Annotated in this window: 45 protein-coding genes (1 of these 45 cut by a window edge); 24 read left to right on the forward strand and 21 right to left on the reverse strand. The window is 69.4% G+C overall.

All coding sequences use genetic code 11. The features are described from left to right. Together dxs and ACWDOP_RS09185 are read left to right on the forward strand one after the other, a co-directional pair. Positions 1-10: the final stretch of a 1-deoxy-D-xylulose-5-phosphate synthase gene (dxs, locus tag ACWDOP_RS09180; RefSeq protein ID WP_456344637.1), read on the forward strand. The gene continues 1964 nt to the left of window position 1, outside the view; the window shows 10 of its 1974 coding nt (coding positions 1965-1974); its start codon lies off the left edge, out of view; its stop codon occupies positions 8-10. Between the two features lie 123 nt (positions 11-133). Next, the gene (locus tag ACWDOP_RS09185; protein WP_456344638.1) at positions 134-952 is read left to right on the forward strand and encodes an enoyl-CoA hydratase; all 819 of its coding nucleotides are present in this window, start codon (positions 134-136) and stop codon (positions 950-952) included. A 114-nt stretch (positions 953-1066) separates the two neighbouring features. Here the strand turns inward: ACWDOP_RS09185 and ACWDOP_RS09190 are convergent, their stop codons facing one another. After that, entirely contained in the window at positions 1067-2323 is a 1257-nt protein-coding gene (locus ACWDOP_RS09190; protein ID WP_454201947.1) for an HRDC domain-containing protein, read from the reverse strand. A 165-nt stretch (positions 2324-2488) separates the two neighbouring features. Further along, positions 2489-3115 (reverse strand): DUF3000 domain-containing protein, encoded by a 627-nt coding sequence (locus ACWDOP_RS09195; protein ID WP_456344639.1) that lies wholly within the window; start codon positions 3113-3115, stop codon positions 2489-2491. Between the two features lie 74 nt (positions 3116-3189). Between ACWDOP_RS09195 and hemE the strand changes: the two genes are divergently transcribed. Then, positions 3190-4257: a uroporphyrinogen decarboxylase gene (gene hemE, locus ACWDOP_RS09200; RefSeq protein ID WP_456344640.1), complete on the forward strand. Its 1068-nt coding sequence runs from the start codon at positions 3190-3192 to the stop codon at positions 4255-4257. 33 nt (positions 4258-4290) lie between these two features. Here the strand turns inward: hemE and ACWDOP_RS09205 are convergent, their stop codons facing one another. Beyond that, positions 4291-4650 (reverse strand): hypothetical protein, encoded by a 360-nt coding sequence (locus ACWDOP_RS09205; RefSeq protein WP_456344641.1) that lies wholly within the window; start codon positions 4648-4650, stop codon positions 4291-4293. 344 nt (positions 4651-4994) lie between these two features. Between ACWDOP_RS09205 and ACWDOP_RS09210 the strand changes: the two genes are divergently transcribed. From ACWDOP_RS09210 to ACWDOP_RS09230, 5 genes are all read left to right on the forward strand, one after another. Then, entirely contained in the window at positions 4995-6014 is a 1020-nt protein-coding gene (locus ACWDOP_RS09210) for a helix-turn-helix domain-containing protein (protein ID WP_456344642.1), read from the forward strand. Next, positions 6011-7381 (forward strand): pyridoxal phosphate-dependent aminotransferase, encoded by a 1371-nt coding sequence (locus ACWDOP_RS09215; RefSeq protein WP_456344643.1) that lies wholly within the window; start codon positions 6011-6013, stop codon positions 7379-7381. The genes ACWDOP_RS09210 and ACWDOP_RS09215 overlap by 4 nt, the downstream gene beginning before the upstream one ends. Then, entirely contained in the window at positions 7378-8385 is a 1008-nt protein-coding gene (locus ACWDOP_RS09220) for a hypothetical protein (RefSeq protein ID WP_456344644.1), read from the forward strand. The genes ACWDOP_RS09215 and ACWDOP_RS09220 overlap by 4 nt, the downstream gene beginning before the upstream one ends. Positions 8386-8448: 63 nt before the next feature. After that, entirely contained in the window at positions 8449-9951 is a 1503-nt protein-coding gene (locus ACWDOP_RS09225; protein WP_456344645.1) for a DUF222 domain-containing protein, read from the forward strand. Positions 9952-10658: 707 nt separating this feature from the next. Further along, positions 10659-12005, forward strand: a complete 1347-nt coding sequence (locus ACWDOP_RS09230) for a protoporphyrinogen oxidase (RefSeq protein WP_456344646.1) — start codon at positions 10659-10661, stop codon at positions 12003-12005. Positions 12006-12136: 131 nt separating this feature from the next. Here the strand turns inward: ACWDOP_RS09230 and ACWDOP_RS09235 are convergent, their stop codons facing one another. Next, positions 12137-13075, reverse strand: coding sequence for a threonine/serine dehydratase (locus ACWDOP_RS09235; protein ID WP_456344647.1), 939 nt, complete (start codon positions 13073-13075; stop codon positions 12137-12139). Between the two features lie 123 nt (positions 13076-13198). On the opposite strand from ACWDOP_RS09235, the gene ACWDOP_RS09240 reads away from it, so the two are divergent. The 4 genes from ACWDOP_RS09240 to hemQ all read left to right on the forward strand — a co-directional run bounded on the left by ACWDOP_RS09240 (position 13199) and on the right by hemQ (position 15326). Further along, positions 13199-13858 carry a TetR/AcrR family transcriptional regulator C-terminal domain-containing protein gene (locus ACWDOP_RS09240; protein ID WP_456344648.1) on the forward strand — a complete coding sequence of 220 codons (660 nt, stop codon included), beginning with the start codon at positions 13199-13201 and terminating at the stop codon, positions 13856-13858. Between the two features lie 70 nt (positions 13859-13928). Further along, positions 13929-14234 carry a hypothetical protein gene (locus ACWDOP_RS09245; RefSeq protein ID WP_456344649.1) on the forward strand — a complete coding sequence of 102 codons (306 nt, stop codon included), beginning with the start codon at positions 13929-13931 and terminating at the stop codon, positions 14232-14234. Continuing rightward, entirely contained in the window at positions 14231-14608 is a 378-nt protein-coding gene (locus tag ACWDOP_RS09250; protein ID WP_456344650.1) for a hypothetical protein, read from the forward strand. Before ACWDOP_RS09245 ends, ACWDOP_RS09250 begins: the two co-directional genes overlap by 4 nt. 22 nt (positions 14609-14630) lie before the next feature. Beyond that, positions 14631-15326 carry a hydrogen peroxide-dependent heme synthase gene (gene hemQ / locus ACWDOP_RS09255; RefSeq protein WP_456344651.1) on the forward strand — a complete coding sequence of 232 codons (696 nt, stop codon included), beginning with the start codon at positions 14631-14633 and terminating at the stop codon, positions 15324-15326. 240 nt (positions 15327-15566) lie between these two features. Here hemQ and ACWDOP_RS09260 read toward each other — a convergent pair whose 3' ends face one another. After that, positions 15567-16526 (reverse strand): DUF1152 domain-containing protein, encoded by a 960-nt coding sequence (locus ACWDOP_RS09260; RefSeq protein WP_454202266.1) that lies wholly within the window; start codon positions 16524-16526, stop codon positions 15567-15569. Between the two features lie 194 nt (positions 16527-16720). Between ACWDOP_RS09260 and ACWDOP_RS09265 the strand changes: the two genes are divergently transcribed. The 3 genes from ACWDOP_RS09265 to ACWDOP_RS09275 all read left to right on the forward strand — a co-directional run bounded on the left by ACWDOP_RS09265 (position 16721) and on the right by ACWDOP_RS09275 (position 20392). Continuing rightward, positions 16721-17704 carry an SGNH/GDSL hydrolase family protein gene (locus tag ACWDOP_RS09265; protein ID WP_454201961.1) on the forward strand — a complete coding sequence of 328 codons (984 nt, stop codon included), beginning with the start codon at positions 16721-16723 and terminating at the stop codon, positions 17702-17704. Between the two features lie 53 nt (positions 17705-17757). Beyond that, positions 17758-19290 carry a glycosyltransferase family 39 protein gene (locus ACWDOP_RS09270; protein WP_456344652.1) on the forward strand — a complete coding sequence of 511 codons (1533 nt, stop codon included), beginning with the start codon at positions 17758-17760 and terminating at the stop codon, positions 19288-19290. Positions 19291-19405: 115 nt separating this feature from the next. Beyond that, entirely contained in the window at positions 19406-20392 is a 987-nt protein-coding gene (locus ACWDOP_RS09275; RefSeq protein ID WP_456344653.1) for an SGNH/GDSL hydrolase family protein, read from the forward strand. On the opposite strand, the gene ACWDOP_RS09280 is transcribed toward ACWDOP_RS09275, so the two are convergent. The 4 genes from ACWDOP_RS09280 to ACWDOP_RS09295 all read right to left on the reverse strand — a co-directional run bounded on the left by ACWDOP_RS09280 (position 20389) and on the right by ACWDOP_RS09295 (position 23529). Further along, positions 20389-21360 carry a cytochrome c oxidase assembly protein gene (locus tag ACWDOP_RS09280; protein WP_456344654.1) on the reverse strand — a complete coding sequence of 324 codons (972 nt, stop codon included), beginning with the start codon at positions 21358-21360 and terminating at the stop codon, positions 20389-20391. The two genes, ACWDOP_RS09275 and ACWDOP_RS09280, sit on opposite strands and share 4 nt — an antisense overlap. Beyond that, positions 21341-22066 (reverse strand): DsbA family protein, encoded by a 726-nt coding sequence (locus ACWDOP_RS09285; protein WP_456344655.1) that lies wholly within the window; start codon positions 22064-22066, stop codon positions 21341-21343. The genes ACWDOP_RS09280 and ACWDOP_RS09285 overlap by 20 nt, the downstream gene beginning before the upstream one ends. A gap of 227 nt (positions 22067-22293) precedes the next feature. Further along, entirely contained in the window at positions 22294-22740 is a 447-nt protein-coding gene (locus tag ACWDOP_RS09290; RefSeq protein ID WP_456344656.1) for a hypothetical protein, read from the reverse strand. A 48-nt stretch (positions 22741-22788) separates the two neighbouring features. Next, a complete protein-coding gene (locus ACWDOP_RS09295; RefSeq protein WP_454201966.1) occupies positions 22789-23529 on the reverse strand; it encodes a TetR/AcrR family transcriptional regulator in 741 nt (246 codons plus the stop codon). A gap of 100 nt (positions 23530-23629) precedes the next feature. Between ACWDOP_RS09295 and ACWDOP_RS09300 the strand changes: the two genes are divergently transcribed. From ACWDOP_RS09300 to ACWDOP_RS09310, 3 genes are all read left to right on the forward strand, one after another. Further along, a complete protein-coding gene (locus tag ACWDOP_RS09300; RefSeq protein WP_456344657.1) occupies positions 23630-24592 on the forward strand; it encodes an ATP-binding cassette domain-containing protein in 963 nt (320 codons plus the stop codon). Further along, positions 24589-25407, forward strand: a complete 819-nt coding sequence (locus ACWDOP_RS09305; protein WP_456344658.1) for an ABC transporter permease — start codon at positions 24589-24591, stop codon at positions 25405-25407. The genes ACWDOP_RS09300 and ACWDOP_RS09305 overlap by 4 nt, the downstream gene beginning before the upstream one ends. A gap of 186 nt (positions 25408-25593) precedes the next feature. Continuing rightward, the gene (locus ACWDOP_RS09310) at positions 25594-26097 is read left to right on the forward strand and encodes a hypothetical protein (protein ID WP_456344659.1); all 504 of its coding nucleotides are present in this window, start codon (positions 25594-25596) and stop codon (positions 26095-26097) included. 45 nt (positions 26098-26142) lie between these two features. Here the strand turns inward: ACWDOP_RS09310 and ACWDOP_RS09315 are convergent, their stop codons facing one another. The 6 genes from ACWDOP_RS09315 to ACWDOP_RS09340 all read right to left on the reverse strand — a co-directional run bounded on the left by ACWDOP_RS09315 (position 26143) and on the right by ACWDOP_RS09340 (position 33149). Continuing rightward, positions 26143-27303 (reverse strand): hypothetical protein, encoded by a 1161-nt coding sequence (locus ACWDOP_RS09315; protein WP_456344660.1) that lies wholly within the window; start codon positions 27301-27303, stop codon positions 26143-26145. Positions 27304-27331: 28 nt separating this feature from the next. Further along, the gene (locus ACWDOP_RS09320) at positions 27332-28624 is read right to left on the reverse strand and encodes a YncE family protein (protein WP_456344661.1); all 1293 of its coding nucleotides are present in this window, start codon (positions 28622-28624) and stop codon (positions 27332-27334) included. Positions 28625-28858: 234 nt separating this feature from the next. Beyond that, on the reverse strand, positions 28859-29302 hold the full coding sequence (gene msrB, locus ACWDOP_RS09325; protein ID WP_456344662.1) for a peptide-methionine (R)-S-oxide reductase MsrB: 444 nt from the start codon (positions 29300-29302) through the stop codon (positions 28859-28861). Positions 29303-29340: 38 nt separating this feature from the next. Beyond that, on the reverse strand, positions 29341-30648 hold the full coding sequence (locus ACWDOP_RS09330) for a glycosyltransferase family 87 protein (protein WP_456344663.1): 1308 nt from the start codon (positions 30646-30648) through the stop codon (positions 29341-29343). Between the two features lie 113 nt (positions 30649-30761). Then, positions 30762-32324, reverse strand: a complete 1563-nt coding sequence (locus ACWDOP_RS09335) for an alpha/beta fold hydrolase (protein ID WP_456344664.1) — start codon at positions 32322-32324, stop codon at positions 30762-30764. A gap of 36 nt (positions 32325-32360) precedes the next feature. After that, entirely contained in the window at positions 32361-33149 is a 789-nt protein-coding gene (locus ACWDOP_RS09340; RefSeq protein ID WP_456344665.1) for a pyrimidine reductase family protein, read from the reverse strand. A gap of 17 nt (positions 33150-33166) precedes the next feature. Between ACWDOP_RS09340 and zapE the strand changes: the two genes are divergently transcribed. Both zapE and ACWDOP_RS09350 read left to right on the forward strand, forming a co-directional pair. Further along, positions 33167-34192, forward strand: coding sequence for a cell division protein ZapE (gene zapE, locus ACWDOP_RS09345; protein WP_456344666.1), 1026 nt, complete (start codon positions 33167-33169; stop codon positions 34190-34192). Between the two features lie 43 nt (positions 34193-34235). Beyond that, entirely contained in the window at positions 34236-35063 is an 828-nt protein-coding gene (locus tag ACWDOP_RS09350) for a tyrosine-protein phosphatase (RefSeq protein WP_456344667.1), read from the forward strand. Positions 35064-35097: 34 nt separating this feature from the next. On the opposite strand, the gene ACWDOP_RS09355 is transcribed toward ACWDOP_RS09350, so the two are convergent. Continuing rightward, positions 35098-36048, reverse strand: a complete 951-nt coding sequence (locus ACWDOP_RS09355) for an oxygenase MpaB family protein (protein ID WP_456344668.1) — start codon at positions 36046-36048, stop codon at positions 35098-35100. 142 nt (positions 36049-36190) lie between these two features. Between ACWDOP_RS09355 and ACWDOP_RS09360 the strand changes: the two genes are divergently transcribed. Beyond that, positions 36191-36853: a TetR/AcrR family transcriptional regulator gene (locus ACWDOP_RS09360; RefSeq protein ID WP_456344669.1), complete on the forward strand. Its 663-nt coding sequence runs from the start codon at positions 36191-36193 to the stop codon at positions 36851-36853. Here the strand turns inward: ACWDOP_RS09360 and ACWDOP_RS09365 are convergent. Next, on the reverse strand, positions 36850-37347 hold the full coding sequence (locus tag ACWDOP_RS09365) for a GbsR/MarR family transcriptional regulator (protein WP_456344670.1): 498 nt from the start codon (positions 37345-37347) through the stop codon (positions 36850-36852). The two genes, ACWDOP_RS09360 and ACWDOP_RS09365, sit on opposite strands and share 4 nt — an antisense overlap. Before the next feature lie 306 nt (positions 37348-37653). On the opposite strand from ACWDOP_RS09365, the gene ACWDOP_RS09370 reads away from it, so the two are divergent. Beyond that, the gene (locus ACWDOP_RS09370; protein ID WP_456344671.1) at positions 37654-39285 is read left to right on the forward strand and encodes a TlrC/CarA/OleB/SrmB family ABC-F type ribosomal protection protein; all 1632 of its coding nucleotides are present in this window, start codon (positions 37654-37656) and stop codon (positions 39283-39285) included. On the opposite strand, the gene ACWDOP_RS09375 is transcribed toward ACWDOP_RS09370, so the two are convergent. Both ACWDOP_RS09375 and ACWDOP_RS09380 read right to left on the reverse strand, forming a co-directional pair. After that, a complete protein-coding gene (locus ACWDOP_RS09375) occupies positions 39200-39805 on the reverse strand; it encodes a GNAT family N-acetyltransferase (protein ID WP_456344672.1) in 606 nt (201 codons plus the stop codon). The genes ACWDOP_RS09370 and ACWDOP_RS09375 overlap by 86 nt on opposite strands. Continuing rightward, the gene (locus tag ACWDOP_RS09380) at positions 39802-41040 is read right to left on the reverse strand and encodes an MFS transporter (protein WP_456344673.1); all 1239 of its coding nucleotides are present in this window, start codon (positions 41038-41040) and stop codon (positions 39802-39804) included. The genes ACWDOP_RS09375 and ACWDOP_RS09380 overlap by 4 nt, the downstream gene beginning before the upstream one ends. A 350-nt stretch (positions 41041-41390) precedes the next feature. Between ACWDOP_RS09380 and ACWDOP_RS09385 the strand changes: the two genes are divergently transcribed. Next, positions 41391-42206 (forward strand): hypothetical protein, encoded by an 816-nt coding sequence (locus ACWDOP_RS09385; RefSeq protein ID WP_456344674.1) that lies wholly within the window; start codon positions 41391-41393, stop codon positions 42204-42206. A 141-nt stretch (positions 42207-42347) separates the two neighbouring features. After that, complete coding sequence (locus ACWDOP_RS09390; protein WP_456344675.1) at positions 42348-43847, forward strand: AMP-binding protein; 1500 nt, start codon at positions 42348-42350, stop codon at positions 43845-43847. A gap of 16 nt (positions 43848-43863) precedes the next feature. On the opposite strand, the gene ACWDOP_RS09395 is transcribed toward ACWDOP_RS09390, so the two are convergent. Further along, positions 43864-45015, reverse strand: a complete 1152-nt coding sequence (locus ACWDOP_RS09395) for a hypothetical protein (protein WP_454201985.1) — start codon at positions 45013-45015, stop codon at positions 43864-43866. Positions 45016-45105: 90 nt separating this feature from the next. Further along, positions 45106-45390 carry a hypothetical protein gene (locus ACWDOP_RS09400; RefSeq protein ID WP_354984179.1) on the reverse strand — a complete coding sequence of 95 codons (285 nt, stop codon included), beginning with the start codon at positions 45388-45390 and terminating at the stop codon, positions 45106-45108. Between the last annotated feature and the right edge of the window lie 163 nt (positions 45391-45553).

Consider the following 45553-nt stretch of genomic DNA (forward strand, 5'->3'; position numbering starts at 1 on the left):
CGCGGAATAGGCCGGCACCGGCGGCTTTTCGCGTATCGGCCGCCGGTATAGCACCGGCGGCTTTCCCGGACGCGGTGATCGCGATCGCGTAGATTCTGGAACAGGTTTCAGTTTTCTGGTTCAGGAGTTGCGTATGTCGGAAGTCGAGTCACCGTTCGTGCTCGTCGAGAAGCCGCGACCGGGCATCGCCCTGGTCACCCTCAACCGTCCCGACCGCATGAACGCCATGGCCTTCGACGTCATGGTGCCGCTGCGCGAGACGCTCGAGGCGGTGGCCGCGGACAACGAGGTGCGGGTCGTGGTGCTCACCGGCGCCGGGGCCGGCTTCTGCTCGGGCGCGGATCTGCAGCACGCGGGTCGCGTCCCGGGCGTGGAGGGACTGACCAGGACCTCGATCGCGCGCCGGTCGATGGATCTGCTCAACAACGTCATGCTCACCATCCGGCGGATGCATCAGCCGGTCATCAGCGCCATCAACGGCGCGGCCATCGGCGGCGGGTTCTGCCTGGCGGTCGGCACCGACGTACGGATCGCCGCGGACGACGCGTACTTCCGCGCGGCGGGCATCAACAACGGGCTGACCTCGGCCGAACTGGGCATCAGCTATCTGCTGCCGCGCGTGGTCGGCACCACGCGGGCCTTCGAGATCATGCTCACCGGGCGGGACGTGGACGCCGCCGAGGCCGAGCGCATCGGGCTGGTGTCGCGGGTCGTGCCCGCGGACAAACTGCTGGAGAGCTGCTACGACACCGCGGAGCAGATGATTCGCTGGAGCCGGGTCGGCACCGAGCTGACCAAGCGCATGCTGTGGAGTGGGCTGGAGGCGAGCAGCTTCGAATCGCATATGCAGCACGAGGGCACCGCGCAGCTGTACGTCCGCCTGACCACGGAGAATTTCGACGAGGCCATTCGCGCTCGCCGTGACCGCCGCCCACCGATCTTCGAGGACTGAACAAGGGCCGCTCGGGTCGTCCCGGTGTGCGCGTCTGGATCTCTACCGTCCGGTATGGATTTCGGCCTGGAACACGCCGGGAACGGTTCAGCCGACCGGGGGTGCGGGTCCGGGTTAGGAAGCCTGATCTTTCGCGGGGTAGAGCGCCCCGGCCAATCTCGGGACCGATAGCTCGCGCTGCCAGTCCCGCGCGCCGCCCGCCAGCAGGAAGTCGTCGATGAGCACCGGCGCGTCGCCGTTGGTGGCGGTGCGCGGTAGCCCGTCCCAGCACATGCGGCGCAGCAGGTCCGGGGTCAGCAGGTTCTCGACCGGCACGGACACCTCGGTGGACAGTTCGGTCATGGCCGCGCGGGCGCGCTGCAGGCGGGCGGCGGCGGCCGGGTCGCGGCGTTCCCAGCGATTGACCGGCGGCGGCCCGTCGAACGGCTGGGTCAGCGGCGGCAGTTCGTTGTCGGGCAGGGCCCGGGCGCGCTCGACCGCGCCGAGCCATTCGCGCGAGTAGCGGCGCTGGCGCGGCCCGCCGTACACCGGCAGCGTGCGCAGTTGCGCGATCGACTTGGGCTCGCTGGTGGCCGCGGCGACGATGGCCGAATCGGGCAGGATGCGCGCGGGGGCGACGTCGCGGGAGCGGGCGAGCCGATCGCGGGTGGTCCACAGTTCGCGCACGATGGCCAGTTGCCGGGTGCGGCGCAGGGTGTGGATGCCCGAGGTGCGCCGCCAGCGATCCGATTTCGGCGCGGACGGCTCGGCGAGCCGGACGTGTTCGAATTCCTGTGCGGCCCAGTCTGTTTTGCCCTGTTCTTCCAGTTCGGCGGCGACCGCGTCGCGTAGCTCGAGCAGCAGTTCGACGTCCAGGGCGGCGTAGTTGAGCCATTCGTCCGGGAGCGGGCGCGTCGACCAGTCGGCCGCGCCGTGGCCCTTGCGCAGTTCGCGTCCCAGCAGGCGCTCCACCATGGCCGCGAGCCCGACGCGTTCGTAGCCGGCGAGCCGGCCGCCGAGTTCGGTGTCGAACAGCCGCGCCGGGTACAGCCCGAGCTCGGCGAGCCCGGGCAGGTCCTGGTCGGCCGAGTGCAGCACCCATTCGAGCCCGTTGATGGCCTCGGCCAGCGGTGTCAGGTCGCCGTCGACCGGAATCGGGTCGATGAGGAAGGAGCCCGCTCCGGCGCGTCGCAGCTGGATCAGATAGGCGCGATTGGAGTAGCGGAAGCCGGACGCGCGTTCGGCGTCGACGGCCAGCGGACCGGTGCCCGCGGCGATCCGGGCGGCGGCCGCGGCGATGGCGGAGGCAGTGTCCAGTACCGGTGGTACACCGTCCGCGGGCGCGAGCAAGGGGACCGCTGCGGTGGCTTCGGGCTCTTCTGGTACGGACATGGTCTTGAACTCTACGTGTAGGACAGGGGCGGCCTGCGTCACGTCGAGTAAACGTCGGACCGCGACACGGCGCCGGGCTGCTCGGAATAGTAGTTGCCCGGCGCCGATTTGGTTGCGGTACAGCTGCTCCCGGACGCGCCACGCCGGGACCGGGCGCGAGTGCGCTCAGTCCGTGTCGTCGGCGTGCCCGACGTCGAGCCGGGTGACGCCCGCGGGCGGCAGCCCGGCGGCGTAGGCGAGCACCTCGCCGAAGGCTTCCACGTGCGGTCGCATCAGCGAGTCGCCGACCGTCCAGGACGCGCGGACCTCGAGCTGATGCGCGCGCGGCGGTCCGGCGATGTCGCCGTAGCGCACCGAGCTGGTCGCGGTGACCGTGCCGCCGAGCGCGGTGAACGGGGTGCGCGACTCGAGCGCGTCGACCAGCCAGCTCCACGCCACCTCGGGTAGCAGCGGGTCGGCGGCGAGCGCGGAGTCGATGTCGGCCTGGATGTAGGCGACCAGCCGGTACACCCCGTGCCAGGCTTCCTGCCCGTTCGGGTCGTGCAGCAGGATCAGGCGGCCGAAGGCGTCGCCGTCGGAGTCGACCGGCACCACGTTGGTGTCCGGGCGGGTCACCTCGGCGCCCAGGGCGTACGAGTAGGGGGCCAGGCGCTGCGGCGGCCGGATCGGTGCCAGCTCGATCCTGGGGTGAACGGTTGCGGTTCCCATCGCATCGACCGCGGCGCGGAACCCTGTGGGTTCTTCTGGCTCCGGGGTCGGTGCGGCGCCGTCGCGGAAGTCGAGCGGTGTCACGTATGAGGACGGTAGACCTCTCGGGTGCGGTGTAGTGAGAGGCGCGCCGCCCGGGGCCTTTACGATGGGCTGCGATGAGCACTCACAGCCGCCGCCAGTTGCCCGATGCCCCCCTTCTCGTCGCCGCGTCCGGTGGCGTTCCGCATCGGCGTCCGGTGTGGTTCATGCGCCAGGCCGGACGGTCGCTCCCGGAGTACCGCGAGCTCCGTAAGGGCGTGGGCATGCTCGAGTCCTGCTTCGATCCGGAGCTGGTGTGCGAGATCACCATGCAGCCGATCCGCCGCCACGACGTGGACGCGGCAATCCTGTTCTCCGACATCGTGGTTCCGCTCAAGGCCGCCGGGATCGATCTCGACATCGTGGCCGGCGTCGGCCCGGTGGTGGCGAACCCGGTGCGGACCGTCGCCGATGTGCGCGCGCTGCCGCGCCTGCGCGCGGAGGAGGTCGGCGCGGTGACCGCCGGTATCGGCCTGCTGCTGGACGCGCTGGACCGGACCCCGCTGATCGGCTTCGCCGGTGCCCCCTTCACCCTGGCCTCGTACCTGGTCGAGGGCGGCCCGAGCAAGAATCACGAGCGCACCAAGGCGATGATGCTCGGCGATCCCGAGACCTGGCATCAGCTGCTCGGCGTGCTGACCGACATCACCATCGAGTTCCTGCAGGCGCAGATCGCGGCCGGCGTGGACGCGGTGCAGCTGTTCGACTCCTGGGCGGGCGCGCTGACCCTGGCCCAGTACCGCGAGTACGTGATGCCGCATTCGGAGCGCGTGTTCGCCGAGGTCGCGTCGGCCGGCATCCCGCGCATCCACTTCGGCGTGGGCACCGGCGAGCTGCTGGGCGCGATGGGCGAGGCGGGCGCCGACGTGGTCGGCGTGGACTGGCGCGTCCCCCTGACCGAGGCGGTCCGCCGCGTCGGCCCGGGAAAAGCCTTGCAGGGCAACCTCGATCCCGCGGTGCTGTTCGCCGGTTCGTCCGCCATCGAGTCCGAGGTGCGCCGGATCGTGCACGAGGCCGACGAGGCGATCGCGCTCGGCGCGAAGGGCCACATCTTCAACCTCGGCCACGGTGTGCTCCCGAACACCGATCCGGAGGTCATCACCGCGACGGTGAAGTTGATCCACAGCCTGCCGTCGCCCCTCTGACAACGGTTTTCGCGGCGCGGTGCGCCCGGGCGGTCACCAGGCCGCCGGGGCGACCGCGCCGTGCCGGTGCGTGTGGCCGACGCGGAGGCCGCGCGGCCCGCGCTGCGCGTCGCGCTGCAGGACGCGCAGCGCCAGGCGTTCGACGACCTCCCGGAGCGTCATGCCCAGTTCTCCGGCGCGGGCCTCGGCCAGCGCCAGGGCGAAGTCGGGGTCGGCGAGCGCGGGGTCGCTGAGCACCTCGTCCAGGACCATCCCGCTGATCGCGGCGTGCCGGGTCAGCCGGCGTTCGGGCAGCCAGCTCAGCATCCACACGTGGTCGGATGCCGAAATCTGCCAGGCGATTTCGGGCGTGATGTCGCTGGTGACCAGCCCCGGTGAGAATGTGAGTGCCATGCGAAGCGCCTCCTTGCGTGCCCCGGGCCTCGCTGCGCGGCCCTGATACCATCATGCGTTGCGCTGCCACTTGGTGATAGAAACTAAGCACAAAGTTCCCGGGTTGATGCATACCCAAACATTCTTGTCCGAACCCTTGAGATGAACGAGGTTGTGCGGTAACGGCACTCGTCGGCCGGAACCGTTGCGTTCGATGGGCAGGGATCGCGGCCCCGGGTAGCTACATCTCCGCAGCTCACGAGTTATCGGCGAGTTTCGACGTGCGGATGATATTCAAATGCTTAGACTCTGTCCCAGCGTGGCACTGGTCGCATCATGCACACGACACGAATGGGAGAAGCGCTATGTCCGACTCGCCCGCGGGTGAGGAGCAGATCGGCCAGGTCATCCGCCGGCTACGCAAGGAGCGCGGGCTGACCCAGGCCGACCTCGCGGCCGGGGTCGGCCGTTCACGCAGTCTCATCCAGCAGATCGAGAACGGCACCCGCATCCCCCCGCAGGACGTGCGCGAGCATCTGAGTTCGCTACTGGGCGAGGCGCTCTCGGCCCCCGGCGCACAGGACACCGATCGGGCGTCCAACGAGCTGCGCATGCAGTTCAACGTGCTGCTCGGCAAGGACCCCGTCGCGGTCGCGCGCGCCATGGCGATCGCGCAGAACCTCATCGACGCCGCCGCGATTCCCGAGCCGTACGTTCCACTGCGCGAGATCGCCGAGCGTCAGCTGGAACAGGCCGAAGAGGTGCTGCAGCAGGTGCCCTCGGGCAATGCGCAGGTGCGCGAGTGGAATACGGTGCACGACTGGCTCACCGTGCTGCGCCGCGCGCGCACGTCGGTGCGCGCCATCCAGACCGCCGACCTCGGGACCATCACCGGCGATGTCGGCGACGAGTACCTGCAGGAGATCGTGCGCCTGGCACAGGCCGGGGTCTCGGTGCGGCGGCTCTACGTGGTCGACGCCATCGAGGACGTGTTCGCCTACGGCATCGGCCTGTGGCGCCAGGCGCAGGCCGGCGTCGACGCGAGCCTGGTCGATCGCCGCTTCGCGCCGAACGCGCCGAGCATGCTGGTCGTCGACGACGGGTACGTGGTCCGAGGCGACTACGACTTCTCCCGCCGCGAACGCAGCGCGACCCGCTTCTCCGCGCTCAAGCACGACATCCAGTTCGCGATCCGGGGATTCGACAAGCTGGCCGGCTTCCGGGCGTCCGGCAAGCTGGTCGATATCAACGACATCGTGCGCCTGCCGGAGCTGGCCGTGTATCAGCAGCTGGACGAGAAGGGGCAGGGTCTGTTCCGCGCGGCGTTGCGCCGGGCCTGGGAGCAGGCAGGTTCGGATTCCGAGCACGGCGGTGCCGGCCGGTGATCGAACCCATCGCCGCGTCGTCCGCCCTGGACGCCCGCGCGCTCGAGTTCCTCGGCGCGCGATCCCGGATCTCCGGCCTGTCGCACGTCTATCGCGGAGTCATCGACGCCTACCACGGTGAGACCGGCCTGCGCCTGGATCCGTCCGCCGCGCGGGCGCTGGACACCGCGTGGCACGAGATCATGACCGGCGACCACGGCCCCGAGTACCGCGACCGCGATCTGTACGACAAGCATCAGCCGCTGATCCTGCGAAACCTGGCCGCCGAGCGGCTCTTCCAGCGGCTGAGCGCCCCCGGCCGGGGCCTGCCCGGGGTGCGGGTCGATCCCGGTGAGGTGATCGTCTCCCCGTACTCGAGCACGGTTCTGCTGGAGGAGGCGCTGGCGACCCTGGCCCGCCCCGGCGGTGTGCTGGTGTGCCCCGAGGGCTACTACAAGAACGCGGAGTCCCACGTCGCCAAGTTCGGCATGCGCATGGTGTCGAGCCCCGCGACCGCGGACGACAGATTCGCCATCGATCCCGTGGCGCTGGAGCGCTGCCTGGATCTGCATGCGCGCCAGGGGAATCTGTGCGGCGTCCTGCTCACTCTGCCCGGCAATCCCGTCCTGACCGAGTACACGTCCGACGAGCTGATCGCGATCGGCCGGGTACTCGCGTCCGCCCGGGTTCCGGTGATCTGCGACATGTCCTTCGATCTGCTGAGCGCCACCCACGTGCCGATAGCGGCGCTGACGGTCCCGACTCCCGGCGGTCCCGTCCGCCTGTACGACAGGGTCCTGACCATCACCGGAAACTCGAAGGCGTTCAACGCCTTCGGTCCCTGCAAACTCGGCGCGGCCTGCACCGGCGACAGCGAGTGGCTGGCCCGGATCGAGGCGCGGCTGCGGGTGTCGTTCCAGCGCGAGAGCACGCACCTCGTCCGCGCGGTGCTCGAACACACCACCCCCGAGTACCTCGCCGCGAACCGAGACCTGTTGCGCCGCCGCGTCGAACACGCCCGCGACCTGGTGGCGGGCATCAACGCCCGCGCCGGCAGCACCCTGCTCCGGCCGCTCGGCAGTGCCGACGGCATGTTCCTGACGGTGGAATTCGCACCTGGGCCGCTGAATTCGGCCCGGGTGCGCACGAGCGCGGAGCTGGAACGGCTGCTGCTCACCGAGGCCGGGATCGAGTGCGTAGCCCTGTACCGCACCGGTTCCTCCCGCCTCGGCGTCCGCTTCAACGTGGTCGCGCCGCGCCCGGGTCCCGGCCTGGAGTCGCCGGACCTGGTCGGCGAGCTCTTCGATCGCCTCGAAGGGCTGCTCCAGCGGGTGACGACCGGCCGCGCACACACGGTGCCGGAGCGCCGGATACCCGTTCCCGCATGATCGTCGGGGTCCTCCGGGAGACGGCGGCACGCGAGTCGCGGGTCGCCCTCACTCCGCCGGACGTGCACGCGCTGACGGCCGGGGGAATGGGTGTCGTCGTGGAGCGCTGTGCCGGGGAGTCCGCCGGATTCGCTGATGCGGAGTACGTCGCCGCCGGTGGGATTACGGCCCCGGACCCCGCGCGCGTCGTCGACAGCTGTGACGTGATCGCCTGGGTGAAACCACCCGCGTACGACCTGCATTCGATGCCACTGCGCCCGGGCCAGATGGTGGTGGGCTTCCAGGATCCGGTGCGCCGCCGCGATCACATCGAACGGTTGTGGGCCGGGGGAGTGGAATCGCTTGCCTTCGAGCTCATCTCCGACCCGCTGGGCCGGGATCCGCTGTCGGCGATGAGCAGAATCGCGGGCGCGGTGGCCTACCGCGAAGGCCGTGCCCTGGCTCGAGAACAAGGCGACGGTTCGTTCACCACGGTCGTGGTCGGCTGTGGTCAGGCCGGACTCGCCGCCGTTGCCGAGTCCGCTCGGCACGGTGACCGGACGGTGGCGGCCGGCTCCCGGCTGGTGCAGGGACCTCACGCGCTCGAGCGCGGTGCGGGCGAATTTCAGCTGGCGGCAGATCCGGAGGCGGTCGCCGATCTGCTGGCCCGTGTTTCCCCGGCCCTGATCGTCACGGCCGCCGGACGCGGCACACTGGCGCCGCTGCTGGTGGGCCACAAGGCTCTCACCCGCGTGCGGCCCGGAACCATCGTCGTCGATCTCGCCGGAAAAGCGGGCGGAAACTGCGCCGCTACGGTCTGTGACAAGACGTATGTCTCTACCAACGGGGTTGTCGTAGTGCACCGTTCGAATTTTCCTGCTGAGCTGCCACGAGTTGCGAGTAAGGCTTTCGGGAGTGCGACTGTCAGAGTTCTGCTGGGGCTGGACGAATTTCGTGGGGCGGTCGTGATGAACGGTCATTATTCCTGCGCGAGTAGTTCAGATAAGAGCAGTTCGATTGTCTGAATAGTCCTGTATCCCAATGGAATTGGGCTATTCATGCTTGCTATGAAGGCGTAGAATAGAGGTATGGATTCGGGAGAGGTACCCACAATCGCGCAGAGTGCCGACGCACTCGCCGCCGCGGTGGAGAACCTGCTCGAATTGCCGATGTACTCATTGGGTGACGGCGAGTTCACCGAGTTCCTGCAGAAGCTCGAAATCAGCTTCCGCAAACTCGAGGCCGTGAAACAGCGGTGCGCACTCGAAGCCGGGGCACGTAACCTGCCCTCCAAGGCCGGCGTGAAGAGCCCGATCCTGTTCCTGCAGCAAACTTTGCGACTGTCGTACGCCGAGGCCGCCGCCCGTGTTCGTAACGCTGATCTGCTGTCGACAGTGTCGGTGGGTTCGAGTACTCGCCCGCCGGTGCTGCCGCTCGTGGCCGCAGCGCAACGGGCCGGGCAGGTCTCGGCCGATCACATCAAGGCCATCGACGATGCGATGAAGCAGATCCCCGACGCCGCCGGTCCGGAAGTCAAGGACTACGCCGAACAGCACCTGTCCTCTTATGCCCGCCAAGTCGACCCGAAGGGCGTGACCAAGCTCGGTGTCCGGCTCCTGGCGCACATCGACCCGGATGGTCGCCTGATCGAGGGCAGGGACCAGCAGCGAGTCCGGGGCATCAAGATCGGGCATCAGCGCATCGACGGCATGTATCCGATCTCGGGTTTCCTGACCCCGCAGTTGGGTGCGGTGATGATCCCGATGTTCGAGAAATTCGGCCGCCCGGGCATGTGCAACCCGGATGACCCCGAAAGCCCGTGGACCACCGCTGAACTCGGTCTCGATACCGAACTCGACGACGGCGACGACACCGGTGATGACGCCAAGGCCGATGATGCTTCGCTGACCCCGGCCGAGCGTGCCCGTGCCGCGGCTCGTGCGAAGCTGCGCGCGGCCGCCAAGCGCGATCACCGGACCGCCGATCAGCGCAATCACGACGCACTGCTTGTGTTCATGCGCCCGGACATGGGACCTACGAAGCTGGGATCGCATCGCGGGCTGCCGGTCTCGACGATCATCACCATGAGCATCGAGGACCTCGAGCGCCGCGCCGGGGTCGCGACAACCGCGACCGGCGGGACGATGTCGATCACCCAGGCGCTCGAGGTGTCCAAGAATTGCACCCCGTACCTGCTGGTGGTCGACCGCAACGGCCGACCACTCCATCTGTCCCGGGGACAACGCCTTGCCAACCCCGCCCAGCGCCTGGCGCTCACCGCCACCGAGCGGGGATGCACTCGCCCGGGATGCGACGCGCCAGCGAGCCGCTCGGCCGTGCACCACATCCGAGAATGGTCCGATGGCGGCGAAACGGACATCGAGAACCTGACCTTCGCGTGCGATGCCTGCCACGCGCAGGTCAATACCGGCCCGAACGGGTGGGAAACGGTTGTGATGGATGAGGATTCGGAGAATCCGGGCAAGACGGGCTGGATTCCTCCACCACACATCGACCGAGCTCGTAGGCCACGTGTGAATTTCCGTCATCATCCTCGGATACCGGGTATCCCTGCCCGGTGGCGCTGCTAACGCAGCGGCAGACAGATGAAGACGCGAACCGTGTTCACGCCCGTGGCCTTCGTAGCCCAATCCGACACTCGACCCGCCATTTCCAGCGGGGTTCGGGAGAGCGGGACAAAGATCATGCGGCAGTGCTGGTCACTTCGCCTGCCGTACCCGGCCGTCGCTCCCCAGCTGGCAGCGTCTTCACCCTCCCAGCCTGGCAGACTGGCCGTGGGAACTTTCTCGAGCCTTACCGACAAAGACTCGTCATCATCGAATTCGGGTTATGTCCCAGGCGGTGATTGCCTTGTCCGGTACAGGCTTTCGGAACTCGGCCACGCATCCAATGGCTTCGATCCCATCTATCAGCCCGGTAGGGCTGGCACCGCAGTCGAGGCACCCAACAGGCCCCGGCTGGTACTCCGTTATCCAGGCGTCCTTTCGCCGGTAGGTCACCCAACCGCCGCCGAGTCTCCCAACGTGCCCCCGCTGTTACTCCGTTTTCTAGTCGTCTTTCCTGCGGTAGGGCTCCCAACCGCAGTCGAGTTCCCAACGCGCCGACGCTGGTTCTCCGTTATCGAGGCGTCCTCCCCAATCAGGCACCCAACCGCAGCCATAGCTCTGAAACGCGCGTCCGCTGGAACTCCGTTGCCCACCGACTCCCACACCCCCGAATTCACCCCGACCCTCCCGGAGTAGTTTCGAACCCACCCCCCACCCCGAGGAGCCCCCCGATGCGCATCGCGATAGTAGGCACCGGAATCACCGGCCTCACCGCCGCCTACCGCCTGCGCACCATCCTCGGCCCCGCCCCCGAACTACTCCTGATCGAGCGCCGCGACCGCATAGGCGGCATCCTGCACACCGCCGACATCGAGGGCGATCCCGTGGATCTGGGAGCCGAGGCATTCGTCGGCCGCCGCCCGGAAATTCCCACCTTGATGCGCGAGCTGGGAATCGAGGACCAGCTCGTCTACCCCGCCGGCCGCCGCCCCCTGGTCTGGTCCGGCGGGCGGGCTCATCAGCTGCCCGCGGCCACGCTGATGGGCATTCCCGCGACCGCGGAGGCGGTGGCGGGTCTGGTCGACGCCGAGACCGTCGCGCGTATAGCCGCCGAATCGGACAGGCCCCTCGAGTGGCAGCCGGGTGCGGATATCTCCGTCGGCGCCCTGGTGGCCGATCGATTCGGCGAACAGGTGGTGCGCCGCAGTGTCGATCCGCTGCTCGGCGGCGTCTACGCGGGTACCGCCGATTCGATCGGCGTGCGGGCCGCGCTCCCGACGCTGGCCGCCGCGCTGGATGCCGGCGCGAGCAGTCTCACGCGGGCGGTGGCCGATGCGCTTCCCCCGCCCTCCACCACTCCGGTTTTCGGCGGTATCCGCGATGGCTACCGCGTACTCCTGGAGGCCCTGCGCGCGGCCGCGGATGCGAAGGTCGAAATCCACACCGAGGCAATCGGTCTCACTCGGACCTCCACGGGCTGGCAGCTGGATCCGGTGGGCGCGGTGGATGCGGTGATCCTCGCCACTCCCGCTCCCGTCACCGCCGCGCTGCTGCGTGCGGTCGCTCCCGAGGCGGCGGATCTCGCGGGCGGCATCGAGCTGTCGTCGTCGGCCGTTGTCGCCCTGGCGCTGCCGCGCGAGACCGAACTGCCCGAGAATTCCGGCATTCTGGTGGCCACCGATGAATCGTTGAGCGCCAAGGCTTTCACCCTCTCCAGCCGCAAATGGCCGCATTTGGCGCAGCGCGATGTCGCCCTGGTGCGGGCGTCGTTCGGCCGCTTCGGCGAGGATGTGACGCTGTCCCGCTCGGATGCCGATCTGATCGCCGCCGCCGTGGCCGATCTCACCACCGTGACCGGCGCGGTCATCGCGCCTCTGAGCGCGGTGGTGCAGCGCTGGCCCGGCGGACTGCCCCAGTACGCTCCCGGTCACACGCGGCGGATCGCCGATTTGCGCACCGCCACTGCCGGACTGGCCGGTCTGGCGCTGGCCGGCTCGTATCTGGACGGGGTGGGTGTGCCCGCGTGCGCGGCCTCCGGCGCTGCCGCCGCCGATCGCATCGCCGCGCATCTGGGCTGAGGTCATCCGGCGGTTCGAATCCCGCGTCGTAGACGCACTGCGCCGAACCGCCGGCGTGCGCCCGTCCGGCTTGCTGTAGTCCAGCGGCACAACCACATTCGCGCACTGCGCCCCGGCCTCGTTCGCGACCCCTACGACAGGTCGCCGGTATCGGTGTTGCCACCGCACAGCACGATGGCGATGCGCTCGTTCGCCGCGGGCACGTACGCCCCCGACAGCACCGCCGCCAGTGCCGTGCCCGCCGCGTGCTCGACCGCGAGCCGGTATGTGTTCCACAGGGTTCGGCGTGCGGCGATGATCTGCTCGTCGCTCACCAGCACCGATCGGATGTCCGCCGCGCGCGCGGCCGCGAGGGCGAGTTCGGAGGTGCGGCGTGCGCCGAGGGAGTCGGCCGCTATCGAATCGACGGTCACGTCGACCGGATGGCCCACCGCCAGTGCGGCATTGAAGGCCCGGCAGTTCTCCGGCTCGGCGGCGATGACACGAATGCCGTGGTGCGCGGCCGCAGTGGCCACGCCGGCGAGCAGTCCGCCGCCGCCGACCGCGATGACGATGGTGTCGAGATCCGGTATCTGGTCGATGATTTCGTCCAGCAGTGTGCCCGCTCCCGCCGCGATGTACGGGTCGTCGTACGCGTGGGAGCGCAGTGCGCCGGAAACCGCCGCGTACCGTTCGCATTCCGCTGCCGCGTCGGCGTAGGAATCGCCGCCGGTGAGGACCTGCGCTCCGAGTTCGCGCAGGCGCGCCACCTTCACCGCCGGTGCGGTGGCGGGCAGGAAGACGGTGGCGGCGGAATCCACCTTGCGCGCGGCCCACGCGCACGCCACTCCGGCATTGCCGCCGGAGGCGATGGTCACGCCCGTGCGGGGCAGTGCGCCCGATTCCCGGTGTGCCAGTGTGAAGTTCAGCGCACCCCGGGCCTTGAAGCTGCCCCCGTGCTGCAGCTGTTCGAGTGCGAGCCAGATCTGGCCGATGTCACCGCCCGAATCCATGGGTGCGAGCAGTACCGGGCGGATGTGGCCGGAGATGCGATCGGCGGCCGCTTTCACGTCGGCGTAGGTCGGTTGCACTGCGTGTCCTTCACGGGTCGGTCGGGATAAGCGCTCCGAGGGTTGCGCGGTTCCGTTGTGCGGACACACGACTGGCCCCGGACCGATGCACTGAATAGTTACACTGTAACTTACGCTGGTTGCATGCCCAGGACCTCGAAGTCGCTCGAAGAGGCAACGCCGGAAGCCATCGCCCGCGCCGGGCTGGCGATCATCGAGGCGCGCGGGGCCGCGCAGCTCAGTTTCCGGTCCATCGCGGCGTATCTGCACGTGTCGCACACCACGGTGGTGCGGCGCGGCGGCGGTGATTTCTCGGGTCTACTGGATCTGCTCGCCGATCATCTGGCCGAGGGTCTGCCGGAGCTCGATCCCCAAGCCGGTACCTGGTCCGAGCGCACCGAAGCGCGTTTCACGGCCTGGCACGATCTGCTCGCCGCGCGCCCCGGGCTGGTGCTGCTGCGCGGAACCCGGCCGCTGCTGGGCCCGCGCCTGCTCGCCCGCCTGTCCGAACCGCAACTGGCCGATAATCTCTCGATCGGCCTGCCCATGCCCGCTGCCCTGCGCGCCTATCACCAGCTGTACCTGTACACCCTCGGCTGTGCGGCCCTGGTGGAGTTGCACGATGCGAAAGCCGTTCGCCTGCGCACTCGTTCGGCGCTGGCGGCGTTGGATCCCGAGGAGTTTCCGCTGCTCTCGGGCAATCTGGACGGGGTGATGGCGGCGATCACCGATGCGAGCGTGTTTCGCGACGGTCTGCGCCGGCTCATCGATTCCTGGGCGGCCCAGGCCGGTGACACGGCGTGAACGCCGGTGTGCCGGTGTGCGATATCAGGCAGTATCGCGGGCGATGACGACCGCGGGGGAGGAGAGACGAATGGTGTCCGAGGCGCTCGAACGCTCGCCGCGCTGGGAGGTGCTGCGCGATCGCACGGTGTGGACGGTGGCGACGATGAGCTTTCCGGTGGTCTTCGCTGCGCTGACGGTCGTGCTGGTGACCTGTGAATTGATCGCGGAACGCTCCGGTGTGAGCGCCGCCGGGGCCGTCCGGCCCGCGTTGCTGCTGGGCGCCGCTGTGCTGGCCGGCCTGCTGTATCGGTTCGGTGGTTCCGCCGTTCGCGGGCTGGCCGTGGCACTCGCCGTGGACGTGCTCGTCCTCGCGCAGTGGGTGCTGTTCGAATGACCGCGCCGGCCTCTCCGTCCTGGTTCGGTCCCGCCGGTTTCCTGAGCGCGATCGTCGCCTTCGAGCTCTACTGGCGCAATGCCGAGCACCTGGGCGTGCCCTTCAGCGTGGATCCGGTCTGGCTCCTGGGCCAGATCGGAGTTCCCCTCGTGCTCATGGCTTTCCGAGGTCTGCCCCGGCAGCTCGGCTTCGGCCTGCTCGTCGGCTGGCTCGGGCACCTGCTGGTGATCGGCCTGCTCATGGCCGGTGGCGGGATCCTGGCCTTCGCCCCGCCGACGACCGCGCCGCCGTTTCTGCTCGCGCTGGTCGCGGTGGTGCCGATGCTGATCCTGGCGGCGCTCTGTCTGGTATGGGACCGCCGCCGACGGCGCTGAACCGCGATGGCACGATGGGGGCATGGCGCGACTCGACTACAAAGCCCTCAACGACACCATCCGCTACCTCATGTTCTCGGTGTTCCAGGTGGAGCCCGGTGTGCTGGGTGATGATCGGACGGCCGCCATCAAGGAGGCGCGCGAGTTCTTCGATTCCCTCGATGAGCGCGGTGTGGTGGTGCGCGGTCTCTACGATGTCGCGGGCATGCGCGCCGATGCCGATTTCATGATCTGGTGGCACGCGGAGAAGATCGAGGAGATTCAGGCCGCCTACGCGGACTTCCGCCGGGTGACCGAGTTGGGCCGGGCCAGCAATCCGGTGTGGAGCAATGCCGCGCTGCATCGCCCCGCCGAATTCAACAAGAGCCATGTGCCGGCGTTCCTGGCGGGCGAGGAGCCGGGCAATTACATCTGCGTCTACCCGTTCGTGCGCTCCTACGAGTGGTACCTGCTGCCCGATGAGGAGCGGCGCAAGATGCTCGCCGATCACGGCAAGGCCGCGCGCGGTTACCCCGATGTCCGCGCCAACACCGTGGCCTCGTTCGCCCTCGGCGACTACGAGTGGCTGCTGGCCTTCGAGGCGCCCGAGCTGCACCGCATCGTGGATCTGATGCGCGATCTGCGCGCCACCGAGGCCCGCCTGCACGTCCGCGAGGAGATTCCCTTCTTCACCGGCCCGCGCGTGGAGGTCGAGCAGCTCGTCGCCGCGCTGCCGTGAAGTAGCCCGCGCTCCCGCCCCTTTCGCGGCCCGGCCATCGAAATAGGCCGGGCCGCCCCATTTTCCGCACTCTCGCCCGGTAGCCCGCCGCTGCCCGAGGAATTCGGGGCATGCGCCCCCGGCCTCCCACCCCATAGTCTGCTGCCGGACTCGATCTCCCCGCGGCGGCATCGGCCGTGGCAGGGCCGGTTACCGAGGGGTGCCGCCGCGGGGAGATCGAGCGGTGGCCGGATACGCCCGTCAGTGCGGGATGGGCCCCGCCGGCCGCGGCGCGGGCCGCCCGCTCAGGTGCGCTTCGATGATGCGCACCACCTCGTGCATCTTCTCCGTGCCCTCCAACATCGGCAGATACTCGACCGTCTCGGCGAGCGCGGGCAGGTCGACCGCCAGATACAGGGCCATCAGCGGATTCACGAACAGTTCGGATCCGCCGGTGCGCCCGGTGGCGTGCACGTCCCCGAATTCCCCGCGGATGGCCGCCGCGATCTGCGAGTGCACGATGCTCGGCCGCAGCGGCGTCGCCGCCAGCGCGTGTTCGACCGCGTCGCAGTACGCCGCGCCCTCGACGCTGTCCGGCGATACCGAGAGCGCGCCGAGGAAGGCGTTGCGCCGCTGCAGCGCCGCGAGATTCTCGAGCACGTGGGCATGGCACACACCGTGATACGAGTCGATGCCGAAGCCGATCGACACCACGAGCCGGTTCACCCCGTCCAGCCCCGCCACCGCCGCGAGGCTGGTCATGTCCTCGTGCGGGGTGCCGAGCCCGGCCTCGTCGCCGCGCAGCAGGATGTCGGTGCCCCCATCGATCAGCACGACGGCGTCGATGCCGAGCTGCTCGATCAGGGCGGCGTAGGCCGAACGCAGCGGGCGCACTCCGGATTTGGGGAACGCGTGGACCACGGCGTCGCGGCCGGTGCTCGCCAGCCAGCGGGCGAGGGTGCGTTCGGGGAAGTAGTCGTCGTTGCCGACGGCGTCGGGTGTGATGGCGGCGACCCCGGGCGCGAGCCAGTCCTCGAGCCGCGTGCGGCGCAGGTCGCTGAAGGACAGATTCGCCAGGTGCACCCGCCTGCCCTGTGCGCTCAGCGCGATCGCCAGCGGTAATCCGCCGTAGACGTCGAACCCGCCGCCCGCGCCGGCGATCAGGATCGTCGACGCGTCGCGCAGGCGGGTGAACAGGGGTGGTTCGGCCAACCGGAACATGGTCACGTCCCTCATGGTGCCTGGGAAAGACGATCGCCGCCGGGGCGATCCGCGCCCGGTCGAAAGGATCGGGGCACCGGGACGAGGTAGCCCCCATTTCCTGGGTGAAGTGCATTATTTTCAAAGATTCGAGGTGGTGTGCCGGGACGCGCTAGGGTGCGTGCGGCAAGTTGCGTTGGTGAGAGGTAAGTCTGATGTTCGGCATCGGTAAACGGTGGTTGTGCGCCGCCGTTGCTCTGCTCGCGGTCACGGTGCCGAATGCGGGTGTGGGCCGGGCGGATCCGGCCCCCGAGGGAAAGACGCTCGTGGTGCTCGGCGACTCGTACGCCGCCAACCCCGCCTGCGACGCGGTACTGGTCAAGTGCGTCGATCCGGAGAAGACCGGGCTGGCCTCGTGCCTGCGCGGCCCCACCTCCTGGCCGGTCGAACTCGCCGCGCGGCTACGGCTCGGCGCCGAGGACTTCACGAACAACTCGTGCTCGGGATCGTCGATCGACACCGGCCCGACCACCTCGACCGGGGAAGAGGTCCGCGGCCGCGACGGCTACACCCTGGCCCAGCAGACCCTGAACGCCGCGCAGAGCGGATCCTTCGGGTCGCGGACCGCGGTGGTCGCCATCCAGATGGGGTTCAACGACTCCTGGCCGCGTGACGCCACCCTCGCCCCCGCCGCGAACATGGTGTTCACCTGCGTCTTCAACGTCGTCCAGGGCTGCGACGAGAACGCGGTCGCCGAGGGCCGCTGGCCCGACCCGGACGCGGTCAACGGCGCCGCCTACGCCGACCGGATTCGCAAGGTCGTCGACTTCGTGAAGTACTACGCGCCCAACGCCCAGGTGCTGCTGGTCGGCTACCCCGAGGTGCTGGCCGAGAGCGACACCGCCTGGTGCTTCGACGCCTTCGGCGCCGTGCGCTGGGTCCAGCCGCAGGCGCGCGCGATGGTCGAGTTCTGGAACCGGCTGCAGTCGGCCCAGCGCGACGCCGCCGCCCTGCTCGGCATCGGCTTCGTGGACGTGCTCCAGGCGACCGCGGGCCACGGCCTGTGCTCGGCGGACCCGTGGTACACCAACTACCTCGATCCGCGAAGCACCCTGTCCGGGTTGCCCTTCCATCCCACCCCGCCCGGCGACGCCGCCGTGGCCACCGCGGTGCACGACCAGATCACCCGGACCCGCTGACGGTCCGCACCCGCACGACGGTGAATACCGCCGTGCGCTCTCCCGGAGATTCGATGACGCTCACCCACACCGCAACACCGGCACCGGCCGTCGCGCCGCCACGTTTCGCCTGGCGCGGGGTCCTGCTGGTATCCGGTGTGCTCACGCTGATCTGGTCGGTCTCCGCGGCCCGCTTCCAGTACGCGGGCGACGAGCTGTACTACCTGGCCTGCGGACGGCGGCTCGCGGTCAGCTACGCCGACAACGGCCCGCTGGTTCCGCTGATCGCGCGACTGTGCGATCTCATCGCGCCCGGTTCGGAATTCGTGCTGCGGATACCGGGTCTGGCCATGCTCGTGGTCGCCTCGACCCTCGCGGGCGCGGTGGCCTACGAACTCGGGGCCCGGCCCCGCCTGCAGCTGCTCGCCGCGGCGGGCTTCGGCGCCTCCCCGATGGTCTTCGCCTTCACCGTGCTGACCAGCGTCTCGTTCGACATCGCCCTGCAGGCCCTGATCCTGTGGCTGGTGATCCGCTGGGTGCGGGTGCGCCGGGATCGGCTGCTGCTCGCCGCCGGGGTGGCCGCGGCGATCGACGTCCAGGACAAGTGGCTCGTGCTGCTGCTGGCCGCCTGCGTCGGCGCCGGCGTCCTGGCCGCCGGGCCGCGCGAGATCCTCGCCCGTCCCGCCCTGTGGCTCGGCCTGCTCATCGGCGCCGCGTCCATGACACCCGCGCTGGTGTGGCAGGCCACCCACGACTGGCCGCAGCTGGCCACCAATTCCGCCATCGCACAGGAGAACAGCGCGACGGTGGCGACGGTGGTCGCGATCATGGTGACCACCGGATTCCTCGGCGGCGGGCTGGGCCTGCTCGGTCTCTACGGCCTCGCCCGGGTTCCGGACCTGCGGCCGTACCGCTTCCTGCTCGTCACCATCGCGCTCATGCTCGTGCTGGTGGTCGCCGCGCACGGCCGGTCCTACTACGTGGCCGGGCTGCTGCCCGCGCTGTTCGGGGCCGGCGCGGCGACGCTGTCCGGTCTGCTCGGAACCGCGGGCGCGCGGGCGATCTGGCGGCGGACCTTCACCACCCTGACCGTGCTCGCCGCCGCCCTGACCGCGTTCGTGGCGCTGCTGCCCTTCCCGCGCAGCTGGATCGTCGAACCGCCCACCCCGCCGCTGGGCGCGCTGCAGCACTACGGCAACGACTACTGGTCCGACCTGGCCGACGCGGTATCGGAGGTGACCGCGACCCTGCCCGCCGACGGCACCGTGCTCGTCGCCTCGTCCTACGGGCAGGCCGGCGCCCTCGATCACTACGGGCAATCCGGCCGTCTCCCACCGGTGTACAGCCCGCACCGCGGCTTCGCCGGATTCGGCCCGCCCCCGGAATCGACCCGCACGTTCGTCTACGTCGGGCACGAGACCGGGCGCGAGCAGCGCGAGTTTCTGGCCGCCTTCACCGACACCACGCTCGCGCGCCGGGTGCACGATCCCCTGGGCATCGGCGGGCAGAATTTCGGCATGGCGATCTGGATCTGCCGCGGCCCGCGGGTACCCATGTCCGAGGCCTGGCCCGAGCTGACCTATATGGTTGCTCCACCGACACTGTAAACACCGGTGCCGGTGCGACATTCATCGCTGTCGCCTCTTCGCCACGCCCCGGGGGGTGTACGCGGGTGGGCCTGGTAATCGAGGACTTGCATTGATCACTTTCAGGACGCGGGGCGTGCGATCGCGCCGGTTCGGACCGGCCGTCGCCGTCGCGCTGCTCGCCGCGACGGTCTCGATGGGCTCGATGGGCGCCGCGCACGCCGACCCCGTCGCCGAGGAGGGCCGCGCGCTGGTGGTGCTCGGTGATTCGTTCGCCGCCAACCCGGCCTGCGACGGGGTGCTGGTGAAATGCGAGGGCGACAAGAACGCCTCCGCGTACGGCTGCTCGCACCGCGACACCTCGTGGCCGGTGCAGCTGAGCGCGCTGATGGGCGTCGCCGGAACCCCGGATTTCGAGAACGCCACCTGCACCAACGCCTCCATCGACACCGGACCGGTGACCTCCACCGGCGAGGAGCTGCCGGGCCGCGACGGATACACGCTGTCGCAGTTGGCGATCAAGGCCGCCGCGAACGGCGCGTTCGGCCCGCGCACCCGCCTGGTCGCCCTGCAACTCGGCGCCAACGACGCGTGGCCGCGCGACTCGGCCACCGCCGCCGACGCGCCGACCCAGCTGATGTGCGCGTTCAACATGGAGCAGGGCTGCGACGTCGATACCGCCGCCGCCCAGGAGCGCTGGCCCCGGCTGGACGCGATCACCGGGCAGGCCTACGCCGAACGCGTCCGCAAGGTCGTGGACTACGTGAAGTACTTCGCGCCCAACGCCAAGATCCAGCTCGTCGGCTATCCCGAACTGGCCCCGGCCGATTCGACCACCTGGTGCCTGGACGTGGCTGGCGTCGCCCGGTACGTGCAGCCGCGCGCCGGCGCCATCGACGAGTTCTGGAACCGGCTCGACGCCGCCGAACGCGAAGCGGCGCGGCTGCTCTCGATCGACTTCGTCGACGCCCGCGCGGCGACCGCCGGCCACGGCCTGTGCTCGGCCGACCCCTGGCTGCTGGGCGTGCTCGACCCGAAGGTGAACATGGTCGGTCTGCCGTTCCACCCGTCGCCGCGCGGCGACGCCGCGGTGGCGGCCGCGGCGTTCGCCGGCATCGGCTAGATCGCCCGCCCCGCCCCGCGCCGCAATCCGTCGAGATAGGCGTTGTACGCGCGCAACTCGTCGTCGGCGTACTTCTCGGCGATCGTGTTCTCCCGCACCTCGTCCCGCCGCCAGCGCACGGCGAACACGATCACCACGATCAGCGCGACGGGTTCGCCGTACGACCAGGCGAGCCCGCCCGCGAACTTCTGATCGGCGAGCACGTCCAGGTTCCAGGCCGCGGGCGGATCGGTGAACAGCCCGATCATCGGCGCCGGGGCCATCATGAGGATGACGCCGATGAACACGTGCAGCGGCATCTCCACGAACAGATCGAAGAAGCGCCCCAGGTTGGTCTGGCGCACCGGCAGCGGACCGGTGGACAGCACCGGCACCACGAACAGGATCCCGCTCGCCAGGAAGAACACCTGCAGCAGCAGGTGCCCGGCGAACGAGGTGCCCAGCACGTCCAGCACACCGGTCAGATAGACCCCGTAGTAGCTGATCAGGAACACCGGGATCGTCACCGCCGGGTGCAACAGCACCCGGGCGGCCCGGGTGCGCAGCCCGCCCAGCGCCAGCGCGAGGACCGTCCGCCCCACGCCTCGCCGCGGGGTGGCCCGCAGCAGCAGGACACCGGGGGAGCCCCAGACCAGCAAGGGCGGCACCACCATGGACAGCGTCAGATGCTGGAACATGAAGGCGCTGAACACCTTGTACCCGTAGCCCTCGATCCCGAGCCCGGTGACCAGGGCCAGTACGGCACACCCGATGAGGAAACACGCCGTCCGCCACCACGCCCACGGTCGTCGCACCACCCGGCGCAACCGCGCCACCCCGAGCAGGTAGATTGCCGCCGCCACGAACGCGAGGATCGGCAACACCGGCAGCGGCTGCGGATCCCACGCCAGCATCGTTCCGAACGACGGTGGCGCCGAGGGCACGTCGAATCCGGCGAACGCCAGGGCGCTACTCGGCGAGTGCGGCATCGATGGCGCCGGTGAAGTCTGCGGCGGTGCGCGGGCGCAGCTGGACCCCGTCCAGGAAGAAGGTCGGCGTGCCGCGCACCCCGAGCGCGCGGCCGTCCTCGAAGTCCTGCCGCACGCGTTCCAGGGTGGCGGGCGCGTTGTAGTCTGCCTCCCAGCGCGCGATGTCCAGGCCGAGTTCCTGTGCGAAGAGCCGGAATTCGTCGTCCTTGGCCACGCGCTGCTCGCCCCACCGCGCCTGGTTCCGGTACATGGCCTTGTACATGCCCTCGAACGCGCCCTGCGCGGCCGCGGCCTCCACGGCGCGGGCCGCGCGCTCGGCGTTGACGTGCGAGGGGATCGGGAAGTAGCGCACGACGAAGTTCACCCGCCCCGCGTACTTGGTGCGCAGATCCTCCACGAGCGGGAAGGCGGCCGCGCAGGCCTCGCATTCGAAGTCGAGGAACTCCACCAGCGTCACCGCGCCCGGTACGGCGGCCCCGAGCCGATGGCTGTTCTCGCGCACCAGCGGACCGGCCGCGACGGCCTCGACGGCGGGCAGGTCCGCCGGCTTCTTCTCGTACCGGACCGAGACGATGATCACGGTCGCCACGCAGAGGACGGCGACGATGACCGCCGCGATCATCGGGTTCCGGGTGCGCCGGGCGCCTGCTTGCGTTTGGGGAGAGTTGTTTTCGCGCTGGGGCGAGCGGGCTGGTTTGTCTGACACGGGTCTTCCTCACGGGTGAATTCCGAGATGCGGAAAGGAGGTGAGGGTGGCGCCGGTGTCCGGGCACGCACGAATCGGCACGGATCACCGCCGCGGACGGAGCACCGCGGCGGCGGTACGGCACTGCACACCGCGATCGCGGCGCGACGGATTCGCGTGCGGGCACGCCGAATTCGCGGGGCCGGGCGGCGGCTCACCCTCGGGAAGGTGGGGGAGTGCCGTGCTCTCTACGTGCGCAGCACGCAGAGCATGGCCAGGCTGTACGCCCGGCGTGGGTGATGGACGGCCCGGATGTCCGGTCCCGCGCGCACCGGAGCGGACAGCGCCCAGGTGTGACCGGTCCTGCGGGCCAGCAGCGCCAGCGCGGCGATCAGCACGGCCACGCACCACGCGGCGAGCTCGACCGGCACGTCGAAATCCGGTGCGGGCGACTCGATGTCGAGCGCGCCGACGGCGGCCTCGAAAAGATCGGCACCGCTCGGCGCCGGTGCGGCGTCGAGACCGGAACCCGGGTCGGCGGTCCCGTGCGCGAGTGCGTGCGCCGCCGCGGTCCCCGCCTGATCCAGGCAGGGCGAACTCTGCAGCAGCGCCAGCCCGATCAGCGCGGCCAGGACGGCGAGCACGCGCGCGAGCCCGGCTCGCGCGCTCGTCCCGCGACCTCGGCTGCTGCGCACGGCCCCAGGGTAATCGGTGCGCCGGCGGCCGCCACCCGGGGTGCGGCGCTACCGGGGGTGACCGTCCACGTACGCCTGCAATCCGTCCAGGATGCGCCGCAGGCCGAAGGTGAAATGGTCGAAGGACCCGAAGGCGTCCTCGGACAGTCCCGCCATCGTGGGATAGTTCCCGGTCGCCATGGCCCGTTCGATGTAGGGGACCTGCGCGGTCCAGAACTCGTCGTCGGTCATGCCGGATTTGCGTTCGGCGTCGCGCTGGTACATCTGGCTGCGGGCCGCGCCGACCACGTAGTTGTCGATCATGGTGATCGCCGCGATCAGTTCGGGGTCGGGCAGGCCCATCGGCGTCAGCCGGGACACGACGCGTTCGAGGCTCTCGATCGCGCTGGGGCCCAGCACCGGTCGCGTCTGGTTGACCTGAATGAGCCACGGGTGCTCGCGATAGAGCGCGAGCGTGCCGTGCGCCAGCGCCTCGAGCGCGTCCCGCCAGCCCTCGCCGAGGAATTCGGGATCGTAGGGGCGCTGGACGCGGTCCAGCATGAGGTCCAGCAGTTCGGCCTTGCCCGGTACGTAGCGGTAGAGCGACATCGCGCCCTTCCCGAGTTCGGTCGCGACCCGTCGCATCGTGACCGCCTCCAGCCCTTCGGCATCGGCGACGTCTATCGCGGCCTCGACGATGCGGTCGAGGGTCAGGCCGGGTTTGGGCCCGCGACTGGGTCGCGGCCCGGAATCCCAGAGCAAATCGAGGGTGCGGCTCAGGTCGCCGCTACCGCTGGCCTCGGTCGTCATGGGCTTCAGCTTAATCGGTTGGCAGAGAACTGGGTACGTTGTACTCTAAATCGGGTACAACGTACTCAGTTAACGGACGCGCTGGTCCAAGGGGAGAAGAGTGAACGACTACGCCATACGAGCCGAGGGGCTCGAGAAGCGATACGGGGACAAACGCGCCCTCGACGGATTCGATCTGACCGTGCGCCGCGGCACGGTGCACGGGCTGCTCGGCCCGAACGGCGCGGGCAAGACCACCGCCGTGCGGATCCTGTCCACCCTCGTGCGGCTCGACGGCGGCCGCGCCACCGTGGCGGGTCTGGACGTCGCCGGCCAGCCGCGCGAACTCCGGGCCCGCATCGGCCTCACGGGTCAGTACGCGGCCGTGGACGAGGTGCTGACCGGCAGGCAGAACCTCGAGATGTTCGGCAGGCTCTTCCATCTCGGCGGCGCCCGCGCCAAGACCCGGGCGGTCGAACTGCTCGAACGCTTCGACCTCACCGCCGCCGCGGACAAGGGCGTGGGCGGCTACAGCGGCGGCATGCGCCGCCGGCTCGATCTGGCCGCGTCCATGATCCTGTCGCCGGATGTGCTCTTCCTCGACGAGCCGACCACCGGCCTCGATCCGCGCAGCCGCGGCGAAGTGTGGGAATCGGTGCGCGCCTTGGTCGCCGACGGCACAACCGTACTGCTCACCACGCAGTACCTCGAGGAAGCCGACCGGCTGGCCTCGCACATCACCGTCATCGATCAGGGCCGGGCCATCGCCGACGACACCGCGGACAGGCTCAAGAGCAGCGTCGGCAGCGATCTGCTCGAGGTGGTCTCGTACACCGCCGATCTGCGTCTGGTCGCCAAGGTGCTGGACCGGGTGAGCGCGGGCGAGCCCGAGATCGACGAGGCCGAGCACGTGGTGCGGGCCCGCGTCACCGATAGGGTCGGCGCGCTCACCGCGGCGGCCCGCACGCTAGCCGACGAGGGCATCGGCGTCGACGACATCGGTGTGCGCCGCCCCAGCCTGGACGACGTGTTCCTGCACCTGACCGGACATCGCACCACAGCCGACGCGGAGGCCGCCCGATGAGCACACCCGATTCGATCCAGGACCGTTCCCGGGTCTACTGGGCGGTAGCCGACAGTTGGAACGTGGTGCGGCGCGGGCTGACCCACTACCAGCGCCAGCCGGTGAACATCGCCTGGCAGCTCGGCTTCCCGATTCTGTCGGTGCTGCTGTACGGCTACGTGTTCGGCAGCGCCATGAGCGTGCCGGGCGGCGGGGACTACCGCAGCTTCCTCATGCCCGGCATGTTCGTGATGACCATGGCCTTCGGCTTCATCAACACCGCGACCATCGTGGTCCACGACGCCTCGAACGGCGTCATCGATCGCTTCCGGTCCATGCCCATGGCGTCCTCGGCCGTGGTGGCCGGCCGCGGCATCACGGACCTGATCCTGGCCTGCGCCGAACTGCTCATCCTGATGCTCACCGCGGTGGTCATCGGCTGGCGGCCCGAGGGCGGATTCCTCGGCGGCCTGGTCGCTTTCGCGCTGCTGCTGTGGCTGCGGTTCGCGCTGATCTGGCTCGGCGTCTGGCTCGGCCTCATGGTGCCGAACCCGGAGGCCGCGGGCAACCTCTTCGCGGTGGCGTTCCCGCTGACCATGATCTCCAGCATTTTCGTTGCCCCGCAACTGATGCCGAGCTGGCTGGGCGCGATCGCGGCCTGGAACCCGATCTCCTCGACCTCCGCCGCGACCCGCGAGCTGTTCGGCTCGCCGGTCGGTAGCGGTGATTCCTGGATCGAGCAGCACGCGCTGCTGATGGCCGTGGTGTGGCCCGCGATCCTGACCGCGATCTTCCTGCCGCTCGCGGTCCGCAGGTTCCAGAGCTTGAGTAGATGACCGGCACGGCCGTGACTGTGTGAAACACACTGCGTGACAGCCATTCCCAATTCGAATCGGGCAGCATCCAATGGGTGCTGCCCGATTCGCGTCACCTGGCCGTGGTCGCGTCACTCGACCGGGGCCCCTGAAACCATGGGCAGCGCTTCATATTTGAAACACAGCCCCTTCGAATATCATCCCGCCATGATCAACTCTTCCCGGGTCGCGGTCGCCGGGCTGCTCTGCGCGCCTGCGCTCGTGCTGCCGGCCCTGCTGGCCCCGTCCGCCCAAGCCTCCATCAAATCGTTCGGCACCGGCTGCGGTGTACCGTCCGTGCCCTGCGATATCTCGGTCACGACCGGCGGGGCGGACCGGCTCAGCCCGGTGACCCTGTCGATCAACGGCACCGTCGTCGGTCAGGGCACACCGTCCGACAGTTCGGACGGGCTCAGCGGATTCACCACGATCTGGTGGACCCCGCCGGCCGTGGGCGCCTACACGTTCACGGTCACCCAGGGCTCCTCGTCGCGTTCGGTGAATGTCAGCATCTGCCCGCCCAACCCGTCCGCCTACCCGGATCTGGAGTGGTCGGTGGGATCCGCGGTCGCGACCACGTGCAATGTCATCGGCAGCTCCCTGAACTCCGGTTCCATCTCGGGCTCGGCCGGACTCGTGCTCCCGCTCTTCGGCGGCTCCGCCGGCCGGTGACCGTCGCCGGTCCCGGGATCCGAGCAGACGAGCGCATCGGAGGATTCATCCGAGCCGGTTCATCACCATCCAGAATTCGTCGGTGGGATACAGCTCGAGGCCGTCGGACGTGGATCGGATGTGGATGGCCAACTCGATGTGCCCGTCGTGCCATCGGTAGACGTGCGGGCTTATCGGCCGTGGATCGTTCACGAAGTGATGCGCGGTCAGCGAGCCCAGCACGTGCGCGGCCTCGAGCACATCCACGCCGTTGATCGGAGCCGCCCGGATCGTGCCCTCCGAGGCGATCGCGAACAGAGCACCGGCCCGGCCGATGACATCGGCGTAGTCCCCGAGCCACAACGCCTCGGCGCTGGTGTAGTCCGCGCCGGCGAGCTGGAACCACGGCGGAACGCCTTCGGGGAACCCCGCCGGCAGGACCGACAGCGGTGCGCCGGCACGGGTATTGCGCTCGGCGACAGCGAAAAGCTCGTCCTCGCCGACATTCCAGCGCCCCGGCAGGTCGGGAGTGACCTGCGCGATCGTGTTCACGCTGTCGAGCACAATCCGCTGCGTCAGCCCGTACGCCACCGGCCTGCACACACAGATCCGCGCCTCTTCGGAGGACTCCGGATAGAGCCGGGTACGAATCAACCCCTGTATCTCGGAGAACCTCTCTTCCTTCAGCGGTGTGATCCGATCGGCGCTGTAGTTGCTCAACAGGGTGGCCAGATGGTCCGCGACCAGCGCAGCCCAATCCTGTTGCGGCGCAGCAGCAACGGTGCGCATCAGATTGTCCGGATAGAAAACCAGCGCCTCGGCCGCCCCGGTCATCACCCGCACATCCCCCTCCCCATCCACCCGAGCCGCAAACCCGTGCAATTGCGCCGCGACACACAACAGCTCCGCCACCCGCCCACGTAGGTCGTCCACCACCGGTCCCCATTCCGTCCGGGATTCACCGCGACCCGCACCGAACCACGAGTCCGACACCGCCGCACCACGAATCGTGTCCCCCCATGATCCGAGAAGAACCACCCCGAACACCACCACCAACCCGCACTCCCAGTGGCGGGCCCAAGCCGGCTGCCCTGAAGCTTCCTTCCCTGACAACACCACCGTCGGCCTCGCACCCCGAGATAAGCCCACCCAGACGACCGTCTTCGACCCTGATCCGAAAACTCGTCCCGCTGAGACTATTTGCCATGCGGCAGTCGACCCGGTCACGCGTCGAGCACAGCACGAGCATCGCCGGTCACTTCACCGGCGGGCGAGCGATGATGGTGACCACGCCCTCTTTGCCTCCGTAAACGAACAGGGTGTTGGTCGACGGATCGAAGGCGATACCCGATGCGTCGGCGACCTGGATCGTGTCGGTCAGTGCTCCTGTCACCGTGTCGTAGGCGATGACCCCGCCTTTGTCGGGGCAGGAACTGTAGAGCGTGTGTCCAGCACCGTCGAAGGCTCGTCGATACGGGAGTTGATACTGAAAGCAGCCCTGATTTCCGTCCCTGCCGCTGTCGATCGCCGTGCTGGTGGCCTTGTCGATATCCACCGCCAGTATTTCCTCCCAACGCAACTGCGTCGTAACTGCCTGCCGGGTGTTTTGATCGAAGTGGATGTGCGACGCACCATGGGGCAGCGTGATCGAGGAAACGACGGTGTTGGTCGCCAGATCGATGACGTCGAGACTGTCCGCGCCGCTCGCGGTATAGGCACGACTCATCGCCGCGTCGAGCGCGAAATACCTCACGTCGCTGCCGAACGGAACCGCCGGGTCCGCCTCGGCGGCACCCCACGGGATCACGGACAATGTGCTGATCTCATCCGGCGAACTCGCGACGGTGCAGAATCGACCGCAGTTGAGAACGTAAGCGGTATGGGTGTTTTCGTCGACTTCGACATCCCACGAGTTCTTGCCGGTGGGGATTTCGGCGGTGATCGCCCCGGCCATGGCGTCGATGACGGTGACGACACCCCCGGTGGTGGGCTCGAACGTACCTGTCACGACATAGACGGTGTGCGTGACCGAGTCGACCGCGACATCTCGCGGATACGAGGGCAGCGGCAGTCTCGTGGTCACCGAGCGGGTGGTCAGATCGACGATCGACAATGCCGCCGTCTCAGGGCCCCCGTTCGCCGTGTATCCGGCAGCGTTCACCACATACAGCAGCGGTGCTGTCCGATCCGCGAAGACCATACCTTCGGAGCGGTCCCCGCCTCCCACCGTGATTGTCTCGGGGGCAACGGCTTCCGTCGTGGAGTCGACGGGTTGTACCGCGGAGTCGACGGTATCGCGGGCCGAACTCGCTTCTCCCGCCGCGAAGTTCTTCCCTTCGCCTCCAATACCGATGAGTCTGAACAGAATCGCCACAATCGCCGAGATCGCCACCACTGCCGCCATTGCCAGCGCCCACCGCGGGGAATGAGCATGCTGAGCCATCACGGTGGATTCCTGCGGCGACCCCGCACCACTCTCCGAACGATCCATCGACGTTTCCCGCCGGTTCGTCGCGGACAGCGGATCGTGTTCGTCAGGCTCGTTCATCGCCCCCCGATCGATTGGATACTCGATCGAATATATCCGGCGGCGTATCCGCGCTCCTGACCGCGCCGAACCGACCCCCGAGCCCGCGATCGATCAGCGAGCGAACGCCGGATGGTCCCGTCAGGCTGTCGAACGATGTGGCTGCCGAAGGTGGCCGCGAGGCTGATCGTCGCCGACCGCCTCGAGCGCCAGCTCGCGGTCCGCAGGTTCCAGGCCCTGAGCCGCTGACCGATCTCAGCCGGCGGCGTCCGCCGCCGGCTCGAGTCGCAGCGAGATCGAGTTGATGCAGTACCGCTTGTCGGTGGGGGTGTCGTAGCCCTCGCCCTCGAAGACGTGGCCGAGGTGGCTGTGGCAGTTGGCGCACAGCACCTCGACCCGGCGCATGCCCAGCGAGTCGTCGGCCTTGAGGATGACCGCGTCGGACTTCGCCGGATCGAAGAACGACGGCCAGCCGCAGTGCGAATGGAACTTCTCGCTGCTGCGGAACAATTCGGCCCCGCACGCCCGGCAGGCGTAGACGCCCTCGGTCTCGGTATCGGTGTACTCACCGACGAATGGGCGTTCGGTGCCCGCTTCCCGCAGTACGCGGTACTCGTCCGGGCTCAGCTTGGCTCGCCATTCCTGCGGGCTCAGCTGGATGCGCGGTGCCGGTAGCGAAGTATCAGCGTCGGAACTCATGGTTACACGCTAATACTTCGCGCAAGTGCGTGCCCGAATCAGGTGGTCACGGGCTCGGGGACGGCCGGGCGGGGCTTGCTGCCGATCACCGGCTCCGCCGCGGGTCCGGGCGCGGGCTCCGGCTCGGGGTGCATCCACGCCGGGTCCAGGGTCTGCCCGTCGCGCAGGCGGCCCTCGCGGCGCGCGGACAGGTACCGCTCGCCCAGCACGCAGAAGGTGACGATGAGCAGCAGCCCCCAGCCGAAGGTGGTGCGCAGGTATTCCAGGGTGCGCCCGGTGCTCTGCCAGCGGTCCGAGAGCCACTTGTCGTAGGACAGGAACCCGAAGATCGCCACCCACGCGGGCCAGTTGCGCAGCACCGAGTTCTTCAGCACCACGGTCATGATCATGGGGAACAGGAACATCGAGTAGTACATCTGCCCCAGCGAGCCCAGCAGCAGCGTGCCCGCGATCAGCAGTCCCGAGGTGGTGCAGACGAAGAAGACCTCGTCCTGCCGGTAGTACCGGTACAGCAGCCACAGCGAAATCAGCACCAGCACACCGAGGGTGATGCGGATGACCCAGGTCAGCCAGTCCGCGACGCCGTAGTACCCGGCATTGCCGACGATCGCGCTGTTGAAGTAGTCCCGCGACTCGCTCAGGTACGGCAGCGTGTGCTTCCAGAACTCGGTGTAGTCCACGATGAGCGGCCAGGCCGCCAGATTCAGCGCCACCGGGATGCCGAGCGCGGTGATGAAGATCTTCCACTGACCCCGGGCGAGCGCGATCAACAGCAGCGGCGCGAGCAGCGGGCCCTTCACCGAGATCGCCAATCCCATCGCCACACCGGCCCAGAGATCCTTGCGCGCCAGCATGAATCGCAGGAACACCATCATCGCCAGCAGCAGGCAGCCGTTGATATTGGTGAAGATCAGCGTGTTGGTGACCGTCTCGGAGGCGAACATGGCCAGCAGCAGCGCGGGCGCGGCGACCGAGCTCAGCGTGAAGTCGAACAGCCGCAGCAGCAGATACCCGGCGGCGATGATCGCGATCGCGTTGAGCCCGATGAAGGCCCAGCGCGACTTCTCCGGATCGATCAGGGCCAGCGGCGCGATGATCAGCGTCCCGCTCGGCGGGTACAGGTAGTGCGGGTCGACCGAGTCGAAATTGGCGTTGTAGATGGGCCGATGGTTCAGAAATGCCAGCGACGCCTGATAGACCGGCCGGTAGTCATCGGTGATGTACCCGTTGACGGCCTTGATGAAGACGCGGTTCAGCACGGTCAGGACCGCTAACGGCCACAGGGCGAAGTTCAATACCTCGGCGGTGGTGCGCGCGGTTCGGGGCTCGAGCTGGCGAAGGAACACTCGGGCACGGTACACCGAAAGGCACGGTCACGGGTGCGCGGACCCGCCGAAATCATGCCGTGGCGCACACCGGACCGCCCGGTCGTAGCCCGGTTGTGCCACTGCGACCCACATCACGCCGGGCAGGCGGTCCCGTCGGCGGGCAGCGTCGCGTCCTTCAGATAGTCGGCCACCGCCTGCTGTGCGCAGCCCGAGTGCGCGAAGGTCGGGTGACCCCAGCCCTGCCACACCACGGTCGCGGTGCGCGCGCCCGCCGCGCCGAGCACGCCGGTGACCGAGGGGCGGCCGTCGGTGCCGGCCACCGGGTCGGCGATGCCGCCGAGCACGAGCGTCGGCCGCTCGAACTTCTCGGGCAGTCCCATGGGCGCGGCCGCGGGCCACGCCGAGCAGGACATCAGATCGATCGCCGCGTTCCGGCCGAACACCGGGTAGCTCGCGCCCCAGGCGCCGAGCAGTTCCTTGGCGCGCCCGGGGGTCGCGGGCTGGGAGTTGTCGCTGCACCGGTTCACGTATTGACCGTCGTTGGCGATGGCCGCGGTCTCGCGCTGCACGAACGGGGTGATGGGCCCGCGGTCGCCGCGCCCGAGAGCGGCCAGGGCGTCGGCGAATTCGGTGATCTGCGCGTTCTGCTGGGTGCGCGGGTCGCCCAGGAAGCCGTTGAGCGTGGTGACCAGACTGGACGCGGCCAGATCACCGAACGCCCCGTTCCCGGCCCGGTTCACCAGGTCGGCGACGGCCGCGCGCGGATCCGCTCCGAGCGCGCAGTTCAGTGCCGCGCAGCGCTGGGCGTACGCGGTCAGCGCGGCCTCGGCGCCCTTGACCCGCTGTTCGGCGCTGCCCACCGCGTCCAGCCCGACCGCCTGCGGGGAGTCCAGCACCAGCCTGCCCAGGTGTTCGCCGTACTTGCGGGCGTAGCTCAGCGCCACGGCCGCGCCCTGCCCGGTGCCGAGCAGTGCGATCTGATCGACCTGCCAGGTGCGGCGCAGCTGGTCGATGTCGTCGGCGGCGTGCCCGGCGTCGAAGGTGCCCTGGGCGGGGGACAGGAAGTCCAGGCACTCGATGGTGGCGTCCTGGCTGGCCTCGGCCACCGCGTCCACCGGATCGGTTGCACCGCGCGTGAATTGGGCCTGTTCGGCGATCTCCCTGCGCAGCTCCGGGGTGAGGCAGTTGACCGGCTGTGAGCTGCCGATGCCGCGCCGGTCGACCGCGACGATGGGCCGGGTGGCCAGCAGCGGTCCGGCGGGCCCGGCGGCGAGCGCGGCCAGGGTCGCGGTGGAGGCGCGGTCCGAGCCCGAGGTCAGCACCAGCGGCGCCGCGTCCTTGGGGGTGCGGTCATAGCGAGCGCGCATGGCCGCGGTGCGGAAGTTGCCCGACACCGATCCCGCGGCGTCGACCTGGGTGGTGTACTCGGCGCATTCGAGCACGAGCCCGGCGGGCGGCGTGCCCAGGGACAGCAGATTGAAGCTCGGCACCGTGCAGTCGTGCCAGGACAGTTCGGATTTGGGCACCTCGGGGGCGGGCGGCGCGGGTTCGCCGGGCGCGGTGGTTTCCGCGACCCCGGCCTGATGCGGCCGTTCCACGGCGACGTCCGGCCGATTCGACGGACCGGCGCCACACGCGGTGGTCACCAGCAGGGAGAGTGTGGACGCCACCAGAGCGGCCCGAGTCCAGCGCATGCGCTACAGCCTGCCAGGTCCGGCGCCCGGTTTCAGCTACAGGGTGTGCGCGCGCGTCCACCGGGTGAGAATCGTGCCGTCCTCGGCGAAGATCAGCTGCCGGCACGCCATGGGGGTGGGCATGGCATTGGGGGACACGGCGATTCGCCGCTCGTTCCCGCCGACCAGCAGGGGAGAGATGGTCAGGCACAGCTCGTCGACCGCCTGCGCGGTGATCAGATCGCCGAACAGCGCGGGCCCGCCCTCGCACAGCACGCGCCGTAGTCGCAGGGTCTCGAGCGCCGCGAGCAGTCCGGCCGGGCTCACGCTCGTCTCGCCCGCCTGCACGATTTCCCCGCCCGCGTCGGCGAGTTCGCGCAGCCGCGCGGCGGGCGCGGCGGCGGTGGTGATGATCAGGGGCCGGGCCCCGGCGTCGGTGAAGAGTCTGCTGCGCGGATCGAGCGCGGCGCCGGCGGTCACCACCGCGATGCGCGGCGGCGCGCCGTCGGGATCACCGCCCATGCCGTGGTGGTACAGCCGGGTCCGCAGGTGCGAATCCGTATGCGCCGCCCCGTAATTCTCCGCGCGCGCGGTGCCGGCCCCGACCACGACGACGTCGGCCAGGTCGCGCAGTATGCCGAATACCCGCTTGTCCGCGGGCGTGCCCAGGCCGCCCGAGCGGCCCTCCAGCGACGCCGCGCCGTCGATGCTGGTGACGAAGTTGATCCGCACGTACGGCGCCTGCGGTCCGACCGGGTAGGTGTACAGGCGCACCAGGTCGTCGTGCGTGAGATCTGTGAGCTGGATCGCATTGGGCATACGCTGCATGAGGACCGATTCCACCACGTCCGTACGCTTGTCCGGTGCAACAACGCCTCGTCGATCGCCACCCGGAGGTTCCGGCTGACCAGCTGGTGGCCCAGATGGTTCCCCCGCCCACGTTCGATGAGGTCAGTTTCGCCTCGTACATCCCGGATCCGAAGGAGCCCTCGCAGGCCGCGGCCGTGAAAAAGGCGGAGGAATTCGCCCACGCGGTCACCAAGCTGCACAAGGCCGCGGCCAAGAAGCCGCTCTTCGGCAAGAAGAAGCAGGTCTCGGGCATCGGCCTGTACCTGGACGGCGGCTTCGGCGTGGGTAAGACCCACCTGCTGGCCTCGATCTTCCACAGCGTGCCGGGTCCCAAGAGCTTCGGCACCTTCGGCGAGGTGACCAATCTGGTCGGCGCCCTGGGCTTCAACAAAACCGTCGAGCGCCTGGCCGGCAACAGCGTGCTGTGCATCGACGAGTTCGAACTCGACGATCCGGGCGACACGATGCTGGTCTCGCGGCTGCTCTCGGAGCTGACCGCGCGCGGTGTGTCGATCGTGGCCACCTCCAACACCCTGCCCGGTCAGCTGGGCGAGGGCCGGTTCGCCGCCTCGGACTTCATGCGCGAGATCAAGAAGCTGGGTTCGCTGTTCGAGCCCATCCGCGTCGACGGCCCGGACTACCGGCACCGCGATCTGCCGCCCGCCCCCGAGCCGACCGCCTCCGCGGTGCTGGCCGAGAAGGCCGCCGCCACACCGGGTTCCACGCTCGACGATTTCGACGCGCTGCTCAAGCATCTGGCGACCCTGCATCCCTCGCGGTACAACGCCCTGATCCACGACGTGTCCGCGGTGTACATCGACGGCGTGCACACGGTCACCGATCAGGCTGTTGCGCTGCGCGTGGTGGTGCTGGCGGACCGCCTGTACGACGCGGGCACCCCCGTCACCGTGTCCGGCGCCAAGCTGGACCAGATCTTCTCCGCCGAGATGCTCGACGGCGGCTACCGCAAGAAGTACCTGCGTGCCATCTCGCGCCTGCTGGCGCTGTCCCGGTTCGAGGTGCAGGCGGCGGCGTCCTGACCCCGCCCGGCCACGAGCCGGGAGATCGAGAAAGGGAAGTTGAATGATCCGAACCCGCAAGCTCGGCGCCTCCCTGGTGCTGGCCTCCGCGCTGTCGCTGGGCGCGTTGCCGACCGTGGCACTGGCGGATCCGCCCGCGGCGGTGAAGGTCGACCCGCCCGCCTCGACCGGCAATGTCGTGCTCGACATCTCCGAGCGCTCGCTGAATCTGCAGGGTGTGGTGAACGCGCGGGACGCGGGCGGCTATCGCACCGCCGACGGCCGCACCGTGCGAACCGGACTGGTCTACCGCACCGGTGAGTTGAGCAAGGCCACCGATGTCGATCTCGCCGATCTGTCCGGGCGCGCGGTGAAGTCGGTGCACGATCTGCGCACCGGGTTCGAGCAGCAGCTGATGGGCGTGGACCGGATTCCGGCCGGGGCCACCGCGTACCACAACGACGTCATCGGCCAGGCGCCGCCGGAGGTCATGGCCTCCACCCTGGCCGCGGGCACCGATCTGTATCGCGCCTTCATCACCGCCCCGGGCGCGAACCAGGCGTTCGCGGACGTGCTGCGCGACATCGCGAACAACGAGGGCGCGGTGCTGTTCCACTGCACCGCCGGCAAGGACCGCACCGGCTGGACGTCCGCGGTCCTGCTGACGATCCTGGGCGTGGACCGTGCCACGGTGAACTACGACTACCTGCTGTCGAACTACTTCCGCAACGCCCAGGCCGACGACCCGATGAACGGTGTCGTGCAGGGCGCGCTGGACGCGGCCTTCGATCAGGCGAACCTGAGCTACGGCAGCTTCGACAACTACGTGCGCGACGGTCTCGGCCTGAGCGCCGACGATGTCGCCGCGCTGAAGGCGAAACTGCTGTCCTGACAGCCGTTCTCGCGGTTGTCCCGCGGCGGTTGTGCTAACTCGCCTCGGCGATCGGGGCGCGGGACCCGCGCAGGCTGTACAGCTCTCGGGCGCGCTCGGGGGTGATCGTCTCGAGCGCGGTGGGCAGATCCTTGGACAGGTGCTGTTTCAGGATCTGTCCCGCCATGGGCGCCACGAACGGCGCGGCCTTGATGAGCCCGAACGAGCCGAACAGCGTGAAGAGCCACACGATGAGCTTGACCGGCAGCTTGATCAGCGGATCGACGATGCGAGGCACGTTGTAGCGCCCCAGCTTTCGCATCCACATCGGGGTCAGCGCCGCGGTGGGCAGCGACAGCAGCCGGCTGCCGAGGTAGTACCCGAGCCCCGAGCCGTTGCGGGTGGAGGTGCGCAGCAGGTGATGCATGCCCTCCTCGGCCCGCACGGAGGTGCACAGCCGCGGGCGTACCTGTTCGAAGTAGGCGCGGATGCCCTCGCGGGTGAGCGGAACGTCCTCGCGCCTGCAGGTCTGGAGTTCGGCGGCGATGGCGCACTCCTCCCAGTACCGGGCCTCGTCCGCGGCGCTGAGTTTGCCGGGCCCGTAGACCTCGTACGCCTTGAGCACCGAGTGCCAGCCGGTGAGGTGGATCCACAGCTGGGTTTCCGGGCTGTTGGCGGCGTAGCGCTTGCCGGTGATGGGCTCGATACCGGTCATCGGCGCGTGCACCTGCATGAGGTGTTCCGAGGCCTGGATGGCGGTGCGGCCGTCGGCGATGGCCACCAGCAGGAAGTAGGAGAAGGTCCGGTCCAGGCGGCCGCGCGGATCGCTGTAGATCCCGCGCGAGTCCGCGACCGAGGCGGTCAGGAACGGGTCGAAGTGCTCGAGGACGACCGCGCGCTGGAAGCCGATGACCGCGGTCGGCGCGGTCCAGACCTTCCAGCTGGGCGAACCGGGTCCGAAGAATCCGTAGTCGTCCCGGCGAAGGGTGGTCGGGTCGAAGCTCATCGTTGACTCCTTGTGGGGCTGCTCGCCGGAAGGGGCTGCTCGTTCCGAACGAATACAACGCCACCGTAGCAATTGCGGGGGTGGAATACAACGGTCGCGTAGGATTACCGACAATCGACCAGTCGAAGGCAGGATCGAACCGATGGATTCACGAACGGCGACCGAACGGCCGCGGCGTCGTTACGCGCCGCGCCTGCCTCCCGAGCAGCGCCGCGCCCAGTTGCTGGACGCCGCCTTCGCGGTCCTGGGCCGGGCCGAGCTGCACGAACTGAGCATGGAGGCCGTCGCGCAGGAGGCCGGCGTGGGAAAACCGGTGCTGTACACCGTGTTCAAGACCCGGGCCGAGCTGGTCGAGGCGCTGCTCGAACGCGAACTCGAACGCGGCCTGGAACAGGTCGTGGAGACCCTGCCCGCGGACCTGCTCGGCGCCGATCCGGTGGAGGTCGCCTCACGCACGGTCACCGCGTTCGTCGGCGTCGTGCTGGAGAATCCGACGCGCTGGCGGCTGATCCTGGCCAGTCCCGGCACCGCGCCGCAGGAGTACCGCGCGGCCCTGCGTAGTTCGCGCACCGGAATCTTCGATCAGGCCGAGGCTCTCATCCGCATGGGCGCGGCGCTCGACCAGCGGTGGGCCGCAATGGATTCCGCCCTGCTGACGAATTCGCTGCTCGCGGTGGCGGAGATGCTGGGCGGCCTGGCGGTGAGCGATCCCCAGCGCTATCCCCGCGAGCGCCTCGAGGCGTACGTCAGTTCCATCGTGCACCTGCTCGGCGGCGCCGGATCGACCGCGCCCGGCCCGCTCTAACCGCGCTGCTCGTCGTCCCAGCGGTCGAGCATGGCGGGCATCTCCCGGGCCATCCACACGAAGAACTCGTGCATGTCGCGCACCCGGGCGGCCTGCTCGCCGTCCGGATCGTCGAACAGTCGCAGTCCGCGCTGGGTCATGGCCGTGAGTCCGGCGTACATCGCGGTCTGCTGGCGGGTGAGCTCGGGCAGGATGCCCGGCCGGATGGTGTAGTAGTCGCGCCGATTGCCCGGCTTGGTGGTCTTGTCGACCCAGCCCATCGTGGTCAGCGTCTTGAGCGCGCTCGAGATCGAGCCCTTGGACGCCTGCAGCGCGTCGGTGATCTGGTTGAAGGTCTGCTCGGGCGGGGTGCAGACCAGGAGCCACCCCGCCGCGCGCCCGGCCATCCGCACCAGTCCCATGCGTTCGAGGACCAGCGCGAAATCCTCGACGAAGGCCAGTTGCGCCGCGGTGGGGGCGGGGCCGTCGTGCGGATCCGATGCGGCGCTGGTCATGGGTCGAGTCGTCCTTTCGGAGGCGAGCCGGGCGAATGCGATCTGTTCAGTCTCGACTGAACATGGAAAACATGTCAACTTCGGTGGCTCCGGAACTCGCCGGAAAAAGGGGGTTGACGCTCCCGTGGGACTTGGCTAACTTCGGACACCTCATGCATGTGTTCTTCATTTCGCTGTAATCGCCACGCCGCGTAGAGCTCTGCTCCGCGACGTCTCCCCGCCCCGCGAATTCGCCACTCGGCGTTGCCTTCTCGCGCGGCTTCCCACAGTGATCCGGCGCGTCCGCGCCGAGAACAGGAGCCTGCCATGCGCACCGCGCAACTCACCCTCTCCGACGTCACCAAGCGCTACGACGACCGCATCGTGCTCGACGCGATCTCACTGTCCATCCGGCCCGGCGACAAGGTCGGCGTGGTCGGCGACAACGGGTCCGGGAAGTCGACCCTGCTGCGGCTGATCGCCGGTCGCGAACTCCCCGACAACGGCGATGTGATCGTGCAATCACCCGGCGGGACAGGCTATCTGGCGCAAACCCTGGACCTGCCGCCGACCGCGACCGTCGCCGACGCCATCGATCTGTCCCTCGCGGAGCTGCGTGAACTCGAACAGCGTCTCCGCGCGGCCGAAGCGGCCCTGGTCGCACCGGGATCGCTCGGTAGGCGGCTCGAGCGCTACGAGGAACTGGCGGCCCGCTTCGAAGCCCGCGGCGGCTATCGGATCGAACACCGCGTAGACGCGGCGCTGACCGGTGTGGGCCTGCCCGGCCTGGACCGGAACCGCCTGCTGGGCACGCTCTCCGGCGGTGAACGCCGCCGGCTGGCGCTGGCGGGAACCCTCGCCTCCGCGCCGGAACTGCTGCTGCTCGACGAGCCGACCAACGACCTCGATCTCGAGGCGGTGGAATGGCTCGAGCGCGAACTGCGCGCCCACCGCGGCACCGTCGTCGCGGTCACCCACGACCGCGTCTTCCTCGAGCGCATCACGGCGGTGGTGGTCGAGGTCGAGGCCGGGCGGGTGTCCCGGCACGGCAACGGCTACGCGGGCTACCTGACCGCCAAGGCCGCCGAACGGCGCAGGCAGCAGTTCGAACACGACGAATGGCGGGCGGAGATGGCGCGCAATCGCCGCCTGGCGGAGTCGAATGTGGCTCGGCTGGAGGCGATTCCGCGCAAACTGCCGCTCGCCAACTTCGCGGCGGGTCCGTTCCGGGCGCGCGGGCGCGCGCACGGGGCCATGTCCCGGGTGCGCAACGCGAAGGAGCGGGTGGCTCGGCTGAGTTCGAACCCCGTTGCGCCGCCGCCGGATCCACTGCGCTTCGGCGCGGAGCCGGTGGTGGCCGGCGACCTGGCGGGCGCGCCGGTGGCCGAACTCGCGGGAATCCGCGTCGACGGCCGCCTGTCGCTGGACGAACTGCGGCTCGACGCGGCCGACCGGCTGCTGGTGACCGGTCCCAACGGCGCGGGCAAGACGACGCTGCTGCGGCTGCTGGCCGGGGAGCTCACCCCGGACGCCGGGGTGGTGGTCCGGCACGGCCGGGTCGGTCACCTGCGGCAGGACGAATCACCGTGGCCGCCCCGGCGCACGGTGCTCGAGGCGTACGCCCACGGCCGGGTCGGTTACCCGGACGAGTACACCGACGAGCTGTTGTCCCTCGGCCTGTTCCGTCCCGCGGAGCTGGGCCTGCGGCTCGAGGAACTGTCCTACGGCCAGCGCAGGCGCGTCGAATTGGCGCGCCTGGTCAGCGATCCCGCCGATCTGCTGCTGCTGGACGAGCCGACCAACCACCTGTCCCCGGCCCTGGTCGAGGACCTGGAGCGGGCGCTGGAGGGTTTCGCGGGCGCGGTCGTGCTGGTCACGCACGATCGGCGGATGCGCGCGCGATTCCGGGGCCGTCACCTGGAATTGGGTGCGGGACAGATCGGAACGTCAGCCGCATGACGTAGTCGTGATGCCGCTGCGAACCGACCAGAAAGGTTTTGGTGCCCGCGATCTCGAATCCCTGTTTGCCGTAGAAGCGCTGGGCGCGCGCGTTCTGCTGGTTCACGCCCAGCCACACCCCGGCGCTGCCGTCCGCGCGGGCCGCGTCCAGCGCGGCCCGCATGAGGGCGGCCGCGACGCCGTCGCCGTGGTGTGCGGGCAGGACGTAGATCTTGCTGAGCTCGGTCACCGGGCGGAGTTCGATCACGGCGGCCACGTCCGGATCGGCGGGCTCTCCGGCATTGAGCAGTGCGTAGCCGACGATCTGTCCATCGGACAGGGCCTTGAGCACGATCCGCGCGGGGTCCTTCAGATATTCGCGGAATCGTTCGGCCGAGAGCCACTGCTCGATGAAGGCGGCGATGTCGGCGGCGGTGGATTCCGGCGGGCAGGCCAGGGGAAAGGTGGCGGCGGCGACCTCGCCCAGCTCGGCGGCATCCGGGATGTCGGCCCGTTCGACGGTCACTGGAAAGTTGCTCACTTGTCCAGTGAAACATGCCCCGCCGTCGGTGGCGCGGGCGCGGCCCGCACGCCCGCGCTCGCGTGGAAGACCTGCGCGCCGCCGATGAGCGCCAGCGCGAACAGCAGCGGCACCGCCAGGCCGCCGCGCAGATCGGTGACCGCGGCCAGCGCGCCCACCACCACCCCGCCCACGAGCGTGCCCGCGTAGTTGAACAGGTTGAGCCGCGCGATCACCGAGTCCAGGCCGCGGCCGCTGGTGAGCTGGCCGGCCTCGCTGAAGCACAGCGGCGCGATGAGCGGCAATCCGATTCCGGCGATGAGGAATCCGGCGATGGCCACGGTCGGATCGGGTGCGGCCACCACGATCGCCAGTCCGGCCGAGCCGATGATCGAGGCCACGCGCACCACCGCGCGCGGCCCGAACCGCCGGACCCACAGGTCCCCGGTGAGCCGGCCGAGCAGCGACGCGCCCTGGTAGGCCGCCAGCGCGAGGGGGGCCGTGGACGTGGAGGCCGCCAGCACATCGGTCAGGTACAGCGCCGACCAGTTGCCGACGGCGAAGTCGATGGCGAAGGCCAGCGCCAGCACGATGCCGACGGCCAGAAACAGCCGGGTGGGAACCGCTGCGCCGGAATCGGTTCCGCCGGGCGCCGATTCGGCGGGCCCGGCCTCGGCGTCCGCCGCCGACAGCAACCTCGGCCCGGCCGCGAGCGTGACGGCCAGCACGATCGCGGCCGCGATCAGCACCGATACCCGCAGGGAGAGGTCGAACTCTTCGAAGACCGAGACGCACAGCGCGCCGGTGATCGCCCCCGCGCTCCACGCCGCGTAGAAGGAGGACAGAATGAACCGGCCGTAGCCGTGCTGGATGAACACCGCCTGCATATTGGTTCCGGCGTCGACCATGCCGACCGCCACGCCGTACACGCCCAGCACGGCGAACAGCACGAGCCGGTTGGGCGCGCAGGCCACGCCCACGCCCGAGGCCGCGATCAGCAACAGGCCCAGCCGCAGCGCGGTCCGGCTCGACCGGCGCAGTGCCAGCCGCTCCGCGGCGATGCTGCCGCCGCCGGCCAACAGGGAGATCAGGGCGACCGCGGCTACGATGTGCTCGTCGGTGAGCCCGAACAGATCGCGCTGCTGCGGCAGTTCGGTGAGCACGACGGCCAGGAAGAAGCCCTGCAGCGCGAAGGCCGCCGAGTTCGCGGCGCGCGCGGCCCGCGGTTGCGGGACGGGGGTGGGCGGGTGAATCATCCGGAAAGAGTAGCGATGGCAACGAGTACCGGCATCTCGTGTCGCGATAACATTCCGCCCGGCCCTTGATCACGCCGCGCTCGCGGTTGGGTAACGAATATGGTCGCTTTCCCGACTGAGTGCACCGGTGCTGCGGCACTCTTGTTGTAAGGCGTGGACCGGTGGTTTCCGGGCTCTACGGAAGCGGTTCATGATGAAGTGGCTGGGGCGGTGATCGTGTGAGTACGAGGCGAGTGGAAGTTCCACCTGGTCGATCGGTGGCTCTCGCTGATCCGGACCCGAATCCGACGTCCCCCGGGGCGGATTCGCGCGGTCACACACCGGGTGACCGCTGTCGCGAGCCCGGCTGCGTGGCCTGTCGCTGGGACGCGCAGCGCTTCAAGTACTGGCTGCGCAGCCGGCTGGCGACGGCCGGGGTCGACGCGCAGGTCGACGTGGCCATCGGTACCTCGACCCCGGATGTGCTGTGGCGCAAGGGCGATCGCATCTGCGCCATCGAGGTGTCCACGTCCGCTCCCGAGCTGGCGGCGGCGCGCGCGACCACCGCCGCGCTGCGCACCAGCGGCTGCACCGAGGTGCTGTGGATCTGCCCGCCCGGCTGGTGGATCTCCCAGCTGCCCGCGCTGGCCCTGGACGACTTCGCCGCCGAGGCATGCGACTACCGTACGGTGGGCGGCTTGCTGGCGGCCGGACCGGGCGGTGTGGTCTCGCCCGACCAATCCTGTAGTGAGCTGCGAGATTTCATCAGCGACTGGGTCGCGGAAGAGCTCGCCTACGGCTTCCGTGACGAACACACGGGAGGGTGGGCGACGGTGACCGACTGGGAACGGCACACGCGGACACAGGCGACGGTCATCGCACGCCAGCGCCAGGAGCTCACGAATCAGCGCACGGCCCTGGCGGTGGCTCGAAAGGCCACGCGCGACAAGGCGAAGCAGCTGGTGCGACTGACTCATCGGCTCGAGCGGGCGGAGCTCGCGGCGCAGCAGCAGGCCGACGATCTAGCCCAGGCGCGCCGCAAGCTGGCCGATCACAACCGGGTGGACGCGACCCTGCGCATCACGGTGGCGGGCCAGAAGGCGGCGATCCAGCACTGGCAGTTGATCAGCTGGTTCGCGCTGCTGATCATCGTCACCTTCATCGCGGCCGGACTGGTGATCGTCTGATCCGTCGTCTGCTGTAGATCCGCTTGTCCGGCAGCGAGTTTCGATATCATGGCGGCGGAAAGCGCAGGGGTCGAACGTCATTGGCTCTCATCCTGTGAGATATGCCCCTCGGCAACGCTTATGAAACAGTAATGTTTCATCATGTTCGACACCGTGTATCAGTCGTGGGCGGAGAATCCGGAGCGTTTCTGGGCGGACCGGGCCGCCGAGCTCGTGTGGACTCGCCGCTGGAATACCGTGCTGGACAGCGACAACGCGCCCCTGCAGCAGTGGTTTCCGGGCGGCTGCCTCAACGCGGCGGAGAACTGCGTGGACCGCCACGTCCTCGAGGGCCGCGGCGAGACCCCGGCGATCGTCTTCGATAGTCCGGTCACGGGCGCCGCGCAGACCATCACCTATCGGCGGCTGCTGCACGAGGTGGCCCGATTCGCCGGCGTCCTGGACGATCTGCGGGTCCGCACCGGTGACACGGTCCTGATCCACATGCCCGCGGTGCCGCAGACCATCGTCGCCATGCTGGCCTGCGCGCGGCGCGGCATCACCCACGTCGTGGTCCCCAGCGTGCCGCGGGAGGTGCTGCGCGAGCGCATCGAGCACACCGCCCCCGGCGTGATCCTCACGGCCTCCGCGGGTTTCGAGACCCGTGAGCCGACCCCCTACAAAGCGGTGGTCGACGCGGCCCTGGCGGATTCGGCCCATCGGCCCCGGCACTGCGTGGTCCTGCAGCGCCCCGAGGCGCCGATCGCGTTGACCCCGCGTGACCTGGACTGGGCCCAGCTCATGGCCGTGGCCACCGCGCGCGCCCCGATCCCGGTCGAGTCCGGCCATCCGCTCTACCTGCTCCACACCTCCGCCGGCGTCGGCAAACCGGAAGCGGTGGTGCGGGATACGGGCGGCTACCTCGCGGGTCTGCGCTGGGCGGTGCGCGACGTGTTCGGCGCCGGCCCCGGCGACGTTTTCTGGGCCGACGCGCACCCGGGTGCGGTCACGGGACATTCCCTCACCGTCTACGGCGCACTCGTCAGCGGCTGCACGACCCTGCTGTACGAGGGCTCGGCGACCGGCACCCCCGACGCCGGCGCCTTCGCCCGGGTCATCGCCGACCACGGTGTCGGCGTCCTGTCCACCACACCGGAGACCCTGCGCCGCATCCGCCGCGCGGTTCATCCCGAATCGCCGAATCCCCACGGTGGACTGCGTGGCGTCTTCCTGACCGGTGAACCCGCCGAGCCCGACCTGCTGGACTGGGCGGAGCGGGTCTTCGGCTGCCCGGTCATCGATACCTGGTTCCAGCCCGAGGCGGGCTGGCCGCCGGCCGCCAACACCCTCGGCGCGGGCCTGCTGACCGGCAAGCCGGGCTCGGTCGCCCGCCCGCTGCCCGGCTGCCGCGTCGAGATCCTGGACGCCGCCGGACGCCAAGTCCCGCACGGCATTCCGGGACACGTGGTGCTGAAACTGCCCCTACCCCCGGGCGCGCCGCGCACCCTCTGGCGCGACGACGACCGCTTCGTCGCCACCTACCTCAAACGCTTCCCCGGCTACTACGACACCGCGGCCGCCGGCTACCTCGACGCGGACGGGTACCTGTGGCTCAGCGCCGACGACCTCGACAGCACCACCGGGCAGCCCGAACCCGCCTGACGGGCCCGTCCCGGACTCAGCCGCGCGACAGCCGGAACGGCCCGCGATCCCAGCGCCAGCCGTGACGCAGGGTGAGCGCGGCGAGGTCCAGCAGTTCCATCCCGGTGTCGGCGCGATAGCCGCGCAACTCCGCCCACGACAGCGGCCCCTCGGCCAGGCGATTGCGCAGCAGGTTCTCGTGGCGGGCGGCGACCTCGCGCTCGGCCAGTTCGGCCACGCCCTGGTCGCCGCCGGTCCACACGACCCACCCCCAGTTGTGCGCGTGCGCGTAGGCCCGTCCGGCGGCGGCCTTGGCCCGGCTGGCGTGGAACGCGGTGTGCCCCAGCGGTATCACGTCGATCAGGACCACGCGGCCGTCGGTGAACCGTGCGACCGCGGCCGGATGGTGCAGCCGCTCGCTGCCGTCGATGTCGTAGACCAGCTCGGCGGGGTACTCCCGGAACGTCTCGACCCGTTCGCTGCCGTCCAGCTGCCGGAACAGCCGCGCCTGCAGACCGGTGTCGAAAGTCGTTTCCCGCCCGAGCTTTTCGGAGTACATGTGCCCGCGCCCGTCATCGGCCAGATCCAGCGTGCGCGCGACGGTGTCGGGCAGCTCGGCGGGGGAGCCGTCCGCCCATTCCACGCGGCGCAGCCACGGATTCCAGATGTCGGCGGGTATCTCCTCGCGCTGCTGCGGCGGCAGCAGGTGCCAGCGGCCCTTCTGCTGCCAGCCCGCGATCCGCTGGAACACGAAGCCCGCCACGCGTTTCGCGTCCTGGAGCTCGTGCCCGGCCAGGCGCAGCTTCAGATACGCCCAGTCCTGGGCGACGATATCGGTATCGGTGGCGTAGGTTTCGGCCAGCAGCGTGCGCACCAGGCGCTCATCGCCCCAGCCGACGGGATAGCGCTCGGCGAACACGCCGAGATCGGTCGCGCCGGTGGCCCGGTGCTGGCGGATCATCTGGCCGATGGCGCGGGTGTAGAGCTGCCGGGCGCGGTCTCGGGACACGCCGAAGCGGGCGCCCAGCAGCGTGAGGGTTTCGGGGTTCTCGCCGTCCAGGCCCAGGCGGCAGGTGATGACCGCGCCGTCGCGCGGTCGTTCGGTGGCGGCTTCGACGGTCAGCGCGGACAGGGCCTCGTTGACGTCCTCGAGTCCGAAGGACGTGCTGTCCCGTTCACTACTGCCCACCGCGGCCCCTACCGTTGTTCGCCAGTCTGTTCGACCGAGCCTGAACAGAGCGTAACCGCGGGGGCCGACAGAGCGCGGGAGGTGAGCCGGTTATCCGATGGCCGCGTTCATGATCGTTCCGGCGCTGGTGGCGATCACCCCGCCGATCATGGCGCCCGCGACCATCTTGGGCGAGGCCAGGCCGCCGCCGGACCACTTCTCCCAGGCGAAGCGACCGCCCGCGTAGGTGATGGCCATAACGCCGGACAGCAGGATGAACCACGTGAAGTACCGGACGAGCTTCATGAGCTTGTCGGCCACCGGGGGTGTCTCCGGGGTGGGATTGCTGATCTGGGCGAGCACAGTGTCGTAGAAGGCGCTGAGCGTGGGGGTCACCAGAGAACGGTACCGCGAAAGGCGGTGGACATGCCCGGGAATGTGCGCGAGATCTATTGCGCGAGAGGAACATTCGTCCTTCGTGAGGCGAACTTCAGATTGAGAGCGGATGACGAGATTCGAACTCGCGACCCTCACCTTGGCAAGGTGATGCGCTACCAGC

The sequence above is a fragment of the Nocardia sp. NPDC003693 genome (genome assembly GCF_053981095.1).

Bases quoted from the DNA above. Each gene is read 5' to 3' on its own strand.
- ACWDOP_RS09205 (WP_456344641.1), bottom strand. From the start codon at position 4,650: ATGGCACTCACATTCTCACCGGGGCTGGTCACCAGCGACATCACGCCC.
- ACWDOP_RS09210 (WP_456344642.1), top strand. From the start codon at position 4,995: ATGTCCGACTCGCCCGCGGGTGAGGAGCAGATCGGCCAGGTCATCCGC.
- ACWDOP_RS09220 (WP_456344644.1), top strand. From the start codon at position 7,378: ATGATCGTCGGGGTCCTCCGGGAGACGGCGGCACGCGAGTCGCGGGTC.
- ACWDOP_RS09320 (WP_456344661.1), bottom strand. From the start codon at position 28,624: ATGAACGAGCCTGACGAACACGATCCGCTGTCCGCGACGAACCGGCGG.
- ACWDOP_RS09225 (WP_456344645.1), top strand. From the start codon at position 8,449: ATGGATTCGGGAGAGGTACCCACAATCGCGCAGAGTGCCGACGCACTC.
- ACWDOP_RS09360 (WP_456344669.1), top strand. From the start codon at position 36,191: ATGGATTCACGAACGGCGACCGAACGGCCGCGGCGTCGTTACGCGCCG.
- ACWDOP_RS09310 (WP_456344659.1), top strand. From the start codon at position 25,594: ATGATCAACTCTTCCCGGGTCGCGGTCGCCGGGCTGCTCTGCGCGCCT.
- ACWDOP_RS09295 (WP_454201966.1), bottom strand. From the start codon at position 23,529: ATGACGACCGAGGCCAGCGGTAGCGGCGACCTGAGCCGCACCCTCGAT.
- ACWDOP_RS09185 (WP_456344638.1), top strand. From the start codon at position 134: ATGTCGGAAGTCGAGTCACCGTTCGTGCTCGTCGAGAAGCCGCGACCG.
- ACWDOP_RS09355 (WP_456344668.1), bottom strand. From the start codon at position 36,048: ATGAGCTTCGACCCGACCACCCTTCGCCGGGACGACTACGGATTCTTC.
- ACWDOP_RS09270 (WP_456344652.1), top strand. From the start codon at position 17,758: ATGACGCTCACCCACACCGCAACACCGGCACCGGCCGTCGCGCCGCCA.
- ACWDOP_RS09280 (WP_456344654.1), bottom strand. From the start codon at position 21,360: ATGCCGCACTCGCCGAGTAGCGCCCTGGCGTTCGCCGGATTCGACGTG.
- ACWDOP_RS09370 (WP_456344671.1), top strand. From the start codon at position 37,654: ATGCGCACCGCGCAACTCACCCTCTCCGACGTCACCAAGCGCTACGAC.
- ACWDOP_RS09230 (WP_456344646.1), top strand. From the start codon at position 10,659: ATGCGCATCGCGATAGTAGGCACCGGAATCACCGGCCTCACCGCCGCC.
- ACWDOP_RS09390 (WP_456344675.1), top strand. From the start codon at position 42,348: ATGTTCGACACCGTGTATCAGTCGTGGGCGGAGAATCCGGAGCGTTTC.
- hemQ (WP_456344651.1), top strand. From the start codon at position 14,631: ATGGCGCGACTCGACTACAAAGCCCTCAACGACACCATCCGCTACCTC.
- ACWDOP_RS09335 (WP_456344664.1), bottom strand. From the start codon at position 32,324: ATGCGCTGGACTCGGGCCGCTCTGGTGGCGTCCACACTCTCCCTGCTG.
- ACWDOP_RS09260 (WP_454202266.1), bottom strand. From the start codon at position 16,526: ATGTTCCGGTTGGCCGAACCACCCCTGTTCACCCGCCTGCGCGACGCG.
- ACWDOP_RS09380 (WP_456344673.1), bottom strand. From the start codon at position 41,040: ATGATTCACCCGCCCACCCCCGTCCCGCAACCGCGGGCCGCGCGCGCC.
- ACWDOP_RS09265 (WP_454201961.1), top strand. From the start codon at position 16,721: ATGTTCGGCATCGGTAAACGGTGGTTGTGCGCCGCCGTTGCTCTGCTC.
- ACWDOP_RS09245 (WP_456344649.1), top strand. From the start codon at position 13,929: ATGGTGTCCGAGGCGCTCGAACGCTCGCCGCGCTGGGAGGTGCTGCGC.
- hemE (WP_456344640.1), top strand. From the start codon at position 3,190: ATGAGCACTCACAGCCGCCGCCAGTTGCCCGATGCCCCCCTTCTCGTC.
- ACWDOP_RS09190 (WP_454201947.1), bottom strand. From the start codon at position 2,323: ATGTCCGTACCAGAAGAGCCCGAAGCCACCGCAGCGGTCCCCTTGCTC.
- ACWDOP_RS09365 (WP_456344670.1), bottom strand. From the start codon at position 37,347: ATGACCAGCGCCGCATCGGATCCGCACGACGGCCCCGCCCCCACCGCG.
- ACWDOP_RS09350 (WP_456344667.1), top strand. From the start codon at position 34,236: ATGATCCGAACCCGCAAGCTCGGCGCCTCCCTGGTGCTGGCCTCCGCG.
- ACWDOP_RS09305 (WP_456344658.1), top strand. From the start codon at position 24,589: ATGAGCACACCCGATTCGATCCAGGACCGTTCCCGGGTCTACTGGGCG.
- ACWDOP_RS09250 (WP_456344650.1), top strand. From the start codon at position 14,231: ATGACCGCGCCGGCCTCTCCGTCCTGGTTCGGTCCCGCCGGTTTCCTG.
- ACWDOP_RS09240 (WP_456344648.1), top strand. From the start codon at position 13,199: ATGCCCAGGACCTCGAAGTCGCTCGAAGAGGCAACGCCGGAAGCCATC.
- msrB (WP_456344662.1), bottom strand. From the start codon at position 29,302: ATGAGTTCCGACGCTGATACTTCGCTACCGGCACCGCGCATCCAGCTG.